This is a genomic window from Fibrobacter sp. UWB5, assembly GCF_002210295.1.
Classification (GTDB): Bacteria; Fibrobacterota; Fibrobacteria; order Fibrobacterales; family Fibrobacteraceae; genus Fibrobacter.
Window position 1 is genome coordinate 115,344 of the sequence record NZ_MWQH01000007.1, and the last position, 49,046, is coordinate 164,389.

A 49,046-nucleotide genomic window follows, 5' to 3' on the forward strand; every position below is an offset into this window, starting at 1 on the left:
AGTTTCTAGGGCTCCTTACTCTCATTCTTCTGTTCGATCGCTTCCAAAATTTGGTGCCACAAGTCGCCGAGTCCGAATTTCTTGAAAGAGCTCACGCTCAAGGGATTCTGGTCGAGCCCGAATTTTTCCTTGATGCTGCGGAGTCCTTTTGCAAGTTCCGACTGGTTCGCCTTGTCGCGTTTGCTTGCAACAATCAGTACGGGGCAACCGCTGGCCCGGATGGCTTCGACCGTCTCGATATCGATAGCGTGACCGCCGTGGCGCACGTCTACCAAATATACGAGTCCTTTCAGGTCTTTACACTTTTCCACGTATTCGCGGATAAAGTCTGCCATCTGGTCACGTTTGGCGTTGCTGACTTTTGCAAAGCCTACACCTGGTAAATCTACTAGAAAAAACTGCCCGTTGACTTTGAAAAAATTCAATTCGCGGGTTTTTCCGGGGGTTCTGCCCACTTTTACCAAGTCTTTTCTGCCCATCAGGGCATTCATGAGCGAAGATTTGCCCACATTGGAGCGTCCGAGGAAGGCAATTTGCGGTAAGCGTTCTTCGGGAAGGTGCTTGATGCTTGTCGAACCTTTGACAAATTCGGCGGAGACAATCTTGTAGTCGCCCACCACGACAGGGCCGTGGTGAACCGTCTTTGGCGGTAAATTCGCCTTTGTCCCTTTCGGAGCCTTTTCCATCATAAGCTGACTCTCCCTTCGAATGCGCGGAGCATGGTGACTTCGTCGACAAATTCAAGGTCCGAACCCATGGGGATTCCGCGGGCAAGGCGCGTGCGCTTGACGTTGACGCCTGCAAGCATGTGGTCGAGCATGAGCGCGGTGCTGTCGGCTTCGGGGCTAGAACCTAATGCAAATATAAGTTCTTCGATGCCTTCGTCTTTAATGCGCTTTACCAGTTCGGGCAGGTGCAAGTGTTCGGGGCCGATGCCGTCCAGGGGCGAAATCACGCCGCCCAGAACAAAATAAGTACCCTTGTAAATGCCGGAGCGTTCGAAGGGAACGATGTCGGAGCTTTTTTCGACCACACAAATGCACTTGGAGTCGGGCCTGGCCTTGCATACGGGGCACAGGTCTTCGTCGGTAAAGGCGTAGCAGCGCGGACAGGGATGGACGTTCTTCTTGGCGTTCAGCAGGTTCGTCGAGAAACGTTCTACATCACCTTCGTTTTTGGAAAGAATATGATACGCAAGTCTTCGGGCGGTTTTCTGCCCGATTCCGGGGAGCGATGAAAATTCCCCGATTAACGCTTCAAGACTTTGCGGTTCAATGTTCATTGGCAAAACTGTAGGATTCGTTGATGCAGAGTTTCAATTGGGCGAAGTGGATGCCCTCTTCCTTGAGACAAGCCTGGATGGATTCGCGGTCGTCGAGTTCCACGGCGTCTGCAAGGCGGAGGAGCGTGCCGAGGCGGCCGCTGCGGTTCAGAAGGGCGTCCTGCATTTCGTCATCGGCAGGAGCGTCGGGCAAGATGGTTTCGAGCGGGGCGCGCACCAAAGCGTCCATGCGGCTGATGAGGCCCACCATGAATGCCTTCGCGCAGAAGTCGTCGTTGTTTTCGTCGATGCAGCGGGCGAGGCTTTCCATGAACTTGGCGCGGTGGCTTGCGTTCTGGAACAAGGGCGATGCCTGCGGAGTCATGCCGAGTTCCGGGCGGGCGTACAGCATGAGCATGAGCCATTCCTGAATGCGGCGCATGCCCACCCACACGATGGCATCCTTGACCGTGTCGATGTGGCTGTGCCTGGTCTGCGAGTCGGAGTTCACGAAACGGAGCAGGTTCTGGGCGATGTCTTCGTGCTTGGAGAGGCTGTCGCACATGTCTTCGAGAGAGGGCCTCGACTTGATGCGGAGCAAGAGCTGCAGGATCGTTGCCGAGGTGGCGTCGATCTTGCGGCCGGTCACCAGTTCGGGCTTTGCAAAGAAGAACCCCTGGAAATAATCGTAGCCGGCTTCTTCGCAGCGCTTGAAGGTCGCCTCGTCTTCCACCTTTTCGGCCAGGAGCTTGATGCCCATGGTCTTGAAGAAGATGGCGGCGGCGTTCATCGATTCCTGCGAGTTGTCCACCACGTCCATCTTGACGTAGCTGACGTACGGGAACAGCGGCTTGAATCGCGTGATGAATTCGTCGTTGAAGATGAAATCGTCGAGCGCCAGTTCGAAGCCCAGGGCCCTGTAGCGCTGGACGGCCTTGACAATCGCTTCGTCGACTTCGACGTCTTCAAGAACCTCGAGTACGAAGTACTTGGGGTTCAAAAGCCCGAACAAGTTGTCGAGCAGCATGTTGCGGCTGCAGTTCACGAACGCCTTGTTGTTTCCGATCAGGCGTTCGATGCCGATATTGTTCAGCACGTTCTCGAGAACCTGCGCGGTGGCGAGAACGTCGCTTGCAATGATCGCGATGTCGCTTTCGGGCGAATCGCGAAACAGAAGCTCATACGCGTAAATCTTACCCTCGCGGTCGAGGATAGGCTGGCGTGCTAGATAGGCAAGTGTTTGCATGTCTTAAATACGAGCGCTCTTGATCCCGAACAGGAGAATGCTGCGTGCGCCTGCGTCCCAGAGCTTGTCCATGATGGAGTTGGCTTCTTCTTGCGGGACCATGGCCTTCACGGAATACCATTCGCGGCCGTGGAGCTTGGTCACTGTCGGGGCGTCAAGACCCGGCGTGAGTTCGCATGCCTTCTGGAGGAGTTCGGCCGGGCAGTCATACTCGATCATCATGTAGGATTGGGCAACGAGCTTGCCTTCGATACGGCGGATCAGCGTGTTGACTTCTTCGAGTTCGGTCTTCTGCGGGTTGCAGAAGAGGGCTGCGTTGCTACGGAAGAGCGGTTCGCCCACAATGCGAAGTCCAGCCTGCTTGAGCGTGGTACCGGTTTCGACCACGTCGACAATGGCGTCTGCCACGCCGAGGCTCACCGAGATTTCGACGGCGCCTTCGAGCACCACGAAGTCCATCGGCTTCTTGTAGAAGCCTTCCACGATGTTCGGGAAGCTGGTGGCGATCGTAGAATTCTTGAGTTCGTCAAGAGACTGCACCGGGCTTTCGTTCGGCACGGCGGCGCACATCTTGGAGGCGCCATAGGGCAAGTCGAGAACCTTGACGGCCGGGCTCTTGGCTTCGGCGTTGAAGTCGATACCCGTGATGCCGGCGTCGATAATGCCACGGCCCACGTACATCGGAATGTCGCTCGGGCGCAGGAAGAAGAATTCGATTCCGTTCTTCGTGTCGAGCTGGGTCAAAGTCTTGTAGGGCTTGGAGGCCTTGTAACCGCAAGCCTTCAGAAGTTCCTGGGTGGGCTCAAAGAGCATGCCCTTGTTGGGGAGAGCGACCTTAATCATAGTTTAGCGTACACTTCTTCGAGGGTGAGACCTTTTTCGGCCATCATAACGGCCACGTAGTAAAGAACCTGCGAAAGTTCGAGGCACTGGGCGTCGCGGCTTTCGAAACGTGCAGCCATCCAGCTTTCAGCGGCTTCTTCTACCAGCTTCTTGCCGATGCCGTGCGGACCCTTCTTGAACAGTTCCGTTGTGCCCTTACCTTCGGGCATATCCTTTTTGCGCTGGCAAGCCAGTGCGAACATCTCTTCAAATGTCATAATGGACCTCTTTAATTTTTTCAGAGGTAAAGATAGAAAATCTCTAGTTTTCCACCATGTTGCGAATCTGGTTCTTGCCCTGATTCTTTGCCGAAACGACAAGCTCGTCTACCCGGAATAGCAACTGCTTGACATCGGATGCCGATTTTGAATTGCAGGGGAGAAGCCCGCCGCTAATGGTGAGTTGCAGTTCCGGGTGTTCTTCGAAGGTAATCTGGCGCACTGCCTTGCGAATGGATTCAACCTTTGCGTACGCTTCTACTTCGGAACCGGCATTAATGAGATAGATGAATTTTTCGCAGCCGAAACGGGTGACAATTTCGCCCGTCGTCTCGTCTTCGCTCTTTTGGATGAGCTTGCCGACGGTGCAGATGACGGTATCGCCAAAGGTGTGTCCGTACTTGTTGTTAATTTGTTTAAAATTGTCCAAATCAAACATGGCGATAAAGTAGTCGTTGCGGTGTTTCCAGACGGTTTCTTCGAGGAACTTGAGCAAGTACCTGCGGTTGTAAAGGCCGGTAAGGGAATCCCTGACTGCCAGGTAGTCGAGTCGCGCCACCAGTTTTTCGCTTTTTTCGCGTTCCTGCACATAGGACATGAGCGAGAACGAACCGACGGCAAAAAGCGTGATACCGGTCAGGATGTGGGTGACCAGAATATCGAGGAAGGCTCCGTCGCGGTCGAGCGTGGTGTAGAGCATGTCCGGGTTTTTCCAGGACAAGTAGATAATGGCGGTCTGGATCAACAGCGAAATGGTAAAGGAAATGTTTTTGGCGCGCCCGCGGACCGCAAAGGCGATCAGCGCAAGCGAGGTGATGCAGTAAAGCGGCATGCCGCTCGTGATACCGCCGCAGAACAGGAACAGCATGGGCATCAAGAAACAGCTGAGCGCACAGCACATGACCAGGTAACACTGGTTATAGAGAGACGTTCTTACGGCGACAAAGGCAATAATAAAGCAGAGCAGGGCACAGCCGAGACTGGCGAGGGACGCCGAGAAGTTCAGTCCCTCGTAAATGGTGAAGATGGCGGAGCAGGTTGCCACTACGGTAACAACCACCAAGATCGACCAGAACATTTTTCGTTCCAGTGTATCTTGCGCTCCCCAAAAGTCCTTTAGAAACTTGATCATAAACGCTATAATTCAAATATACTCCATTATGTGTAAATTAGTATACGTAAAACGGCATTTTATAACTTATTTTTTGATGTCTTTGCCACCTCAGGCGGCAAGTTATTATATTTCAGTTGACGCCCAAAACGGCAAATACCCATTTTTTTGCAGGTTTTAGTATGGAACTTACACCACTGGATATCCGAAATCAGAACTTCCACAAGAAAAATTTCGGTGGAATCGATCCTGAAGAAGTCAAGGCATTCTTGGAAACAGCTGCCAACGCATTCGAACAGATGTCCAGAGACAAGACCGACCTTACGGAACGCCTGAAGGTTGCCGAAGAACGCGTGAATTACTACCGCCAGATCGAAAAGACGATCCAGGATGCCGTCGTCACCATGCAGAAGACGGTTGACGAAGTCAAGGCCACCGCCGAAAAGGAAGCCGAAATTATCGTTGCCGAAGCGAAGGCAAGAGCGGTCCGCGAGGTGGAGTCCACCAAGAAAGAGGCCGAAGAGCTCCGCATGGAAATCGAACAGCTCAAGCAGTTACGTACAAACTATTTTATTCGTTGCCGCGCCCTGATTAGGGGCCAGGAAGAACTCTTGACGGCCATGGAAAATGACCAGCGCATGCAGGAAGAGCTGAAGGCTCGCCCGGCAGCACCGGGTAACGTGCTCGCCTAGTACCTTATGAGAATAAACATCAAGGTACATGCCCGGAGCAAGCGCGAAAGCGTGACGGAGCTCCCGGACGGAAGCTACAAGGTCGAAGTCAAGGCTCCTCCGGTCGATGGAGCGGCGAACGAAGCCATCTGCGAACTCCTGGCCGAGCATTTTCATGTGCATAAACGGGATGTTTCGGTGGTTTCGGGGGCTACAAACAACAAAAAAATAGTGGAAATTATAAAATAGGGCCGGTAGCGGTCCTTTTTTTATTTATCTTAAGAGTGCTAAGAAGGATGTATTGGGCAAATGAAAGCTGCTCTTAAAAAATTACTTGATTTTGAAAACGGGTCTAGCTTAAAAAGCGTTCTGCTGCTGATTGCCGCAGGTCTGCTGTTGAATATCATTCCGGCAAAGATTGCGCTTGCGTTGCACTTGCCTCTCTTTTTGGACTGCTTGGGAACGATTCTGACCGCAATGCTCGGCGGAAACCTTCCGGCAGTCATAGTCGGTTTTACCTCGAATGCGATTAACGGTATTTCGGACCCTGTGACCATGTTCTACGGGGTGATCAGTATTTTTATTGCAGCCCTTGCAACATTCTTTTACCACCAGCGCTTTTTCAAGAACATTCCGCGCCTGTTTGTCGTGATCCTTTCGTTTGCCTTGATTGGTGGCGGAATCGGATCTGTATTTACCTATTTCCTGTACGGATTCAATTTTGGCGAAGGCTTTTCGGCTCCGTTCTCGATTGCATTCCACGAAGTCCTTGGCTGGAGCAAATTTACTTCGCAGCTTTGGGCCGACATTGTCCTCGACTTCTTCGACAAGGGTGTTGTCGTTATCTTTGCGGTGTTCCTTTTCCGCTTTATTCCCCGCGTTATCAAGAACCATCTGAACAAGGTGGTCCTGCGTGTCAATAGCAACGATGTCATGAAAAAGATGGTACGCTATTCCTTGCTGCGCAAGGTGGTGTACATGGTGATCTTGGCCGAGGTGCTCTTGGGAGGCCTCGCTTGTACGATCGGATTTTTCCTTTACCGCGAAAACTCCGTCAATAGCTTTATCAGTATTGCACAAGGTGTGACCAAGGCGGCGTCGACCGTGATTAATCCTGAAAAGGTCGAGGATTACATCAACCGTGGCTACGAAGTGGATGACTACGGTTTTGTGCGGACGGTTCTTGGTTCTATTCGCGAAAGCTTCCCGCAGACCAAGTACCTGTACGTGTACCAGATTCGTCAGGACGGGTGCCATGTGGTGTTCGATTTGGATACCGATGGCGAACCGGGTGGTGCTCCGGGCGACGTGGTGGAATTCGACCCGAGCTTTGAACCGTATTTGTCGACTCTTTTGGCCGGCGGCGAGATTGAACCGATTATCTCGGATGACAAGTACGGCTGGCTGTTGACCGTTTATAGACCGATCCGCAATTCGTCGGGCAGGACGGTTGCTTACGTGGCGGCGGACATCTCGATGGAAAACATTATCCGCGACGAAGCCATATTCTTTATCAAGATGCTTTCGCTGTTCTTTGGTCTTTCGATTATCATCATGAGTATCGTGCTTGAACTCGTGAAGCGCGGCGTGGTGATCCCGATGAACCAGATGTCCTTGGCCGCCATGAAGATTGCCGCCAATACGACGCGTGCCAGCATGCTCGAAACCGAAAAGGTGGACCTCGAAAGCATTCGCGACAGCGTGGAACGCCTCGGAAAAATCGGGGTGCGCACGCGAGACGAAATCGAACACCTGTACGAATCCATCTACACGATGGCGAGCGATACTTACAACTTTATCCAGCGCGTTCAAGAACAGAACGAACGAATCCAGCGAATGCAAGAGATTATCATTATGGAATTCGCTGAAGTGGTTGAAGCGCGCGACAAGAGCACGGGTAACCACATTAAGAAGACGGCTGAATACGTGGAAGCGATTGCCCGCCAGCTCAAGACAGAAGGCAAGTTTGCGGATGTGCTCACGGATGCCTATATCGAAAAGCTCAAGCGTGCCGCTCCGTTGCACGATATCGGTAAGATTGCCGTGTCTGACTTGATTTTGAACAAGCCGGGCAAACTCACCGACGAAGAATTTGCCATCATGAAGAGCCATACCACCGAAGGTTGGAAGATCCTGGTGAAGATGGTCGAAGATGCAGGCGATACCATTGATGCAGACTACCTGAACGAATCGATCGATATGGCGCATTACCACCACGAAAAGTGGGATGGTTCGGGCTACCCGACCCACATTAAGGGCGAAGACATTCCGCTGTCTGCAAGAATCATGGCCGTGGCCGACGTGTTCGACGCCCTTGTGGCCGAGCGCGTGTACAAGAAGCCCTTTACCTACGAAAAGGCGATGGCGATTATTACCGAAGGTGCGGGCAAGCACTTTGACCCGGATGTCGTGGAAGCCTTTACGCATATTTCGGAAAGACTTTACGGTGCAAGAACCAAGTTGCCCCCGCAGCCTGAAGAAGGTTCTAATAGCTAAATAGGAGAACACAATGTTCCATCATTTCAGATTGACTGTTGCCGCCATGTCTGTATTGGCGGCCTCGATGGTGTTTACCGCCTGCAACGAGAAGGAATCCAAGCCGGAGCCCAAGGCCGAAGTGGCTGAGGTGGCAGTACCCGCTCCTTCGAAGTCGGTGGTGGTGTATTACTCGCAGAATGGTGCGACCAAGAAAGTCGCTGAAATTTTCACGAAGGCAAGGAACGCCGATGCCGTGGAATTGAAACTGGTGACGGCTTACCCCTCGACCTACGACAGCACCATTGCCGCGGTGAAGGCCCAGCGCGATACCAAGCAGTGGCCCGCCCTTGAAAATGCGAAGGTGGACCTGGCCAAGTACGACACGGTTTACTTGGGTTACCCGATTATGTTCGGTAGTTTTGCTCCGCCGATTTACACCTTCCTCGATTCGAACGACTTGAGCGGCAAGGTGGTGGTTCCGTTCTGCACGTACGGTAGCGGTGGCCGCAAGGCTTCTGCCGAAGAACTCAAGACGCTTGAACCGAATGCGAACGTGACGCTTGCTTACGGAATTTCGAACAAGCGCGTTACCGCCGAAAATGGTGCCGAAGTCGCCGCGGGTGAAGTTGAAACCTTCTTTGGAAACCTGGAAGCCGGCAAGACCGATGAAATGCTGATGGGCGGATTTTCGGAGCAGCGCCCGCTTGCTGCAGAAGATTCTGCCGTATTTGCCGAGGCGACCAAGGACTACGCTTATTTGGGACTCAAGCCGCTGAGCGTGTCGACCCAGGTGGTGGCCGGTACGAATTTCCTTTTCGTTTGCGAAATGAAGGCCTTCGGTGGCCCGGCTGTCCAGACCAACGTGAAAATCTTCAAGCCGCTCCCCGGGAGGGGCGCGCCTGAACTGATCGTGGTCGAGAAGTAATTTACACCTTCACGTGGAAGTAGTCGATTTCGGGGTGGCTGATGTAGAGGCCGCTCACGGAGGCCTGCGGGTACATGGCGCCGTTTTCGGTGAGGCTGATGCCTACACTGTTGAAGTCGATGAGTTTTGCGACGTTGAAGATTTCCTTGATGTTCGGGAGCACGGGATAGCCGACGGCCGGGCGGATGCCCTTCCAGTTGTTGGTGCGTTCGAGTTCCTTGCTCAAGTATTCAGCGCCGGCTTCGGCCAGGCGGTCGGCGACAGTCTGCATCAAGAGAACGTCGTAGTCGCTGCCGCCCTGTTCGGCTTTCAGTTTTTCGAGGCGCTTGACGAAGGCGTCGCTTACGGTGACGGCGAAGGCGCCCACGATGTCGCGGAATACATCTTTACCGGCGGGAGCGGCGAAGACGCTTGCGGTGTTCGCATTTGCAGGGACTACGTAGTCGCAGAGGGCGAGGCAAGTGCCTTCGGGATTCTGCTGGCGTGCCGTGGCGACTTCGACAAGGTCGGAGTCGGTGCCGGTACGGCCCGTGTTGAACCTGATGGAATTTTCCGTACCGGCGGCAGGGTAGAACGCCTGCACGGCACGCAATGCATATTCGGGCTTCGTGAGCGACTTGATGAGCGCTTCGGCATCGGCCTTGAGCTTCTTGGCTTCTTCCTCTTCGGGCTTGATTTTCCAGGTGAAGAAGAAGTATTCCCAGCTGATAAGCGGGATAACTTTTTCGAGCGAAATCGGCGGGAGCTTGCTTTCGCCCATGAACGGCGGTTCCACGGGCTGGTACTTGCTCCAGTCGCATTGGTAGCGGCGTTCTTCCGGAGTCTTTTCGGCTGCGGCCATGGCGCTTGCGGCTTCGGTCTGGATGCCGTTTTGCTTGTCGCGAATGCGCTGCTGCTCTTCGCGGTTTTCTTGAACGGTCTGTTCGCTAGTCGCCGGATCCAAAAGCTTTTGCACGAGGCCCGGGTTGCTGGCGGCATCGCGTACGTGGAATACGGGGCCATCGTAGCACGGGGCAATCTTTACGGCGGTGTGCGTGGGCGAAGTCGTTGCGCCGCCGACGATAATCGGAATGCGCTGGCCTGCATCCTGCATGGCCTTTGCCACCGTGCACATTTCTTCAAGCGAGGGCGTAATCAGTCCGGAAAGGCTCAAGATGTCGGCCTTGTTTTCGATGACCGCCTTCACAATCACATCTTCGGGAACCATCACGCCGAGGTCCACCATTTCGTAGCCGTTACAGGCCATGATCACGGAGACGATGTTCTTACCGATATCGTGCACGTCGCCTTTGACGGTGGCAATCACGATTTTGCCGCGGCTCGATGCGTTGGCATCCTTGCCCGCCTCGATGTAGGGCTGCAAAATTTCCACGGCCTTCTTCATGGTACGTGCGGTTTTGACCACCTGCGGCAAGAACATTTTGCCTTCACCGAAGCGACGACCGACTTCGTTCATGCCGTCCATGAGCGGGCCAGAAATAATTCCCACCGGGCTATCGCCGCGGTTGATGAGTTCCATCAGGTCGGGCTGAAGCGTTGTAGAAGTTCCTTTAAGGAGAGCTTCTTGCAGGCGTTCTTCGGGCGTCGTGGGCTTTGCGTCTGCGGCGGCGTTGGCGCCGTCGTCAGATGAGCTGCTGGCACCTGTGCTCATGGCGAAAATTGCCTTCGGATCGTACTTGGTGCCCGCTTCCTTGGCGGCTGCGGCGGCTGCGGTCATGCGGCTTGCAATTTCGATGAGCGCTTCGCTGGCATCCGGTTCCGTGTTGTAGATGACTTCGGTAATGGCCATGCGAAGTTCCAGCGGAATCGTCTTGTATTCGATAATTGCGCTGGGGTTCATAATGGCCATGCCCATGCCGTTCGGAATCGCGTAATGCAGGAACGTGGTATGCATCGCTTCGCGCAGGTAGTTGTTGCCGCGGAAAGCGAAGGAAAGGTTCGAAAGACCGCCCGAAATGCGCACACCGGGCAGGTTGTCCATAATCCAGCGGACCGCGCGGATAAAGTCGATGGCGTAGGCGTTGTGCTCCGCCATGCCGGTTGCGACTGTCAAAACGTTCGGGTCGTAAATAATGTCTGAAGGATCGAAGCCGAGCTTTTTGACCATGATGTCGTAAGCGCGGGCGGCAATCTGCACGCGGCGCTCGTAGTTGGTGGCCTGACCTTCTTCGTCGAAGAGCATCACGATGACGGCACCACCGAGGCGCTTGATGGTGAGAGCATGTTCGATAAATGCTTTTTCGCCCATCTTCAAGGAGATGGAGTTCACGATGCACTTGCCTTGGGCGCACTTGAGGCCCGCTTCAATCACTTCGAAACGGGAAGAGTCCACCATAATCGGCACGCGGCTGATAGCCGGGTCCGAAGCGAGCAGGTTCAAGAAGGTCTGCATTTCGGCGGTAGCGTCCAAGAGACCGTCGTCCATATTCACGTCGATTACATCGGCGCCGTCTTCGACTTGCTTGCGGGCGATGTCGAGTGCTTCTTCGTAATTCTTTTCATTGATGAGGCGGAGGAACTTTTTGGAGCCTGCCACGTTGCAGCGTTCGCCCACCTTCACAAAATCTTCGGCGTTGCAGCTGTCGGCACCATTGCTCGGGCGCACCTGTTCCTTGAACAGCGGTTCCAAACCGGCGAGGCGGAGCAGCGGGCTTGTGGCGTACTTGGGCGCGGGCTTGCGACGTTCGTAATCGGCGGGCAATGCGTCAAGCATCTTGCGCATGGCGGCGATGTGTTCCGGTGTGGTACCGCAGCAACCGCCAATCATGTTCACCAGCTTGTCGTCCAGGTACACGCCCATGAGTCGCACCATGTCTTCGGGCGTGTCATCGTAACCGCCGAACTGGTTCGGGAGACCTGCATTCGGGTGGCAGCTAATGTAGCAGGGCGCGACCTTGCCCATACGGCGCAGGTAGGGCACCATACCGTCGGCACCGAGGCCGCAGTTGAGACCGATAGAAAGCGGATGCATGTGCATCACGCTCACGGCGAATGCTTCCACCGTCTGGCCCGAAAGCGTACGGCCCGAGGCGTCGCTCACCGTCATGGAGAACATGACTTCGACGGGCTTGAGGTCCGCGGCTTTTCCGGCGGCGGTTGCGTCCGCGGCGCGTTTTTCCATCACCTTCACAAATGCGCTTGCAGCGGCCTTTGCGTTCAGCGTATCAAAAATCGTTTCAATCAGAATCGCATCGACGCCTTCTTCTACCAGCACCTGGATCTGTTCCAGGTAGGCGTCTTCCAGCTCGTCGAACGTAATGCTACGGCTTGCGGGGTCATTCACGTCTTCGCTCATGGAGAGCATCTTGCTCGTGGGGCCCACGTCGCCCATAATGTACACCTGGCGGCCATACTTTTCCATGGCCTCTGCCGCGGCCTGCTTCGCGATTTTAACGGCGGCGCGGTTCATTTCGGCAATGCGGTGTTCCTGGTGGTATTCATGCTGGCTCACGCGCTGGCTTGAGAAAGTATTCGTCGTCAAACAGTCCACGCCCGCATCCACGTAACGGCGCTGGATATCGAGAATGATATCCGGCTTTTCGATGGAGAGCATGTCGTTGTTCGCGCCCTTGATGCCGTAAGTCTGAATGACAGAACCCATGCCGCCATCGAGCAGCATCATCTTGCTTTCAAAAGCTTCGCGTAAAGTCATTTTCTTGTCCATGGCACGAACCGCCGTATTTTACGTTTTATGCATTTATTTAGTTTTATGCATAAATATAGAAAAGTTTTTATTTAGTCTGCATATCAGCATTGCGAATAATAGGGAATCCGCCGCCACCTTCGTCTTTTTCATAATCGAAATCGCCTTCGACAATAATGGCATCGCCTTCGGCCGGGTATTGTTCTGGGTACTTGCGGGGTTTCGCAAGTTCAAAGGCGAGTCCTTGCGAACAGCAGGCGAGTGCATCAGCAATGACGCAGCCGTAAAAGCGGCGGTCGATTTGGTCGTCGTAGTAGCTCGAAAATACGCCGCCCATCCGGATGCGTTTTCCCTGGAACTTGGCGGGTTCTGTTACCATGCGGTTGACCAGGGCGAATACGACGGTGCCGCTCATTTTAGTCAAGTCAAAATGAAGGGTCTTGATCTGGCCTGGTTTTTGCGCGAAGCTGGGTAATGCAAGCGCAAATAAAACGAGGAATAAGAATATTCTGGACATTAAACTCTTTTATCGCGAATCAGGCTGATAAGGCAAATGATTCCGAACACCATGATGTCCATGGCCACGATGGTCGAACCCACAGGCGTCCCTGCCAAAATGGCAATCAAGATTCCGGTAAGCGAGCACAAGACCGAGATAATGCCTGCGGCAACGGTTACCGAGAAAAAGCTCTTGAAAAGACGCATGGCCGAAAGGGCCGGAAATACGACCAAGGCAGACACCAGCAAGGCGCCCACCAGGTTCATGGCGAGAACAATGATGACGGCGATAATCACGGCAACGAGGATGTTGTAAAGCATCACGCGCACGCCTGTCGCCTGGGCGAAATTTTCGTCAAAGGTGATTGCAAAAATTTTATGGTAGAAAATAACGAATACGGTAAGAACAGCAATGGAAAGTGCCACGCAAAGGTAGACTTCTTCTACCTTGAGCGTGAGAATCGATGTAGAGCCGAAAAGCGTGGTGCACACGTCGCCCGAAATATTTGCCGACGTAGAGAAAATATTCATGAGCAAGTAACCGATAGCGAGCGCTCCCACCGATACCATGGCGATGGCGGCATCGCCCTTGACTTTTGCCTTTTTGCCCGAGCACAAAAGCAGTACGGCGACTGCGATGGTAATCGGGAGAATAATCAGCATGTTGTTGGTTACCTTGAGGACGGCTGCAATCGAAAGCGCGCCGAAGGCCACGTGAGAAAGGCCGTCGCCAATATAGGAATAGCGCTTGAGCACAAGGGTGACGCCCAGGAGCGACGAACACAGCGAAACGAGAACGCCCACGATAATCGCATAGCGCACAAACGGGAAATCCAGGTAGAAGAAGAGCTTGTCAAGTAATTCAGGCATGGGACTATCCTCTCCTATCTTCGATGGGATCGAAATCCAGAATGCGGCTGGATTCTCTGTGGGCGGCTTCGAGATCGTGCGTCACCATGATGATGGTCATGCCACTCTTGTGCAAGTCGCTAATGATTCGGTACATGGATTCTGTTGATTCCGGATCGAGGCCGGTGACGGGTTCGTCGAGCAACAGCAAACGTTCGGCGGCGCAGAGGGCCCGGGCCAAAAGCACGCGTTGCCTTTGGCCCCCCGAAAGTTCGCGGAAGCAGGCCTTGCGCAAACTTTCGGTCCGCGTAAGCGCCATGCACTCCATGGCGCGTTCCCGGTGGGCCCTCTTGTAAAACGGCAAGAGTCCTTTTTTACCCTGGAACGCCGAGAGCACGATTTCTTCGACCGACGCCGGAAAATCTTTCTGCACGTTCGTGATTTGCGGCAAGTAGCCAATCTGGTTTCGTGTAAGGCCGTCGCACAATTCGATACTTCCACTCTTGGGCGAAAGCAGCCCCGAAATGCCGCGCAAAAGCGTGGTCTTTCCGGAACCGTTGCGACCCACGATGCAAAGGTATTCTCCTGCATTAATATCGTAGTCGAAATCGCTCACGATATCTTTGTTCCCGTACCCAAGTGTCAATTGACGGCACTTAATCAAAACCATAGTGAACCTACTTCAAAGCCTTTTTGATCACTTCAAGATTTTCGCGCATAATGTCGAGGTAGTTTGCGGAATCCATCTGCGAAGTCTTGATGGACTGCATCGAATTAAGCGTAAGCACCTCGGCGGTCTTGGACTTTTTGCTTGCGGCAAGTACGGCCTGTGCGATCTTGCCGTTGCCACCGTCGATCGTGAAGATGGCGGGCAGCGCTAACGAATCCATTTTGTTGGCGAGGAAGGCGACCGTCTCGAAACTTGCCTCGCTTTCGGCGGAACAGCCAACAAACGCGGCATAATACTTAATGCCATAATCGTCCACCAGATAACGAAACGGGAACCTGTCGCCGAACAGGACTGTCTTGTGGGTGACGCTATCCATCGCGGCGCGGTATTGGGCATCCAGGGCGCTGATCTTTGCGATGTAAAGGCCTGCGTTCATGTGGTATTCCATGGCGTGAGCCGTATCTGCTTTTGAAATGGCGTCTGCGAGGGCCATCACCAGGATTTCGGCATTCTTCAGCGAGAGCCAGACGTGTTCATCGTTTTCGATTTCTTCGGCGTGAGCTTCGTGCTCGTGATGATCTTCGTGAGCCTCATGTTCATCGGCATGCTCATGGTGTTCATGTTCCTCTTCGGCTTGCATGCCTTCGACGATTTCTTCGGCCTTGACGCGGTCACCCAAAGCCTCGAGCAAGTTCACCTGCACGCGCTTTTCGTTGGGCGTTGCCTCAAGGGCCTTGTGAATCCATTCGTCCGATTCGCCGCCGACGTACACGATCATGTCGGCCTTGGCGATTGTGGCGATGTCGGCTGCCGAGGGCTTGTAACTGTGCAAGTCCATGCCGTTCTTGATCAGGAGCGTCAGGTCCAGGGAATCGGCCTGGTTGCCCAGGATTTCCTTGAGCCAGGCGTACTGCGGGTAAATGGTGGCGACAACGGAAATCTTTTTGCTGTTGCTTGCCGCCTGTTCCGGATTCTTCTTTTCGGAATCCGAGTTGCACGCTATAAAGAGTGTAAGTAGCGCAAAAATAGATGCAATGAATGCAATCTTCTTCATTAAAAGTCCTTCGCCGTTTTGGCGTGAAATTGAATGTGTGAATAAGTCCGGTGTTTATCGGAACACATCAATTCAGCAGCAGGACTTTTTTGGAAACAAGTGTTGCGGGCTGCGAGATCGCGGCCTTGAAACAAATTAATTTGAAATAGAAAAATCGTAACGCAAGTTCAAACGGCGCCACCACCAGTTCCATGCAAACCGAAATCAGTTCCAGGCAACGGTGAATATGGTGGCACACGTGGCAATGTTCGCCGTGGCAATGGTGTTCCATGTGCTTGGCCACGTAAAGCGAAGCCAAGACCACAAGCAGCTTGTTGAACAGGGCGTTAACCATGACGCCTCCGCGAACAGCCGGAGCAGCGCCCGAGCAAAACCGATTGCTGTTGGTCGAGCTCAAATCCGCTGCGCTGTACCGAAAGCTGCAACACCTTGAGTGCCGGGCCTTCCAGGTGAAAGAACTTGCCGCATTCCTTGCACACGAGGTGCATCTTTTCTTCGCATTGTCCGGGGCCCGTGTAGCGGTATTGGAGTTCGTTGTTGTCGTCGGCGCCGACAATCTGCACGACTCCCGCCTTTTCCATTCGGGCGAGGTTCCTATATATAGTACTCAGTGAAACTTCGGGCAGGCTCTGGGCAATGCCGGAGGCCTTGAAAATCCGGTCGGGATTTTCGGCCATGTAATCCAGGATCATTTGCCGCGCTTGCGTCTTGTATTCCACTTTTTCCTCTTGATCCGCGAATTTGCGAACGATTCGCAAATATAGTAAAATTGCGAATGGTTTGCAAATGTTGGACCGCAAAACCCGCTTTTTAGCCAAAAATGAGCAAAAGCGGGAAAATTACCCCTCCTTGTGACAGCGGTCACGAAGTTTTTGGACAAAACGTCCACGGCAATTTTAGTACGAGTATATGTTTTTTTACCTGCAAAGTCTATTTTATTATTGTAAATATACGGGTAAAAAATTATGGTTACGTTTTCTGACATATCGGATTATCGCGACTTCCTGAAGGAGTACTACGATCGCAGGAAGGCAGAAATGCCTTTCTACTCGTACCGTATGATGGGGGATAAGCTGGGGTTGGATTCCAGCTACCTTTATCGTGTGTTGCAGAAGAAGCAGCACTTGCCGGCTCATGCACTCCCCGCCGCGAAGGAAATCCTTGATCTGTCCGGTCGTGAGGCCGAATACTTTGACTTGCTGTTCTCCGCAGCAGTAACCAAGGACAAGGCTAAGCGCGAAGAGCTCATGGCTAAAGCCCTCGATCTTCGTGATGTGGACCGCCACAGCTTGCAGGCTGCCGAGCTCAAGCTGCTCAAGAACTGGTGGATTCCGGCCGTGCGCGCCTACCTCGAACTGAACGGTGGCGTGGTTAACGTAAAGCAGATTTCTAGAGACCTGTGCCCCCCGATTACCGAGGCCCAGGCTCAGGAAGCGATCGATACCTTGCTGGAAGTCGGCTTGGTCAAGAAGATGGCTTCGGGTAAATTGGCAGTTACGGACGCCCATTTGACGGCTGGTGGCCCCGAAAAGAAACAGGCTGTCCGCCATTTCCAGAAAGAAGTGCTCTCTTTGGCGAGCGATGCGCTTGATAACATCCCCGTTGACGAAAGAAATATTTCTACTCTTACATTGTCCGTGGACCAGTCCTGCTTTGATGACTTGGGTGATATGCTTAGGGAATTTAGGCGCTTGGTCCAGAAGAGGGTGGACAGTGCCAAAAACTCCGACCGGGTAATGCAGCTTTCTATGGCGTTCTATCCGATTGCGCGTAAGGGCGGTGTCCGTACCGTTGATTCTGTGGAGGGCGACAAAAGGGAGTCCAAATGAAGAAATGGGTGTGGCATATAGGTTTTGCAGCAGCAGTGGGAGCGCTCATTGCGGCGTGTTCCAGCAGCAACGGCATTGACCCGAGTGCAGGTACTTCGCTTGAGACGGAGAACTCGGTTGCCGTGGTGCTCGCTGTGAAGCAGAGCGATGGTTCGCCTGCTGCCCGTACCAAGGTCTTGGTGCGCCCGGTCGATTTCCTGGCGGGTGCTAATAATATGGATCTTGTCAAGGACCACGAAAAGGGAGAATCCCGAGTGGTCGTATCCGATTCTACTTTGGGTATCTTGAATCTCGAAACCGACGAGCAGGGCCGGTTGAACCTCAAGAGACTCAAACCCGGTACTTATAATGTGGAAGCACGTCAAGATACTACCAAGGCGTTTGTGCGCGTGGTGGTGACCGATGTGTCTCGCGATTCTGTGTCTATCAAGCTCGAACCGACTGGCGCAGTTTCGGGTCAGGTGTACTTGCCCGAAAACGAATCGTCCGTGACGGTGGGCGTCAAGGGACTTGATTACTTTGTTGAAACTGACGAAGACGGCAAGTTCGAATTCCGCCACCTGCCGAAGGGCTTGCTCACTTTGGTCGGCTTTACCTTCCATACTTACAAGACTCTCGACATGGACGGCAAGCCGTCGGCGATCAGCAACTTGATGACGGTCGGTACCAGCAATACGAAGGTGGAATCCGGCAAGACCTCGAAGGGCGTGACGATAGGCCAGAAACTGGTGCCCGCTCCCGATACGACGGTCAAGGAAGATGTCTACCCGGTTGTGCTTTTGGCCGACTTTGAAGACAGCACTTATGGCTGGTATATTTCTAGGTCCAAGTATGCCGAGGCAGAACTGGATGCCGAAAAGAACGTGGCTGGCCGTAAGGGCATGTCCGCTCATTTCGTGTACCAGAATGATTCCAACGCCAACTGGGCCTTGATGGGACGTGCCTTGAACGAAATGACTGATATGAGCAAGCTCGATTCCGTGGTGTTCTGGGCTCGTTCTGGACTCAGCGATTCTTCCCAGTGGATCAGCGTCTCGTTCGATGTGCTTCTCGATTCGATCGCTCTCGATTCTACCGGTTACGAAAACGGCAAGGCTTGGGTGCACTTGGAACTTGATACTACCTGGCAGCGTTTCGTGGTGACTCCGAAGGACTTGATTGAGCCCGACGAACACAATATCGGTGGCAACATCGGTTGGGATGCCGTCAAGGAACACGTGACGAACCTGAACTTCTTCGGCGGTGGCGTCACGGAAGGCACGCCGTACGAAATGTGGGTCGATGACATCACGATTTACGGTGTCAAGGACCTGGAATAGTTCAACGCTCTAATTTTGGAACAAAACCCCGCGAAAAGCGGGGCTTTTTTTGTGCATATTGACAAAGTGTCAATGGAAAGTTCCTTTCGGGGCGCTTTTTTGTTTTTATTCGAGGATAATTTTGGATTTAGAAGGTTAGGTTGTGTTTATGCCTTCGAAGGAGTCCTCATGGATTACAGAAAAGTTTGGAAATTTGCTAGCCTGAAAACAGCTGCATGTATGGTTGCGGGGCTTGCCACTTTTGGCTTGGCCGACAACCCGATTTCGAGTTACCACTACTTGGCAGACCCGGGTGCTGCCGCCGATGATACGTACTTCTACGTCATCACCGACTCCGACGACCCGGCTGCGTACAATGCCAACGGCTACAACATCAAGGCCCTCTACGGTTTCCGCACCAAGGACATGAAAAACTGGACCGACTTCGGTATCATTTACGATGCCCGCAAGGTTGACGGTATCGGCGATATCTGGGCATCCGGCATTGCGGTGAACCCCAACGATCACAGGCTGTACATCGTGTTCCCCGATGGCGGTGGTGGCGGCATTGGCCTCATCGGCGCCGACAGCATTGCCGGCCCCTGGACGAACCCCGTTTCGGGCAACAAGAAGCTCATCAACAACTGGGGCGGCGGCCTTGCGGATTGCGATGGCATCGGTTGGTGCTTTGACCCGGCAATCTTCTTCGATGACGACGGTACGGGTTACTTCACGTTCGGTGGCGGTAGCAGCGATAGCCGCCCGGCGAACAACAACAATAACGACATTTTTAACATCTACAAGCTCAACAAGGACATGAAGGGCTTCGATGTAAGCACCAAGACTCACCTGAAGATTGGTGGCCCGAAGGCGATGGAAGCCTCTTACATTCACAAGTACAAAGGCAATTACTACCTGTCTTACAGTACGGCTGACTTGCGCATTGCCTACGGTATGTCCAAGAACCCGATGGGCCCTTATGAATACAAGGGTATCTTCATGGGCAACCCGAGCATTAACGGTCAGAATATTAACGCGAACAACAATAACCATCATGGCATTGCCGAATTCAAGGGCCATTGGTATGTGGCATATCATGACCGCCGCATTGCAAACGGTTACGACGGCCTGGAAAAGATTCCTGCCGACGACGGCAAGGCGAACCCGGCTCCCGCTTACCACCGTAGCGTGAGCGTGGATGAATTCTACTACAATGGCGATGGCACCATGAAGGAACTGACCTTCACCAAGGAAGGCCCGAAGCAGATCGAGAACTTCGATCCGTACGACTGGTATCCGGCTCTCACGAGTTCCAAGCAGAAGGGCATCCGCAGCCGTTCCAACTGGAGCCCGGGCAAGGTCGCTGAGCACCTGTTGCTCCCGCTTTCGAGCAAGGAATCCTGGATTCGCGTGAGTGGGGTTGACTTCGGCACGGCCGCCACGGGCTTCACGGTGCAGGCGGCAAGCGCTGCCGATGGCAACAAGATTGAAATCCATACCGGTTCTGCAACGGGTACGCTTGCGGGCACATGCACGCTCAAGAATACCGGCAACAAGTCTACCTTTGCTGAAACAAAGTGCGAAGTGGAAGGCCTGAAGGGTATCGTGGAATCCTTGTTCCTCGTGTTCAAGGGCTCGCAGGATTCGACCATGGCAATCAAGGCTTGGGGCTTCGAAGGAAGCGGCTCTACTCCGCCGACTCCGCAGACTCCTTATGGCGACAAGGCCGTGACGATTCCGGCCAAGATCGAAGCCGAAAACTATGACGTTCCGGGCACGGGCCGCGGTGAAGAAGCGCAATCCTATAGCGACAACGAGTCCGAAAACCAGGGCGATGCCGAATTCCGTACCGACTTGGGAGTCGATATCGTGGCTGGCGGTACTGGCAAGGCCATCGGTTATACCGCTGCTGGTGAATGGCTCGAATATTCGATCGTGGTTCCAGAAGATGGCGAATACGCCCTGAAGGCGTCGGCCTCTACGGGTATGGAGAACGGCACAAGCTTCTGCCTGCTTGTCGATGGTAAGGCTGTGGGCGATACCGTGAAGGTTCCGCAGACTGGCGAAGACTGGAGCGTCTACGAAGAATTCGATGCCGGCAAGGCGACCCTGACCAAGGGCGAACACATTGTCCGACTGGTGATTACCGGCGACAACGTGAATGTGGACTGGTTCTCGATTGGCGAAGTGACCACGGGTATCCATCACGATGTCAAGCTGAACGCCTCCAAGGTTGCCCAGTACGACGTGTTCGACCTGAGCGGCAAGAAGCTCGCAAGCTTTACGGCCCGCAACATGGTTGAAGCCTCCAAGATGTGGCGCGACGGTTCCGTGAAGGGTTCTGAAAAGGCCCATGGCGTGAACCTGATCCGTAACCGCACCACCGGCATGGTTTCCAAGGTTCGTACCGCAAAGTAAAACTTTGTAAACGCAATCATTGACAAAAAGTCAAAGGAAAGTGTCCTCCGGGGCACTTTTTTTTGTGTTTTTGAGGATAGTTTTAAGGGAGAAGGTGTGGTGTTTTACCTTCAGAGGAGTCCTTTATGGATGTTTGGAATGTGAAAGGCCTGAAGAAGGCCGCGTGTTTGGTCATGGGCTTGGCGGCTTTCGGCCTTGCCGACAACCCGATTTCTACTTACCATTACCTGGCAGACCCGGGTGCTGCCGCTGACGATGAGTATTTCTATATCATCACGGACTCCGATGACCCGGCTCCGTACAATTCTAACGGTTACAAGATTTACGCCCTCTATGCATTCCGCAGCAAGGATATGCAGAACTGGACTGACTACGGCATTATTTACGATGCCCGTAAGGTGAACGGCATTAACGACATTTGGGCATCTGGCATCGCGGTGCATAACGGCACGTTCTACATCGTGTTCCCTGATGGCGGTGGCGGCGGCATTGGCTACATCAAGGCGCCTGCAATCGACGGCCCGTGGACAAACGCCGTGGGTAACGGCAAGGACAAGCTGGTCGGTGGCCGCGGCATTATCGGCTGCGATGGCGTTTCGTGGTGCTTTGACCCGGGTATCTTTATCGATGACGACGGTACGACCTACGTGACGTGGGGTGGTGGCGAAAGCAACAGCCGCCCGAATACCGATAACTTCGATATCGTCAAGTTGAACGACGCGAAAAACGCTCCGGTGGGCAATGGCAGCCACGTGAAGGTGAACAACCTGCCGACCCGCAAGATGCTCGAAGCGTCTTACATCCACAAACACAAGGGTACTTACTACTTCTCTTACAGTACTGGCTGGCAGCAGGGTGCGCCTACCATTGACTACGGCATGTCCAACAACGTGATGGGCCCGTACACCTGGAAGGGCACGATTCTCGGCGACCCGAGCATGAACGGCCGCAGCATTAACGGCAACAACAACCACCATGGTATTGCCGAATTCAAGGGCCATTCTTACGTTGTCTATCATGACCGCCGTATTGCCAAGGGCCATAACGGACTTGAAATTATTCCGGCCGATGACGGCAAGCCGAAACCGAACGAAGGTTACCACCGCAGCGTTTCTGTAGACGAAATGTTCTACAATGCTGACGGTACGATTCAGACGGTGAAGGTGACGGACGAAGGCCCGAAGCAGATTGAAAACTTCGATCCGTACGACTGGTATCCGGCTCTCACGAGCTCCAAGCAGAAGGGCATTCGCAGCCGCTCCAACTTTGTCGTGGGCAAGAGGGCTGAACATGTGCTGATTCCGCTTTCGAGCAAGGAATCCTGGATTCGCGTTTCTGGCGTGGATTTCGGTACTGCGGCAACGGGCTTTACGGTCGAGGCTTCGAGTGCTGCCGACGGCAACAAGATTGAAATCCGCACGGGTTCTGCATCGGGAACGCTCGCAGGCACTTGTTCCTTGAAGAATACCGGCAGCAAGAACACTTATGCCGAAAACAAGTGCGAAGTTTCTGGCCTCAAGGGCATTGTGAACCAGCTGTTCCTCGTGTTCAAGGGCAATCAGGATTCGACCATGTACGTGAAGGCTTGGGGCTTCGAAGGCAGCGGCACGACGCCGCCGGAACCGCAGAAACCCTTTGGCGGCAAGGCTTGGGAAATTCCGGGCAAGATTGAAATGGAAAACTTTGACGAACCGGGTACAGGCCGCGGCGCTGGAGTCGATTCCTATAGCGACAACGATTCCGACGACCATGGCGCCGAAAGCAATGGCGGCAAGAGCTATCGCGAAGGCACCGGTGTCGATATCTACAAGAAGGCGACTGGCTATGTCGTGGGCTACAACCAGGCCGGCGAATGGCTCGAATATACCGTGAACGTGAAGGAAGCAGGTGACTACACCATGTTTGCCGCCGTGGCGTCTGCCAATGCGACCTCCGGATTCCAGCTTTCGATCGATGACAAGAAAATCACCGAAGAAATTGCTGTGCCTAAGAATGACGGCGAAGAAAACTTTGATGACTACAACAAGGTCAAGGCGAACGTAACGCTCCCGGCGGGCGAACATATCCTCCGCTTTACCGTCACCGGCGACTGGATGGATATCGATTACATCAACTTTGTTGCAGGCAAGGATGCCGCTGATTCCGACCCGCTCGAAGGTATGACGGCAATCAAGGGCGTGAAACTTGCAAGCGCTTCTACCGCAAGCTTTGACGTGTTCGATTTGACGGGCAAGAAGGTGGCAAGCTTTACGGCCCGCAACATGACTGAAGCGTCTAAGATGTGGCAGAACGGTTCCATTAAGGGTAGCGAAAAGGCTCAGGGAATATGCCTGATTCGTAATCGCGCAAACGGCATGATTGCAAAGGTGCGTACTACCAAATAGTTTCCCATAAACACATCCAACCAGGAGGACACCCCCGAATGGGGGTGCCCTTCCTTCCGGAAAAAAGCGCTTGATTTTGAAATTACGAGAATGTATTTTAATATCGGGAGTTGTGTTAAAAAGGAGTATAAGATGACAATCCAAAAAATTGCAAAGAGTGTGGGCCTAGCCTTTGGAGTGGTTGGCCTTTGGAGTTCGGCTATGGCCTCGACGGTCAATGTCGACGTAACGGAAGAACACCAGGTCATTCGCGGTTTTGGCGGCATGGTGCATAACCAGTGGCAGGGCGGTGGCGGCCTTTCTGAAGCCGATGCGAAAATTGCCTTTGGTACGGGCGATGGAACGCTTGGCCTGAATACGCTGCGTATTCCGGTGTATGCAAATTCCAGTGATTTCAATAAAGAAGTTCAGGCTGCAAAGTATGCAAAAAAATACGCCGGCGACGACTTTATTCTGTATGCGACGCCGTGGACTTCTCCGTATGCGGGCGCAAACCAGCACATGTCTTCTTCGAACTACCAGAAGTACGTGGACCACCTGAACAACTTCAACGATTACATGAAGAACCAGGGCGTTCCCCTGTACGCCATCTCCATCAGTAACGAACCGGACTGGTGCGGTGAATGGGCTTGCTGGAGCGCTGACGAAATCTACAACTTCACCAAGGGCTACGCCGATAAAATGCGCAAGAACGGCGTCAAGGTGATTTCGACGGAATCGTTCCGCTACGACAAGAATCTTTACAACAAGGTCTTGAACGATGCCAATGCCCTCAAGAACTGGGACATTCTCGGTGCGCACTTCTACGCCAGCGACAGAAGGACCGGGGACAACTTCTTCCAGTATTCTTTGGCTGACCAGAAGGGCGTGGAACGCTGGATGACGGAACACTACACCGAAAGCCAGGGCAGCGGTAACTACTGGCGCACGGTTACGAACACGGGCGACCAGGCAAACGCCAACAAGCGCGATACCGTGAACGCCATGGATGTGGCTTACGAAATCCACCGCGCCATGGTCGTGGGCAACTTCAATCAGTACACCTGGTGGTACATCCGTCGTTGCTATGGCCTGATCATGGAAAAGGACTTTGGCAACAAGCTCCAGATTCCGAGCAACGAAATCGGCAAGATTTCTAAGCGCGGTTACGTGATGAGCCAGTTCGCCCGATTCATCCGCCCGGGTGCCGTGCGCGTGGGTGCTACGGCAAATCCCGAGAAGGAAGTTTTTGCCAGTGCTTACAAGAGTTCCGAAGGCGACTCCGTGATTGTGGTGCTCGTGAACCGCGATTACAAGAATTCCAAGACCGTAACGGTTAACGTGAAGGGTGCCGATGTGGAAACATTCCACGTGTACACCACGAGCCAGGCGAAGAATGCCAAGTATGAAGGTGAAGTCGAAGTGAAGAACGGCTCTGTGACTGTCACCCTGGATGCGGGCAGCTCGGAATTCAAGGACTGCATCGTGACGCTCGTGGGCGTGGGAACGCCTGCAGAACCAGTACCGCGTGAACCGTTCGGTGGCAAGGCTGTGGAACTCCCGGGCAAGATCGAAGCCGAAAACTTTGACGTTCCGGGTACCGGCAAGGAAAACAAGACCTATTACGACTCCGATTCCGAAAACCATGCCTGCACCGACGAAGGCAAGACTGCCGAATGCTCCAAGGTTCGTGAAGATACGGGCGTCGATATTTACAAGAAGTCCTCTGGCGCTGTCGTGGTGGGCCATAACCAGGCTGGCGAATGGCTCGAATATACCGTGAACGTGAAGGAAGCCGGCGAATACACCATGACCGCTTCTGTCGCGACGGCCAATTCGGATCCGGGCTTTACGCTTTCGATTGATGGCAAATCCCTTGCCGAGGTTCCGGTTTCCGGTTCCAGCTGGGATGACTTCAAGGATGTCACGGCCAAGGTGACGCTCCCGGCAGGCGAACATATTCTGCGCCTCGAGGTGACGACCTCTTGGTTCGATATCGATTACCTCAAGTTCGAAAAGCCCTGTGACGATTGCAATACGGGTATTGCGAATGCTCGCCTGAACATGCCGACCGAAACCGAAAGCTATCGCATTTTCGATATGAACGGCGGATTCCTCGGTATGGTTACCGCAACGAGCATGCCGGAACTCCGCAGCAATGCGGCTAACCTCGTGAAGCGCGGTGGTGCCTACCTGGCCAAGTCCATGAGCGGCCGCACCAAGCTCATCCAGGTGACAAAATAGGCTTTTTTTCAAGCCGATTTATGGAGAAAATCCCGGAATGTTTCCGGGATTTTTCGTTTGTTGACGGTTTATCCATAGAACATGTGTACGGGGGGCAAAAAAAAGGGGGCTTTTGAGGATAGTTTTAGAGTATTGCAAAAGGAGTGTGAAATGGATATCAAGAAGATTTCCGAGTTTTTGACCCCGACCCTGTGGCTCGTTGGCGGGCTGATGATGCTCGCTGCGGTTGCAAACGCGGCACCGGACCCGAATTTCCACATTTACATTGCGTATGGCCAGTCCAACATGGAAGGCAATGCCACGAACTTTGACAAGAATGTCGACGGTAAGGAACATCCGCGCGTAAAGATGTTCGCAACGACGTCTTGCAGTAACCTTGGTCGCCCGACAGTGGGCGAGATGTACCCAGCAGTGCCTCCGATGTTCAAGTGCAACCAGGGCCTTTCTCCGGCAGACTGGTTTGGCCGCCACATGGCAGACTCCTTGCCCGATGTGACAATCGGTATTATTCCGGTGGCGCAGGGTGGCACGAGTATCCGCTTGTTCGACCCCGATGACTACAAGGCCTATATTGCATCTGCTGCCGATTGGCTCCAGAGCGGTGTGAAGGCTTACGGTAACGATGGTAACGCCATGGGCCGAATCATCGAAGTCGCGAAAAAGGCCCAGGAAAAGGGCGTTATCAAGGGTATCATTTTCCACCAAGGCGAAACCGATGGCGGCATGAGCAACTGGGAACAGATTGTCAAGAAGACTTACGAATACATGCTCGCGCAGCTTGGCCTTAAAGCAGAAGAAACCCCGTTTGTCGCCGGCGAAATGGTGGACGGCGGTTCTTGCGCGGGCTTTAACAGCCGCGTGCATAACCTTTCCAAGTACATCGTCAACTTTGGCGTGGCAAGCTCCAAGGGCTACGGAAGCAAGGGCGACGGCCTCCACTTTACCGTAGAAGGCTACCGCGGCATGGGGCAGCGTTACGCCCAGGAAATGCTGAAACTGGTGAATGTGACTCCGGTGGATCCTGAACCGCAGACTCCGTTCAAGGGAGAAGCTCTTGCGATTCCGGGCAAGATTGAGGTCGAAGATTTCGATATTCCGGGTAAGGGCCGGAACGAAGACGGTACCACCAACGATTCTTACAGCGACGATAGCGAAAACCACGGCGATTCCGACTACCGCAAGGATACCGGCGTAGACCTTTACAAGAAGGCTACCGGAATTGCCGCCGGTTACAACACTACCGGCGACTGGCTCGAATGGACGGTCAATGTTGCCGAAGCTGGCGATTACACCGCTGCCGCTTCTGTCGCTACCGAAGGTGAAGGCGCCTTTACGCTTTCTATCGACGGCAAGTCCATTGGCGAATTTACGGTCACGGGTTCTAGCTACGATGATTTCACCGAAGTCAAGCAGAAGGTGACTCTCCCGGCCGGTAAGCATATCCTGCGCATGGATGTGACGCAGCAATACTTTGATATCGACTACATCAAGTTTGATGCGGACTGCGCCGATTGCGACACCAAGATTGCCGATGTACGCCTGAACATGCCGACCGAAGCCGAAAACTTCCGCCTTTTCGACATGAACGGTACCTATCTTGGCGTGGTCCGCGCAACGGGCAAGGCGGAACTCCGCAAGAATACCGCTAACCTGGTCAAGCGTGGCGGATCCTACATGGCGAAGTCCATGAACGGCCGCACGATGATGATTCAGGTGGCGAAGTAGGCCTTTTGCGGCCTAGCCGTCAATTAAAATTTACAAAAGGATTGGGAAAACCCCGGAATGTTTCCGGGGTTTTGCTTTTGTTGACTATTTATCCATAAATCTTGGCGTTTTTCGCGTGAAATCGGCGTTTTTTGAGGATAATTTTAGGGTATTGCAAAGGAGTGTGCTATGGACCTTAAAAAAGTCTCTGAATTTTTAACCCCGGCCCTGTGGCTTGTTGGCGGGCTCATGATGCTTGCGTCGCTTGCCAATGCGGCGCCGAACCCCAATTTCCATATTTATATCGCTTACGGCCAGTCGAACATGGCGGGTAACGGCGAAATCGTGCCTTCCGTGGACCAGGCCACGAATCCCAAGAATTTCCTTATGCTCGCTTCGCACAACGCCAACGCAAGCCAGCGTAGCGGCAAGACGACTCAGTCGATCAAGACGGGCGAATGGTACCCCGCAATCCCGCCGATGTTCCACCCCTTTGAAAACCTTTCTCCGGCAGACTACTTCGGCCGCGCCATGGTCGATTCCCTGCCGGGCGTTACCGTGGGTATTATCCCGGTGGCTATCGGTGCGGTGAGCATCAAGGCTTTCGACAAGGACCAGTACAAGGCTTATTTCAGTTCTGCGGCAAGTTATATCCAGAACTGGGCGAAAGACTACGATTCCAACCCTTACCAGAGAATTGTGGACCTGGGCAAGAAGGCTAAGGAAGTGGGCGTCATCAAGGGCTTTATTTTCCACCAGGGCGAAACCGATGGATCTGGCACCGAATGGCAGAACAATGTATACAAGACCTACAAGGACATTATCAACGCCCTCGACTTGGACGAAAACGAAGTCCCGTTTGTTGCCGGCGAAATGATGAACGACCCCACGGGTAACTCCGGCCAGGGCAGCTGCTGCAGCTCCAAGAACGGCGGTATTGCGCAGCTGAAGAGCAAGTTCAAGAAGTTCGGTCTGGCATCTTCCCAGGGGCTGAAGGGTAACGGCAAGGACCCCTACCACTTTGGCCGTGAAGGCGTGATTGAACTCGGCAAACGTTACTGTTCCGAAATGCTCAAGTTGATCGACAAGACGATTGACCCGGATGCTCCGGCAGTGAACCTGGTTGACCCGAGTCAGTCAACCGTTCCGGACGAACCGCCTGAGGAATATGGTCCGTATGGCGAAGCACCGGCAAAGATTCCGGGTACCATTGAAGTCGAAGAATACAACAAGGGTGGTGCCGACAAGGGCTACTACGATTTGAGCAAGGGCAACGAAGGCGGCAAGTTCCGCAAGAACGATGTGGACATTTACCAGCCGAACATGGGCCTGGTCGTTGGCCACTGCCAGACGGGTGAATGGCTCAAGTACACCGTGAAGGTGGAAGCCGATGGCGAATACGAAATTTCTGCGCTTGTGGCTAGCGACAATACGACGGGCGGCTTCGAGCTGTATATGGACGATACCCGCATCGGAGAAAAGATCGTGAGCGAAGGCAAGGGCTTTACCAGCTTTACGACGGTGAGCGGCGGCAAGGCTAGCCTGAAGGCGGGCGAGCACGAGCTGAAACTCGAAATCGTAGGCGACTGGATCGATATCGACAATATTGAATTCAAGGCTGTCAAGAGTGATGATCCTCCGAGCAAGATCAATACAATTCGCCTGAGCATGACCGAAGCCGAAAGCAGCTTCAACCTGTTCGACATGCAGGGCAAGCATGTGGCAAGCTTCAAGGCCTCTGGCATGGATGCTGCAGTCCGCATGATCAAGGAAGGTGTCAAGGGTATCCGTCAGGGAGTGTATTTGGTTCGCTCTGCCGGCAAGATGGGCATTAAGCAAAAGGTGGTGACCTATGAAAAGTAATGAAATCACAATTGTCAAGCAGATTGCGTTCTTCTCGGTAGTCGCGGTCGTGCTCGGATTCCTTTACGGTTAGGACTTAAACTCTCTCTCTTTTGAATTCACCCCTGATTGCAAAATCAGGGGTTTTTGTTTTGGAGCCTATTTTGACGCCTATCTTTGACAATTTGTCAAAGGATTATGTGGGAAAAGGGGGTATTTTCCCCCGTTTTTAGGGTAATTTTACTATGAAGAAATTTGCATGGGCGGTGGTGCGCCCACAAAAGGAGTACTAACATGGGATGGTTTAAAAGTTTGGGCATTGCCCTTTTCAGTTCTTGTGCAGTTTACGCTGTAACAGTCAACAATCCGATTATGTATGTCGACAGCCCGGACCCCTCGATTGTCCGCGTTGACGACGCCTATTACATGGTCACGACGACCATGCATTTTGCCCCGGGCGTGCCTGTTTTTAAGAGCACGGATTTGGCCCAGTGGCGCACGGTGGGGTATGCCTACCAGACTCTCACCAATAACAACAAGATGAACTTGAATGGCGATGATGCCTACGGTAAGGGCTCCTGGGCATCGAGCATCCGTTACCACAAGGGATTTTTCTACGTGCTGACCCCGTCTTACACGACGGGCAAGACGCACCTTTACAAAACCGCCGACGTGGAAAGTGGCCAGTGGTCCGAAGTGCAGCTCCCGTTCTACCACGATCCTTCTCTGTTCTTCGATGACGACGGCACCGTGTGGGTGTTTTACGGCAGCGGCGACCAGATCAGCTATGTGCAGTTGAATGACGATGCGAGCGGCGTCAAGCAGGGCGGCAAGAGCGGCAAGCTTGGCGGTGTGAGCGTGAACCAGGCAACCGGTAAGAGCGGCTATATTGTGCAGCAGGAAGGCTCGCACATGGAAAAGGTGAACGGCGAATACTACCTGTTCACGATTTCCTGGCCGAATGGCTCCTGCCGTACCGAAGTGGTTTACCGTTCCAAGAGCCTGCTTTCGGGCTATACCGGTAGGGTGTTCTTGGCCGATAACGGCGTTGCGCAGGGTGGCATTTTCGATACTCCCGAGGGCAAGTGGTATGCACTTTTGTTCCGCGATTCCGGCCCGGTTGGCCGTATGTCGCACCTGGTCCCGATGGAATGGAAGGACGGCTGGCCGGTCCCGACTAGCGGCTCCAAGGCTCCCTCCACAATTGACTTGCCCGAAACTCCGCTCCCGGGCTACGGCATGGTGACTTCTGATGACTTTGAATCTAGTGAACTTGCTCTCGAATGGCAGTTCAACCATAACCCCGATAACAAGAACTGGAGCTTGTCTGCAAATCCGGGCTTCTACCGCATTACTACGAGTCGCACCGATAGCCGCGTGGTGACTGCGAAGAACACCTTGACACAGCGTTCCTTTGGCCCCAAGAGTTCTGGCCGTACGCTTGTTGATGGCACCGGCATGAAGGATGGCGATATGGCTGGCCTCGTTGCCCTGCAGGACGACAAGGGCTTTGTGGCGCTCGCTAAAGATGGCGGTAGCTACAAGGTGGTGATGTACACCGGAAACAAGAATGGTGAAAGCCTGAAGGATAGCAAGGCGATTTCTGGTTCCAAGGTTTACCTGCGAATTGATTTTGACTTGCCGATTGACCGCGGCACCGCCTACTTCTACTACAGTACCGATGGCAATACTTGGTCAAAAATCGGTAGCGACGTGAAGCTCAATTACGACCTCCACATGTTCGTGGGCGTCCGTTGGGGCCTCTTCAACTTTGCGACCAAGCAGGCCGGTGGTTACGCAGACTTTGATTGGTTCAAGGTCGGTACCGACGTGAACGATGAAATTTATCTCGATGGCGCTGGCTCTGAACCTGTTCCGCAGACTCCGTTCTGCGCTGCTGGTGAAAATTGCCCTGCCGTTGCGCTCCCGGGCAAGATCGAAGCAGAAAACTTCGACGTTCCGGGCAAGGGTAAAGATGGCACCTCTTACTATGACGCCGATTCCGAAAACCACGGCGATAGCGATTACCGCAAGGGCACGGGCGTTGACCTTTACAAGAAGGCGACCGGCGTCATTGTGGGCTACAACAGCGAAGGCGACTGGCTCGAATACACCGTGAACGTAAAGGATGCAGGTGATTACACCATGTTCGCGGCTGTTGCTGCGGCTGGCTCTACCTCGAGCTTCAAGCTCTCCTTGGATGGCAAGGACATTACCGAAGAAATCGCGGTGCCGGCAGCAAGCTCCGGCGAAGAGAATTACGACGATTACAACAAGGTGAAGGCCAATGTAACGCTCCCTGCGGGCGAACATGTGCTCCGCTTTACGGTTACTGGCGCCTGGCTCGATATTGACTACTTCACATTCGTGAAGGGCGCAAACGCTACGGACCCGGAACCGATTGATCCGACGGGTATCGCAAATGCAGTGCGCTACGATGTGCAGGCCGAACAGGTTTACCGCGTGTATGGCCTGAACGGAAACTTTGTGGGCTCCGTGTTTGCGACAAGTGCAAGCGAGGCTCAGTCTAAGGTGCGCGCCATGGTTTCGGAAAAGGGCGTGTACCTGATTAGAGCGAAGAATGGGATGGTTCATCGCTTTACGGTAACGAAGTAAGGACCCATAAAAAAGGAGCGAAGGATGTTTGGTATGAAAAATTTGGGCAAGGTGGTGCTTGCCTTTGCAAGTGTTGCGCTGCTTACGGGTCATGCTGTTGCTGACAACATCACAGTTGACGGAAAATCCCGCAGCATGCTCGTGTATGCTCCGTCGGGAATCGAAAAGAATCGCCCGCTCATCATTCAGATGCACGGCATGAACCAAGATGCCCCCTACCAGAAGAATGCGGCGAAGTGGGAATCCATTGCCGATACCGCGCGCTTTGTGGTGGTGTTCCCCAACGGCGAAAATAAGGCCTGGGACATCGGTGGCAATAAAGACATCAATTTTATCAAGGCCATCATCAACGAGATGTACAACAAGTACGGCATTGATAAAAACCGTGTGTACGTTTCGGGATTTTCGATGGGTGGCATGATGAGTTACCATGTGGCAAACAAGATGGGCGACCAGATTGCGGCTATTGCGCCTGTTTCGGGTGGCGGTGGCGTGAATTCGCCCAAGCGCGCCATGCCGATTATGCATACGCACGGTACCACCGACGACGTGGTGAATTATAACAGCACCGTGAATACCCTGAAGGGCTGGGTCAATGCGCAAAAATGCTCCAGCAATTCGCAGAAGATCAAGCCGTATCCGTCGACCAAGCCGGGCTCTGCCGCATCGCTTGAAATCTGGAGCGGCTGCACCGATGGTGTCGAAGTGCGCTTGCTGACTATTGATGGCAAGGGCCACTGGTATTCCATGGACGAAGCCGTGAGCGTGAACACGAGCGTGGAAATCTGGAATTTTGTGAAGAACTACTCGCTGGACGGTTCCAGCATTACTCCGCCGACCCCTGCGATTGTCGTTCCCACGAACCGCGAAGAAGTCTTTAACGGAGGCTTTGATTCGAGCGCCGTGGCTTGGGACTTGCAGACGCATGGTGACGCTCAGGCCACCGGCGATGCGAAAGACGGCAAGTACAAGCTCGATATTTCGGCAATCGGCACACAGAATTACCAGGTGCAGCTGATCCAGCACGACTTGCGCCTTGTAAAGGACCAGTGGTACGAAATCAGTTTTGATGCCAGTGCAAGTGCAGCCCGCACGCTCGAAGTGAACGTAGAACAGCATACCGATCCGTGGGCTAGCTACCTCAAGGAAAAGCAGAACTTCGAAATCGGTACAGATGTAAAGAACTTCAAGTTCAATTTCCAGATGACTGCCGCTACCGATACCAACAGCCGCTTGAGCTTTAATGCGGGCGCTGCGACGGGCTCGCTCACCTTGGATAATGTGGTGCTTAAAAAGATCGATGCCCCGACGGATCCGGAATTGACTGGCATTGCACCGAAAATGGGCTCGGTTGTCGCTGCTACCGCCGAATATGCGGTATATAGCCTCTCCGGCAAACGCCTCGGAACGGTAAAAATTCGCCATGCGACGGAAACGGAGACTTTGTTGAAGGCCAAATTCGGGAAGGGCGTCTACATGCTCCGTAGCGAGAACGGCAAAAAGACCTTGTTCCATGTTAAATAAAAACGGTCGCTTTTATCGGTAAAAATTGCTGAAATTCGCTTAAATTCGCAAATAATATGACAAACGGCATTGACAAATAGTCAACGCCGTTTTGCTTTTCTGGGTGAGTTTTCCCTTTTTTTAAGAATATTTTTTTAGGTGTAAATATCATCATGGAGTGATGAAGATGTTTGGCTTAAAAAAATACTCGTTCGGCGGGGCTATCGCCCTTGCTTTTTGTGGTTTGGCCTCTCAGGCTTTTGCGCATCCTGACAGCTTGGTGCTTACGCCCCCGCTGGGGTGGAACAGCTGGAACGTGTTCCACGAAAACATCAACGAAAAGCAGATTCAGGAAATCGCCGATGCCATGGTGTCTTCTGGCTTGAAGGACGCGGGCTATATTTACCTGAACCTCGACGACAACTGGATGGATACCAAGCGCGATGCGCAAGGCAACCTCCAGAATAATCCGAAAACCTTCCCGAGCGGCATGAAGGCCATTGCCGATTACGTGCATGCGAAGGGCCTTAAGTTCGGCCTTTACGGCGACCGCGGCAAACGTACTTGCCACCATTACAACAGCAAATGGGATAGCCAGAGCGGTTCCAACGGTCACGAAGAACAGGATGCCAAGAAACTCGCCGAATGGGGTGTTGACTACTGGAAGTACGACAACTGCGATTCTGACCCGAATACCCAGGAAAAAGATTACACCGCTATGTCTAAGGCTCTCCGCAATTCCGGACGCGACATCGTGTTCAGCATTTGCATGTGGGAATACAAGGACTGGATGCCGAAAATCGCCAACCTCTGGCGTACCACTTTCGACATTGGCCCCGAATGGATTTCTACCTCCTGGTACCGTGGCGTCTACGAAATTATCGATGCCAACAACAAGTACTGGCAAATTGCAAAACCCGGCCACTGGAATGACCCGGACATGCTCGAAGTGGGCAACAGGGGCCTCTCTTACGAAGAACAACGCTCCCAGATGACGATGTGGTCCATTATGGCCGCTCCCATCATGATCAGTTCTGACGTGCGCAGCATGAGTAACGAGACTAAGGAACTCTACCTGAACAAGGACATGATTGCCATCAACCAGGATTCCCTGGGCGTTCAGGGCCACCGCATCTCTGACAAGCAGGGTAAGCAGGTTTGGACCAAGCCCTTGAAGAATGGCGACCTTGCCGTGGCACTCCTCAATAACAACAACTCTACTCAGACTGTGGAATGCAACTTTGCAGACATTGGCGTAGAAGGCGAAGTGGAAGTTCGCGATGCCTGGAAAAAGAAGGATCTGGGCCCGCTTTCGCACGTTTCTATCGAACTGCCTGCTCACGGCTCGGCACTCCTCCGCTTGGTTTTAAAGCCGGTTCCGCGCGCTCCGTTCAAGGGCGAAGCTCTCGCTATTCCGGGCAAGATCGAAGTGGAAGACTTTGACATTAACGGCGTAGGCCAGGGCAACACCACCTACAACGAAAGTGATACCGAAAACCATGGCGATTCTGACTACCGCCCGGGTACCGGTGTAGACCTTTACAAGAAGGCGTCTGGCATCATCGTCGGCTACAACCAGGCTGGCGAATGGCTCGAATACACCGTGAAGGTGGCAAAGACCGGAACTTACGCCATGAACGCCTCCGTAGCCTCTGCCAACAGCACATCAAGCTTTAAGCTTTCGATGGACGGCAAGGACATTACCGAAGAAATTGCCGTGCCTGCAGCCACTGCCGGCGAAGACAACTACGACGAATACAATACGGTCGAAGCCAAGGTGAGCCTGACCGAAGGCGAACATGTTCTCCGCTTTACGGTTACCGGCGACTGGATGGACATTGACTATATCGAGTTCTGCGAGGGCGAAACCTGCAATACCACGGGCCTGCACAAGGCAATCCCCGCGGCAGTGCGCAACACCAATTCTCCGCGACTCCTCAAGAAGGGCAATGTGATGTTCATCGAAAAGAACGGCAAGCGCTTTGACTTGACGGGACACCGCATCAAGTAATTTGCTACTCCAAAATCACTCCTAAGAAAGAGAGGCTCCGCTAGCGATAGCGGGGCTTTTTGCATGCGTCTCACTCGCATTGTTGTCGCGTTTGCGAACGCCTTTGGCTATTGAAATTTCTGCAAAGGTATTTGGCTTTGAAGGGGTGAAAATTGCTGGTGCAAGATATAATTTTATAAAGGATAAATTGGTTTAAAAAGGATGGTATAAGATGTTTGGAATCAATACAAAAAAAATCGCTTGCGTTACCCTTGCTGTGGTAGGAGGTCTCGTCACTCAAGGGTATTCGCAAGACGTTCTTTATCCTGATATGTTCGCGTTGAACGAAGTTCAACTGCTTGACGGTCCGTTAAAAGAACGCCAAGACTTGAACGTAGAAACCCTGCTGAGTTACGACGTGGACCGCCTTCTGGCGCCGTTCTACGAAGAAGCGGGCATGCGGCCGAAAGCATCCAAGTTCCCGAACTGGGCTGGTTTGGACGGGCATGTGCTCGGGCATTACCTGAGTGCACTTGCGATGCATTACGCTGACAATGACGACATTCGGGTTAAAGAACGGTTGGAATATGTCTTGAAGGAACTCAAGACGATTCAGGACCAGAATTCCAAGGACAATAACTTCAAGGGTTACATCAGTGGCGTTCCGAACGGTAAAAAGATGTGGCTCAGCATGAAGAGCGGCAATGCTGGCGCGCAGAATGGCTATTGGGTGCCGTGGTACAACATCCACAAGCTTTATGCGGGTCTGCGTGACGCCTATATTTATGCGGGTTATGAGCAGGCAAAGACGATGTTCTTGGCGCTTTGCGACTGGGGTATTACCATTACGAATGGCCTGAATGATTCCAAAATGCAGCAGATGCTCGGTACGGAACACGGCGGCATGCCCGAAGTCTATGCCGACGCTTACAAGCTCACGAAAGACGAAAAGTATTTGAATGCAGCAAAGAAGTGGTCGCACCAGTGGCTTTTGAATCCGATGTCGCAAGGCAATGACAACTTGACGAACGTGCATGCGAATACACAGGTGCCGAAAGTCGTCGGTTTTGCGCGAATTGCGGAACTCTCTGGCGATGAAAAGTACAAGAAAGGTTCCGATTTCTTCTGGCAGACGGTTGTGAACAAGCGCAGTATCGCTATTGGCGGTAACAGCATTTCGGAACATTTCCCTTCTTTCGACAACCATAAAAAATATGTGGAAGAACGCGAAGGACCGGAATCTTGCAACACCTACAACATGCTCAAGCTCACGGAACGCCTGTTCAATATGGACCATAGCGCCAAGCAGGCGGATTTCTATGAACGCGCGCTCTTTAACCATATTTTATCCACAATACATCCAAAACATGGCGGGTACGTGTACTTCACTCCTGCACGTCCCCGCCATTACCGCGTGTATTCCAAGGTGAATGCGGCCATGTGGTGTTGCGTGGGTTCGGGCATGGAAAACCCGGCCAAGTACAACCAGTTTATTTACACCAAAGACGGCGACAAACTTTACGTGAATCTCTTTGCTGCATCCATTTTGAATTGGAAGGCGAAGAACGTGCAAATCAAGCAAGAGACCGCATTCCCGAAGGGTGAAAGTTCCAAGTTCACCGTTACCGGCTCCGGCTCTTTCGATATGCAGATTCGTCACCCGTACTGGGTCAAGGAAGGCGAATTCAAGGTGATCGTGAACGGCGATACCGTGGTGAAAAAGTCTGACCCGTCGAGCTACGTGTCGGCCGGAAAATCCTGGAAGACTGGCGATGTGATCGAAGTGCTTTACCCGATGTACACGCATGTCGAAGAATTGCCCAACGTGTCGGACTACGTGGCGCTTTTGCATGGCCCGATCGTGCTTTCTGCAAAAACGGGAACCGCAAACCTGAACGGCCTCGTGGCCGATGACGGTCGCTGGAGCCATATTGCCTCGGGTGCGCTGGAATCCCTCGATCAAGCTCCCATGCTCGCAAGCAAAAAGGAGGATATCCCCTCGAAGTTGGAACCTGTAAAGGGCGAACCGCTGCACTTTAAGGCTCCGTACCTGTTTGCAAACAAGAAAGACGGTAGCTTGCTTCTGGAACCCTTCTACGAGGTGCATGACGCCCGCTACATGATGTATTGGATGGTGCTTACGGACCCCTCGATTCTGGAACGTCTGAAAAAGGAACAGGAAGAAGCCTTGGCACTCGACGAAAAGACGGTCGATAAGGTGGCTCCTGGTGAGCAGCAGCCCGAAGTGGATCACCAGATGAAAACCGAAAATACGACCTCCGGCACGGCAAACGGTGAATTCTACCGTGACGCAGGCAAGTGCAATGCGGGCGACGGCGGCATGATCAGCTACGTGCTCGAAACCAATAGCGAAGATTCCTTGAGCCTTATGGTTCGCTATTGGGGCAACGAAGGCTGCTCCCGTACTTTTGATATCATGATCGACGGCGAAAAGCTCACGACCGAAAGCATCGAGGGCAAGTGGAACAAGAAGGAATTCGTAAACGAAGTCTATGCGATTCCCGATGCCATGGTCAAGGGCAAAAAGGAAATCCGCGTGACGTTCCAAGCGGGTGCCGGCAACATGGTGGGTGGCCTCTACGGTGTGCGCCTGCTGCGCAACAAGCCCAAGCCGGAACCCCCGCAGAATGTGGTGGCCAAGATCAAGTCTTCGCTCAATTTGAAGGCCCGCGTTTACGGCGGAGAATTGCAGATTGATGCCGGTACGGCGCTTTCGCAGGGCTATACCGCCAGAATTTTCAGCATGAACGGTCGCTTGGTAAAGTCGCAGGCGCTTGCGGCGGGGCAATCCAGCTTCAGCATCGGCCTTGGCGACATGCAAAACGGCATGTACATTTTGAAGATCCAGCGCGAAGGCTTTAGCTACGGTACGACGATTTTCAGAAAAAACCGATAAAAATGAGAACATTTCGCAGAATTTGAGAACATGAATTCTGCGAAATGCTTAGTTTTGTGCTTAAATCTGTTAAATTTTAGTTAATTTAGGATATTTTGCTAATATAGAACTATATTTACCATATAAAATTTGAGAACGTTTTAAAAGTTCTCCGGGATGGATATATGGTAAATTGGGTGAATAAGTTCAAAATGGCGGCCTTGGCCGCCGCTTTGGGTACAGGCGTTGCCTCGGCAGAAAAGACGGTGGTGTTTTTTACGCCGTGGTCGAATACCAATGCGGTCTTGTTCATGAACGGCGATTCCGTGGCGACAATGACTGCGTTAGACAATTACTGCGGTTGGTTCAAGGCGACCGTCGACGCACCCGAAAAGAACTTCAACGTTTACTTTAAGCAGACCGTTGGCCTGAATTACGTGGGCGCCGAAGGCATGGTGACCGAAGAACCCATGACCGCGGGCGAAATTTCGCTCGATTCCGTGGCCGCGCTTTCGGACACCATTTGGGTGCAGGGTTACAAGACCGACGTTCCGGCGCAGTTTTCGAGCTACCCTGGCGTACTTGGCGATTGTCCGCTCAAGAAAATTCCCGTGACCGTTTACGACTGGCTGCACGGTACCAAAGGCGACGGCAACGGCAGCGGCAAAAATGGTGACCCCGCAAACGGAGTCAGTGCCGACTTTGGTTCGGGCGGATGTTCCGGCAAAGACAAGGCTGTCACAGGCATGGTCGAATACAATCTCGGCGAAAACGGAGTCCCCGTGCGCGCAGACCCGTTCCCCGAAAAATGCAAGATTACGGAACATCTCGACAGTTGGTTTTTGCCCGAAGTCATTGCCAAAGACGACGAAGGCAACGAATACACCAACATGACTTGCCGCGACCTTTATGTGTCCATGGACGACGAAGGATTCTGGCTTGCTGAAGTTTCCAAAGACCAGATTTCTAAAGGCAACGAGGCTAATTCAGATGGCATGTTCCTGCTGGACGATTTTGAATTTCTCGACGAAGCGAAGACGGTTCCGAACCCTTATTACGACCAACTGAAGGGAACAAAAATCGGAAAGCATAACTTCGGCTATGCCGCAAAAATCCAGGCGACGTTTGAATACGTTCCGGGGCAGTATTTTGATTTTTACGGTGACGACGATGTGTGGGTGTTTATCGACCACCGCCTGGCGGTAGACATTGGCGGGCAGCACGGTCAGGTAGCGGGCGCTGTGGATCTCGATACCATCGGGCAGAATACGGGTGACAAACTTGTTCCCGGCAAAATCTACGACTTCCATATTTTCTATGTGGAACGCCATACGGGCTCTTCGAATTTCCGCATGCGTACCTCGATCGATTTGCAGGTCGATGCGTCAATCTTCTTGTCGTCGGACAATCGTGACGGCGGCACCACTTACGAAGTCTGGCAGATCAACAAGAAAAACAAACTTTCTTGCAACTTTGATGCAAATTCTACCGAGCTCGATACGACCGGTGGCGTGTCTACCTTCAAGCTTACGGGCGGAAATCTCGCAGGGCCAGAAATTCTGGGCATTGGCACCCATTACGAAGGTATCAAGATTACGAGCGATTCTACGTTCTCCATTGACTCTGCGGCGATTGTTTCTAGCTTTGCGCTTGTCCCCGGCCATTACTTTTTAGAGATCACGCTCAAGGCGGACCCGAGTCAAATGGTGAAGGTCGAAATTACGGTGCCCTCGTACTCTGTGCCGAGTGTCGCGTTTGCAAAAGAAGACTGGACGATTCTCGGTAAAGAGGTTTCGGGCGACACCGCCCAAATTGGCCCCTGGGCGTATGCGACTTACCAGGTGAACATTACCTTCTTTGAAGAATGGGCGAAGGTCAACAATTACAACCGCAAGATCAACCTTTCTTTCTCGAACCCGGATATCGATATTTTAGATACGGTGGGCGGCAAGAAAATCAATGTCGTGACTCTCGATGAAAACGGTCGCGCCACGTTCTACGTACATGCGAATTCCCCTGTGTCGGGCGTGAACCTTACGGCCAAGGGCGCTGCAGCGGGTGTTTCGTTGTGGAGTAACTTGAAATTTGCCGAACCGCCTGCACCCCGTGTAGAACGCGCCATTGTGGTAGATAGAAACGGTGACGGTCGTGCGGATAGTTTGTATGTGCATTTCGAGCGCTCTATCATGGGCAATAGCCGACTTGATTCAATCCAGTTTACTTTTGGCGAATCGTTCTTGCCGACATCGAAATTCAAGTTGATAAACGAAACCGATATCGCGATTACGGCCGAAGACATGACCGGCGAAGGTTGCAGCAAGAGCGTTTGCGGCTTTGGCAGCAGGCAATTTACGGGCGATGCGTCCGGTGTTTACACAGGGACTTTGAACAATTGGTTCACCTACGAAAACGAAGGCGAAGTAAGCAACTTCTACATCGAAAATGAACCGGTAAGCGATGGCATTGGCCCCATTATTCTTGCGGCTTCGAAAACCGAAAGCAAAGACGGAAGCAGAATCTTGAACATTACCTTTAGCGAAGCGATTACAGATGAATCGAGGGCGGCCTTTGCCGAGATGTTTGAATTCACCTGCATACGTTCGGGCTCGAATCAGGTACCCGAAAAGCCTGTATTGCAGAGCGGTTTGGGCGCGCAAATGATGCTGGTTTATGCCGTAAGCGAAATGGATGCGGTACTCCCGAATGCCGGGGACATGATCCGCTTTGCACCTCGCGGCTCTGCTCGTGATTTGGTCGGCAATGCGCCACATGCCGAAAACCCGTGGGTCGTAATTACCGGAAACCAGGACCTCGGCGTAGAAAATCCGGGCGTTGTCGCTCTCGGCGAAGACCCTTATGACATCATCAAGAATAATTCCGTAACGCAGCCGAAACTCATAACGGGCACAACGCAGACTGCCCAGCAGATTGCGGATTCCCTGGGCGTGCAAGGGTCGCTTCTTGATTTCGATATCGCGAAAATCATGGTGGAGCAAACGAAAAATGCGGTCGATGCTCTTGAAATCTTTATCAAGTCGCGCATCGGGAGCGAAACCGATTACGACACGACTATTACGAGCATTAGCGAACAAGAAGCGCTTGCGCAATTGTTCAACGATATCCGCGTGAATCTGTTAGACACGTCGTACGGATTTAGCGAACAGACCATCAATGGAATCTTGGACGGCTCCATTACCGAAGAAAACTACAAGAACTTTGTGGGCGAACAGGAACTTGGCGTGATTGCGACCATGATCGAAGCCAATATCGATGCAAGCCGCGACACGACCATTACCATAGGCGGGGTTACGACAGTAACTCAGGGCGACATGTTCGAATTGATCCGTAGCGGAAAACTGGATGCCGAACTTGCCGAGGCGGGGGTGAGCGAAAAACTAGTCGAGGCAATCAAGCGGGGCGATGTGACCGAATACAACCTCGAAGAATACCGCAGCGGCGAAAAGACGGTTGTGGCCGACAATGCAGTGGAACTTTACTACCGCACGCATTATTTTAGCCAATTTGGCCAGTATGTGGGCGGAACGTCGGGTTCCATCAAGTGTTCTGACAAAGAAGTGTACGGCGACGAAGGCTGCCTCAAAAACAAGGGGAAAGTGTTCCTGGCCTGGAACATGCGCTCCAAAAACGGGCGTTTGGTGGGTACAGGCGTCTATATTGCGCGTCTCGAAGTCAAAATTGTGGTAGACGGCAAGAATACGGTGCACCGCACGCACGATTACCTATGGGGCGTACGCCGCGGAAAATCGGGATTTTAGCCCCCCCCCATTGACATTATGTCAATAGAATCTCCTTTTAGGGGGTTCTTTTTTTGTGCCCAAAAGGTAATTTATAATCAGGTTGTTTGAAAAGGTGGAAAAGGAAGGTGTTCTTATGAAGTTTGGTTTTAAGGTCAGGCGTGCCGCCTGCATCGTTTTGGCGGCTACAGCTATTTCGACAGTGAATTCTTTCGCTGTCACAAGTCAGTTCCGCGGTGTGAACTGGGCAGATAAACGCGATAATTTCGTGTCAGACGTGCTGGTGCTTTCGGGCATGAGCCTGTCGGACAATTACCAGTCGGCATCTGTGGTGGCAGACCGCGTTATCGGGCAGTTCCAGGAGCTTTTCGGCACCAACAGCGTGCGAATTCCGGTGAACGAACCCACGATTCTCAAGTTCTGGGATACCTACACGGGCGTTATCGACATGGGTCTTTCCAAGGGCCGTATCGTGATGGGTTACTGGGGCCCCGCACAGCCTTCGGGCCCGAAAAATATGAATGATTGGTGGAGCATGTGGGCAAAAATCGTCGAAAAATACGGCGATCACCCGAATGCCTATTTTGAAATTTTCAACGAACCGCACATGTACAGCAAAACGGAACTGCGCGACCTTTACGCCCAGTGGCTGAGCAAGTTCCCGAATGTGCCGCGCGACCATATTCTGCTTGACGGTTCTGGCCTTGCCTGGAATGTGCCCGACATTGCCGACGACCCGCGCTTCGAAGGTTGCCTTTTCGCGGTGCACGAATACACGTTCTGGAACATGAGCATTACCACCGAACAGGGCTGGAAAAACAGCTTCAAGGGCAAGGTGGGCAAGTACATTGACCGCACCGTGTGTACAGAATGGGGTGGCGCCATGAGCCCTGGTGACAAGGCGGGCGTGCATTACGACTACATGGACTATAATTCTACTCCGACCAACTACTTTATGGCCTACATTCGCGGCATGTCCGATCAATTGCGCGAATGGGAAATGGGTAGCTTCTACTGGCCGGGACTCCGCGATGGTGACTGGTATAGTATGACCAAGCGCAGCGGCGAAGGGGCGAATATCAAGCTCCAAATCGTGAACCAGTCGGGCGTAGACCGCATGAAAATGGCCTGGGCCGACACTGTCGAAACGAACCCGCCAGAACGCAAGGCATACGGTGACAAGGTTGCCGAAATTCCGGGAAAAATCGAGGCCGAAAATTACGACGAAGGCGGAAACCGCTTCAGTTTCTACGACAAGGATGCCACTAACAAGGGCGAAACTTATCGCGAAGACGCTGTGGATGTCGTTACCCTGGATGGCGCGACTTGCAATGGTGACGCTTGCAAGGGTTACGCGATTGGTTACACCGAAGCGGGCGAGTGGCTTGAATACAGCGTGAAAGTCGCTGCCGATGGTAAGTACGGCGTTCGCGCGAATGTGGCGACTGCTTCCGAAACTTCAAAAATCCAGCTGCTTGTCGACGGCAAGGTGCTTCTTGATACTATCACGATCGACAAGGTCGACACGACCTGGAATGTATACAAACAAGTTGATCTCGGAGCTGCTAACCTTACTGCTGGCGAACACATTCTAAGGCTTGTCATTGCTGGCAGCTATGTGAATGTAGACTGGCTCCAGTTCTGCGAAAAAGAAACTTGCGAAGACAAAACAGGAATCCGTGCCATCGCTCCGGCGGCGGTTTCTAAGGCGGCTCCGCGCCTGCGCAAACAAGGCGGCAAGCTCTTTGTCGAAAAGAACGGAATGCGCTTTGACTTGACCGGACACCGCATCAAATAAGTGTTTCGGCATTGACAACTTGTCAATGAGAACTCCCGAAAAGGGAGTTCTTTTTTTGACTGCAAAAGGTATTTTTTTTACTGGTGTGGATTTTTCGTGAGGTTTCTTATGAATGCAAAGATTCTTTCTTTGGTGTTTGGCAGCACGCTCGCTTTTGCAGGTGCCGCCGCTGCCGCCACTCAGGCGACATTCTATGTTTCCCCTTCGGGCAATGATGCTGCCGCGGGTACAAAAGAGGCTCCCTTCAAGACCATTACGCAGGCACAAAAAGCCGTGCGCGCTATTAATGGTTCTATGACCGGCGACATCGAAGTCATTCTTCGCGAAGGTACTTACGCATTGCCCGCCACAATCGGCTTTGACGAACGCGACGGCGGTAAAGACGGCCACTACGTGCGTTATAAAGCGGCCGATGGCGAAAAGCCGCTCATTACCGGCGGCATGCAGATTACCGGCTGGACCATTCACGACGAGGCGAACAACATCTGGAAAGCCGAAGGCGTCGACGGCCGTTTCCGCCAGCTTTACGTGAACAACCGCAAGGCAGTTCGCGCATGTTTCCCCAACGTGATTGATGCAAAGGAAAAAGGCAACGGCGGTTTCGACCACGATTTCGTGCGCCTCACGAAGGTGGACTCTTCGGGCCGCGCCTTCGATGTCTCTGCCGACTACATCAAGAATATCAAGAACATCGAAGACGTCGAAATCCACTTGATGATTGCCTGGTCCGAAAACATTTTGCGCTTGGAAAAGGCCCAGGTAAACGGCGGCACCGCAAAGCTCATCCCCAAGGATCCTGAACGCACCAAGCTGTTCCACCGCGCTTTCCCCATGCTCGGCACCGCCTTCATGAGCAATCCGCCTAAGCAACAGGTTTTCTATCTCGAAAATTCCTACGACCTGATTGACGCTCCGGGTGAATGGTACCTGGACGAAAAGAATCAAACGCTTTATTACAAGCCCCGTGAAGGCGAAAGCATGGCGACTGCCCACGTGGTTGCACCCCGCCTCAATACTTTGTTCAGCGTTTTGGGTAAAGACACCAAGAACAAGGTGGGCTACATGTCTTTCGAAGGCCTGATCTTTGCCCATTCCAACTATACCCGCCCGAGCGAAGAGGGCTTCTTGGATTTGCAGGCGGCAAATTTCAATGTAGACGTTCTTCCGGATCAGAGCCGCGGAAACTGGGAAAAGCTGAACAGCAACAAGTACTTGCTGTGGCGCCCCGATGCGGCCTTCCGCGTTGAAAATGCCCATCATTTCCTGGTGCAGGGTAACGTATTCTCGCAGATTGCAGCCACCGGCCTTGACTTTGTCTCGGGTACCAATGACGACATGATCCAGGGCAATGCCTTCTTCGAAATCGGTGCTGCTGGCATTATGCTCGGCAAGTTCTATCAGGATTCCACGACTGAAATCCACATCGCCTATAATCCGAGCGACAAGGACGAAATCAGCACCCGCGATACGGTCAAGAACAACTTGGTCACTAACGTGACAAATGAACATCAAGGTGCCGTGGGTATTGGCGCCGGTTACCCCCGCTATGTGGTAATCGAACATAACGAAGTCTCTTACACTTACTACTCCGGCATTTCCATTGGCTTTGGCTGGACAAAGCAGCAGACAGCCATGACCAATAACCATGTGAACTGGAACGAAATTCACCACATTGCGCGCTTGCTTTGCGACTCCGGTCCGATTTACACGCTCTCTAACCAGGGTACCGGCAGCGAAATCCAGCACAACTATATCCACGATAACGGAACGTCCAAGTGGGCGGATTACTGGAATGTGCCCATCTACCTGGACGAAGGTTCCAGCGGCTTTACCGTGAAAGAAAACGTGTTCAAGAATTCCCCTGCAGGCGTGGGCCAGAATCAGGCGGGTCAGAATACCTTGCAACAGTCCAATAACTATTACAGCGATGACGTCGTGAACAACGCCGGTATCGAAAAGGCCTTCCGTTACATCCGCGACATCAAGGAAATTCCGCTCGCTGACTTTAACGGCGCTGTGACCCAGGAACCTTACAAGGCCATCTTTAGCGTACCGGGCTTTGTGCAGCTCGAAGACTACGATATGGGCGGCCAGAGCGTATCGTTCTACGACAAGGACTTTGTGAACGAAGGTGGCGCCTACCGCGAAGACGGTGTCGACATTGTGCAGATCGATTCTGCTGACGCCAGCAAGGGTTACGCGATTGGTTACACCCAGGCAGGCGAATGGCTTGAATACAGCGTGAACGTAGTGACTACAAGCAAGTTCGTGTTCCGCGCCAGCGTGGCAGATGGCCTTGAAGGCGGTGGCATTCGACTCTTCATTGACGGCAAGGCCGTGACCGATACCGTTGCGGTGCCGCAGACCGAAGATTGGAACACCTATACGCTCATGGATGGCGAAACTAGCGAAATCGAAAAGGGCGACCATGTGCTGCGCGTGCAGTTCACCGGTAGCTACGTGAATCTGGACTGGATCCAGTTCGCTCTCACCAAGGAAGAACTTAACACCACCGGCATTCGCAAGGTGCCGACCTACAGCATGGACTTTATGCCCAATATGCAGCGTTCGCTCAAGGTTTATGGCGCAAACGGCCGCTTTATGGGTAGCGTAGAACCGCGTGCAGGCCTTGCCCTCACCGAAACGCTCAAGGCAGCCGGCTTTGCCCAGGGTATCTACATGGTTCGCGGTTCTGGCGCCAAGGCGCTCCGTGTACAGCTCAAGTAGAGTTTACTCCTTGCCTAATTGCCACCTGGAATTCCTTCCGGGTGGCTTTTTTTTTGTAAAAAAACGGCCTTTAAGAAATTTTTTTCTTAAAACTATTGACTTTTGGTAATAAATTTTATAAAATTAGATTGTATACAATTAAATGCAGCGCGACCAAGCGCCGACACCTTCAAAAAAAACGGAGGCTCATTATGGCAACCATCTACGATTTCACCCTCACCGACGGCAAGGGTAACCAGGTCCCGCTCGCAAACTTCAAGGGCAAGGTAATGCTCATCGTGAACACCGCGACCGGCTGCGGTTTTACCCCGCACTACAAGCCCATCGAACAGATGTATTCCGACTTCCACGACAAGGGTTTCGAAGTCATCGATGTTCCCTGCAACCAGTTCAAGGGCCAGACCCCCGGCACCGACGACGAAATCCACGAATTCTGCACGCTCCATTACGGCACCGAATTCCCGCAAATGAAAAAGTCCGACGTGAACGGCCCCAACGAACTGCCGCTCTACACCTATCTGAAATCGCAGAAAGGTTTCGAAGGTTTCGGCTTTGGCGTGAAGGCCGCCGCCATGGCGCTTTTGCTCAAGAGCATTGACAAGGACTACAAGAAAAATCCCGACATCAAGTGGAACTTCACCAAGTTCGTCGTGGACCGTGAAGGCAACGTGGTCGCACGCTTCGAACCCACCGCCGACATGGACGATGTGCGCGCCTGTGTAGAGAAGTTGCTCTAGGAGACACCATGGACTGCCCCCAGCTAAAACTCGAAAACCAGCTGTGCTTTCCGCTGTATGCCGCGTCCAAAGAGATCACGCGCCGCTACGCCCCGTACCTGGAACCGCTCGACCTCACGTACACGCAGTACATTGTGATGCTCGTGCTGTGGGAAGAAAAAAAATGCAACGTCTCGGAACTCGGCAAGAAACTGTTCCTCGATTCCGGCACGCTCACCCCGCTTTTGAAAAAGCTCGAAGCCAAGGGCTACATCCAGCGCACCCGCGAACAGAGCGACGAGCGCTGCCTTTCCGTAAGCCTCACCGCCGAAGGCGAATCGCTCAAGCGCCAAGCCGCAAGCGTCCCCAAGTCCATGGCCAGCTGCGTGAACCTCTCCGAGTCCGAAGCAAAGACCTTGTACACTCTGCTGTACAAGGTTTTGGAAGGGTTCAAGGAAGGGTGAGTTGTTTCTCAAATTCTCTAACAGGTTGTTGGAGTTTTTCGCTTTCTAATTCTCCAACGGCCCGTTGGAGTTTTTGCACAGCCTCTTTCTGCGTGTAGAAACAGTACCATTTCTTCATATACCACAGATTCGACACAGAAAATCCGTCTGCATCGGGAAATTCCCGCCGCAAATCCAAACTGAGTTGCTTCACGACTCCCGAACCCCAGCGCTCCTTAATCAGAATCAATATGGATATTGTGAGATTCAATCTTTCGATTTCTCATAAAAGACCTCTCTTTAATAACAATACAAAGGCAAAAATACGCAGATGCACAACGTATGTTGAGCCTTATATTTCTAGTTTTTATGGGATGCTCTTGCGGTGCTGCTTGTCGAGTTGTCGCAAAATTTGCGACAACTGTCCCCTGAATTCGAGGGGTTTAAATTAGGCGGGGAACATTTTCTTTTGAAGAGGCTTAATGAACTGTTTTCTCAATTCACGCTTGCTATGGAATATCAGTTGTTCCGATCTGGATAACTCGCCATGTTCGCATTTTAAATCAAGCAGTTCGAGAGTGCAAATCAAGTCCGCTACTTGGAACAATTTGTAGTCGATAGGTAAGACTTTTCTATACGAATAAGTCGATAGCTCCGTTGACATCGCAAAATTCAAGATACGGTTTAACTCCGTTTGCCCGTTATCATAATATAAAACAACGTCGTCAAATTTTTGGAAAAAAGCAAGATTGTCTCGAATGAACGAAGACAAAACCTTAGCCATTTGCCCTTCTAGCAAGAAGGCATCATCAAATAATTTCTTTTCAAAGACGAATGTCCTGTATTGAATCGGGCATCTCATCGCAAAAAAGAAGAGACTTGCAAAAAGGGCTCTCCTTTTATTTGGAGGTTCGTTTGCGTAAATTTCTTCTCGGCGAATCAGCGGAGCTGTGTGAATAGCAAATTTTTCACCATAACCCAAGGAACGAACCTTCGCATCTAGGTTGCGGACCTGCTCGGAGATGTCCATAGATTGGTCATGAAGGATCATCGTGATTATGTAATAGGGCGTGATATGGTTGTAGGCACCAAAATCTCCGCTTTCATCCACAAAAATGCTAAGGCTGTTGTTCACGAACGCTTCCAAATAAAAATGGCGGGTCAGTCTGCCCGCCTAGTTAGGTTGAACCTGGGTCTTTCGACCAGTTCATTGTTAATATACCTAATTTCGGCAAAGAAGTCAAGTGATTGCTAAAATTTTATCGAAAAATCATCATTTCCTCCAAGATTCAAGATAGGTAAACTTTTCACGTAATAATATACATAATTACAAAGTCATTTTCTGGACTATGCAGGAGTTTAATAAGAGGGTAGCATAAGCTACTATATTCATTGCGC

The 49,046-nt window shown here is 52.6% G+C and carries 36 protein-coding genes (1 of these 36 only partly in view); 20 read left to right on the forward strand and 16 right to left on the reverse strand.

Annotated elements, in window-relative coordinates; genetic code table 11:
- The 7 genes in view from B7989_RS10925 to B7989_RS10955 are tightly spaced (at most 43 nt apart) and all read right to left on the reverse strand, a layout consistent with a single transcriptional unit that may run on beyond the window.
- Positions 1-25, reverse strand: the 5' end (the start) of a protein-coding gene (locus B7989_RS10925) for an ABC transporter permease (protein WP_088628517.1). The gene continues 875 nt to the left of window position 1, outside the view; only the first 25 of its 900 coding nucleotides appear in the window; its start codon is at positions 23-25; its stop codon lies off the left edge, out of view.
- The gene (yihA, locus tag B7989_RS10930) at positions 6-689 is read right to left on the reverse strand and encodes a ribosome biogenesis GTP-binding protein YihA/YsxC (protein WP_233144376.1); all 684 of its coding nucleotides are present in this window, start codon (positions 687-689) and stop codon (positions 6-8) included. Before yihA ends, B7989_RS10925 begins: the two co-directional genes overlap by 20 nt.
- On the reverse strand, positions 686-1,282 hold the full coding sequence (gene recR, locus B7989_RS10935) for a recombination mediator RecR (RefSeq protein WP_088628518.1): 597 nt from the start codon (positions 1,280-1,282) through the stop codon (positions 686-688). Before recR ends, yihA begins: the two co-directional genes overlap by 4 nt.
- The gene (locus tag B7989_RS10940; protein ID WP_088628519.1) at positions 1,272-2,507 is read right to left on the reverse strand and encodes an EAL and HDOD domain-containing protein; all 1,236 of its coding nucleotides are present in this window, start codon (positions 2,505-2,507) and stop codon (positions 1,272-1,274) included. The genes recR and B7989_RS10940 overlap by 11 nt, the downstream gene beginning before the upstream one ends.
- Before the next feature lie 3 nt (positions 2,508-2,510).
- Positions 2,511-3,350 carry an ATP phosphoribosyltransferase gene (gene hisG, locus B7989_RS10945; RefSeq protein ID WP_072801043.1) on the reverse strand — a complete coding sequence of 280 codons (840 nt, stop codon included), beginning with the start codon at positions 3,348-3,350 and terminating at the stop codon, positions 2,511-2,513.
- Positions 3,347-3,607 (reverse strand): phosphoribosyl-ATP diphosphatase, encoded by a 261-nt coding sequence (gene hisE / locus B7989_RS10950; RefSeq protein ID WP_088628520.1) that lies wholly within the window; start codon positions 3,605-3,607, stop codon positions 3,347-3,349. Before hisE ends, hisG begins: the two co-directional genes overlap by 4 nt.
- Before the next feature lie 43 nt (positions 3,608-3,650).
- Positions 3,651-4,739, reverse strand: a complete 1,089-nt coding sequence (locus tag B7989_RS10955) for a GGDEF domain-containing protein (protein WP_088628521.1) — start codon at positions 4,737-4,739, stop codon at positions 3,651-3,653.
- A gap of 161 nt (positions 4,740-4,900) precedes the next feature.
- Here B7989_RS10955 and B7989_RS10960 point away from each other — a divergent pair, with 161 nt between their 5' ends.
- From B7989_RS10960 to B7989_RS10975, 4 genes are read left to right on the forward strand one after another with little or no spacing between them, the layout of a single operon-like run.
- Positions 4,901-5,410 (forward strand): DivIVA domain-containing protein, encoded by a 510-nt coding sequence (locus B7989_RS10960; protein WP_088628522.1) that lies wholly within the window; start codon positions 4,901-4,903, stop codon positions 5,408-5,410.
- Between the two features lie 6 nt (positions 5,411-5,416).
- Entirely contained in the window at positions 5,417-5,638 is a 222-nt protein-coding gene (locus B7989_RS10965; protein WP_073055335.1) for a DUF167 domain-containing protein, read from the forward strand.
- A 60-nt stretch (positions 5,639-5,698) separates the two neighbouring features.
- The gene (locus B7989_RS10970; RefSeq protein ID WP_088628523.1) at positions 5,699-7,885 is read left to right on the forward strand and encodes an HD domain-containing phosphohydrolase; all 2,187 of its coding nucleotides are present in this window, start codon (positions 5,699-5,701) and stop codon (positions 7,883-7,885) included.
- A 13-nt stretch (positions 7,886-7,898) separates the two neighbouring features.
- The gene (locus B7989_RS10975; protein ID WP_088628524.1) at positions 7,899-8,792 is read left to right on the forward strand and encodes a flavodoxin; all 894 of its coding nucleotides are present in this window, start codon (positions 7,899-7,901) and stop codon (positions 8,790-8,792) included.
- Between the two features lies 1 nt (position 8,793).
- On the opposite strand, the gene metH is transcribed toward B7989_RS10975, so the two are convergent.
- From metH to B7989_RS11010, 7 genes are all read right to left on the reverse strand, one after another.
- Entirely contained in the window at positions 8,794-12,456 is a 3,663-nt protein-coding gene (gene metH / locus B7989_RS10980; protein ID WP_233144377.1) for a methionine synthase, read from the reverse strand.
- 67 nt (positions 12,457-12,523) lie between these two features.
- A complete protein-coding gene (locus B7989_RS10985; RefSeq protein ID WP_144265037.1) occupies positions 12,524-12,952 on the reverse strand; it encodes a hypothetical protein in 429 nt (142 codons plus the stop codon).
- Complete coding sequence (locus B7989_RS10990; RefSeq protein WP_088628526.1) at positions 12,952-13,803, reverse strand: metal ABC transporter permease; 852 nt, start codon at positions 13,801-13,803, stop codon at positions 12,952-12,954. The genes B7989_RS10985 and B7989_RS10990 overlap by 1 nt, the downstream gene beginning before the upstream one ends.
- 4 nt (positions 13,804-13,807) lie before the next feature.
- The gene (locus B7989_RS10995; RefSeq protein WP_072798156.1) at positions 13,808-14,452 is read right to left on the reverse strand and encodes a metal ABC transporter ATP-binding protein; all 645 of its coding nucleotides are present in this window, start codon (positions 14,450-14,452) and stop codon (positions 13,808-13,810) included.
- Between the two features lie 7 nt (positions 14,453-14,459).
- A complete protein-coding gene (locus tag B7989_RS11000) occupies positions 14,460-15,506 on the reverse strand; it encodes a metal ABC transporter substrate-binding protein (protein ID WP_088628527.1) in 1,047 nt (348 codons plus the stop codon).
- A gap of 67 nt (positions 15,507-15,573) precedes the next feature.
- The gene (locus B7989_RS11005) at positions 15,574-15,840 is read right to left on the reverse strand and encodes a hypothetical protein (RefSeq protein ID WP_088628528.1); all 267 of its coding nucleotides are present in this window, start codon (positions 15,838-15,840) and stop codon (positions 15,574-15,576) included.
- Positions 15,833-16,225: a Fur family transcriptional regulator gene (locus B7989_RS11010; protein ID WP_233144378.1), complete on the reverse strand. Its 393-nt coding sequence runs from the start codon at positions 16,223-16,225 to the stop codon at positions 15,833-15,835. Before B7989_RS11010 ends, B7989_RS11005 begins: the two co-directional genes overlap by 8 nt.
- A gap of 246 nt (positions 16,226-16,471) precedes the next feature.
- On the opposite strand from B7989_RS11010, the gene B7989_RS11015 reads away from it, so the two are divergent.
- From B7989_RS11015 to B7989_RS11090, 16 genes are all read left to right on the forward strand, one after another.
- Positions 16,472-17,335: a DUF4423 domain-containing protein gene (locus B7989_RS11015; protein WP_088628530.1), complete on the forward strand. Its 864-nt coding sequence runs from the start codon at positions 16,472-16,474 to the stop codon at positions 17,333-17,335.
- Positions 17,332-18,654 carry a hypothetical protein gene (locus tag B7989_RS11020; protein ID WP_088628531.1) on the forward strand — a complete coding sequence of 441 codons (1,323 nt, stop codon included), beginning with the start codon at positions 17,332-17,334 and terminating at the stop codon, positions 18,652-18,654. The genes B7989_RS11015 and B7989_RS11020 overlap by 4 nt, the downstream gene beginning before the upstream one ends.
- Before the next feature lie 168 nt (positions 18,655-18,822).
- Entirely contained in the window at positions 18,823-21,051 is a 2,229-nt protein-coding gene (locus B7989_RS11025; protein WP_233144379.1) for a carbohydrate-binding protein, read from the forward strand.
- Positions 21,052-21,176: 125 nt separating this feature from the next.
- A complete protein-coding gene (locus tag B7989_RS11030) occupies positions 21,177-23,435 on the forward strand; it encodes a carbohydrate-binding protein (RefSeq protein ID WP_369829058.1) in 2,259 nt (752 codons plus the stop codon).
- A gap of 132 nt (positions 23,436-23,567) precedes the next feature.
- A complete protein-coding gene (locus tag B7989_RS11035) occupies positions 23,568-25,658 on the forward strand; it encodes a carbohydrate-binding protein (RefSeq protein ID WP_088628532.1) in 2,091 nt (696 codons plus the stop codon).
- 150 nt (positions 25,659-25,808) lie between these two features.
- Positions 25,809-27,383: a sialate O-acetylesterase gene (locus B7989_RS11040; protein ID WP_088628533.1), complete on the forward strand. Its 1,575-nt coding sequence runs from the start codon at positions 25,809-25,811 to the stop codon at positions 27,381-27,383.
- A 168-nt stretch (positions 27,384-27,551) separates the two neighbouring features.
- Positions 27,552-29,225: a sialate O-acetylesterase gene (locus B7989_RS11045; RefSeq protein ID WP_088628534.1), complete on the forward strand. Its 1,674-nt coding sequence runs from the start codon at positions 27,552-27,554 to the stop codon at positions 29,223-29,225.
- 273 nt (positions 29,226-29,498) lie between these two features.
- Positions 29,499-31,820 carry a family 43 glycosylhydrolase gene (locus tag B7989_RS11050; RefSeq protein WP_088628535.1) on the forward strand — a complete coding sequence of 774 codons (2,322 nt, stop codon included), beginning with the start codon at positions 29,499-29,501 and terminating at the stop codon, positions 31,818-31,820.
- Positions 31,821-31,853: 33 nt separating this feature from the next.
- Positions 31,854-33,344, forward strand: a complete 1,491-nt coding sequence (locus tag B7989_RS11055; protein ID WP_233144380.1) for a carbohydrate binding domain-containing protein — start codon at positions 31,854-31,856, stop codon at positions 33,342-33,344.
- A 166-nt stretch (positions 33,345-33,510) separates the two neighbouring features.
- A complete protein-coding gene (locus B7989_RS11060) occupies positions 33,511-35,334 on the forward strand; it encodes a carbohydrate-binding protein (RefSeq protein ID WP_233144381.1) in 1,824 nt (607 codons plus the stop codon).
- A gap of 211 nt (positions 35,335-35,545) precedes the next feature.
- Positions 35,546-38,230, forward strand: a complete 2,685-nt coding sequence (locus tag B7989_RS11065) for a beta-L-arabinofuranosidase domain-containing protein (protein ID WP_088628537.1) — start codon at positions 35,546-35,548, stop codon at positions 38,228-38,230.
- A 176-nt stretch (positions 38,231-38,406) separates the two neighbouring features.
- Positions 38,407-41,985 (forward strand): fibro-slime domain-containing protein, encoded by a 3,579-nt coding sequence (locus B7989_RS11070; protein ID WP_233144382.1) that lies wholly within the window; start codon positions 38,407-38,409, stop codon positions 41,983-41,985.
- 115 nt (positions 41,986-42,100) lie between these two features.
- A complete protein-coding gene (locus B7989_RS11075) occupies positions 42,101-43,762 on the forward strand; it encodes a carbohydrate-binding protein (protein WP_088628554.1) in 1,662 nt (553 codons plus the stop codon).
- Between the two features lie 108 nt (positions 43,763-43,870).
- The gene (locus B7989_RS11080) at positions 43,871-46,489 is read left to right on the forward strand and encodes a carbohydrate-binding protein (protein ID WP_088628538.1); all 2,619 of its coding nucleotides are present in this window, start codon (positions 43,871-43,873) and stop codon (positions 46,487-46,489) included.
- Positions 46,490-46,680: 191 nt separating this feature from the next.
- Entirely contained in the window at positions 46,681-47,226 is a 546-nt protein-coding gene (locus B7989_RS11085) for a glutathione peroxidase (RefSeq protein ID WP_088628539.1), read from the forward strand.
- Positions 47,227-47,234: 8 nt separating this feature from the next.
- Positions 47,235-47,669 (forward strand): MarR family winged helix-turn-helix transcriptional regulator, encoded by a 435-nt coding sequence (locus tag B7989_RS11090; RefSeq protein WP_088628540.1) that lies wholly within the window; start codon positions 47,235-47,237, stop codon positions 47,667-47,669.
- On the opposite strand, the gene B7989_RS11095 is transcribed toward B7989_RS11090, so the two are convergent.
- Both B7989_RS11095 and B7989_RS11100 read right to left on the reverse strand, forming a co-directional pair.
- Entirely contained in the window at positions 47,656-47,898 is a 243-nt protein-coding gene (locus tag B7989_RS11095) for a DUF1016 N-terminal domain-containing protein (RefSeq protein ID WP_158212902.1), read from the reverse strand. The two genes, B7989_RS11090 and B7989_RS11095, sit on opposite strands and share 14 nt — an antisense overlap.
- A 198-nt stretch (positions 47,899-48,096) precedes the next feature.
- On the reverse strand, positions 48,097-48,783 hold the full coding sequence (locus tag B7989_RS11100; protein WP_144265039.1) for a DUF3800 domain-containing protein: 687 nt from the start codon (positions 48,781-48,783) through the stop codon (positions 48,097-48,099).
- Between the last annotated feature and the right edge of the window lie 263 nt (positions 48,784-49,046).

Excerpts from the sequence above, each read along its gene's own strand:
- B7989_RS10955 (WP_088628521.1), bottom strand. The coding sequence starts at position 4,739 with ATGATCAAGTTTCTAAAGGACTTTTGGGGAGCGCAAGATACACTGGAA.
- B7989_RS11000 (WP_088628527.1), bottom strand. The coding sequence starts at position 15,506 with ATGAAGAAGATTGCATTCATTGCATCTATTTTTGCGCTACTTACACTC.
- B7989_RS11020 (WP_088628531.1), top strand. The coding sequence starts at position 17,332 with ATGAAGAAATGGGTGTGGCATATAGGTTTTGCAGCAGCAGTGGGAGCG.
- B7989_RS11075 (WP_088628554.1), top strand. The coding sequence starts at position 42,101 with ATGAAGTTTGGTTTTAAGGTCAGGCGTGCCGCCTGCATCGTTTTGGCG.
- B7989_RS11085 (WP_088628539.1), top strand. The coding sequence starts at position 46,681 with ATGGCAACCATCTACGATTTCACCCTCACCGACGGCAAGGGTAACCAG.
- B7989_RS11005 (WP_088628528.1), bottom strand. The coding sequence starts at position 15,840 with ATGGTTAACGCCCTGTTCAACAAGCTGCTTGTGGTCTTGGCTTCGCTT.
- B7989_RS10970 (WP_088628523.1), top strand. The coding sequence starts at position 5,699 with ATGAAAGCTGCTCTTAAAAAATTACTTGATTTTGAAAACGGGTCTAGC.
- metH (WP_233144377.1), bottom strand. The coding sequence starts at position 12,456 with ATGGACAAGAAAATGACTTTACGCGAAGCTTTTGAAAGCAAGATGATG.
- recR (WP_088628518.1), bottom strand. The coding sequence starts at position 1,282 with ATGAACATTGAACCGCAAAGTCTTGAAGCGTTAATCGGGGAATTTTCA.
- B7989_RS11025 (WP_233144379.1), top strand. The coding sequence starts at position 18,823 with ATGGATTACAGAAAAGTTTGGAAATTTGCTAGCCTGAAAACAGCTGCA.
- B7989_RS11055 (WP_233144380.1), top strand. The coding sequence starts at position 31,854 with ATGAAAAATTTGGGCAAGGTGGTGCTTGCCTTTGCAAGTGTTGCGCTG.
- B7989_RS10960 (WP_088628522.1), top strand. The coding sequence starts at position 4,901 with ATGGAACTTACACCACTGGATATCCGAAATCAGAACTTCCACAAGAAA.
- B7989_RS11060 (WP_233144381.1), top strand. The coding sequence starts at position 33,511 with ATGTTTGGCTTAAAAAAATACTCGTTCGGCGGGGCTATCGCCCTTGCT.
- B7989_RS10975 (WP_088628524.1), top strand. The coding sequence starts at position 7,899 with ATGTTCCATCATTTCAGATTGACTGTTGCCGCCATGTCTGTATTGGCG.
- B7989_RS11050 (WP_088628535.1), top strand. The coding sequence starts at position 29,499 with ATGGGATGGTTTAAAAGTTTGGGCATTGCCCTTTTCAGTTCTTGTGCA.
- B7989_RS10990 (WP_088628526.1), bottom strand. The coding sequence starts at position 13,803 with ATGCCTGAATTACTTGACAAGCTCTTCTTCTACCTGGATTTCCCGTTT.
- B7989_RS11030 (WP_369829058.1), top strand. The coding sequence starts at position 21,177 with ATGGATGTTTGGAATGTGAAAGGCCTGAAGAAGGCCGCGTGTTTGGTC.
- B7989_RS11035 (WP_088628532.1), top strand. The coding sequence starts at position 23,568 with ATGACAATCCAAAAAATTGCAAAGAGTGTGGGCCTAGCCTTTGGAGTG.
- B7989_RS11045 (WP_088628534.1), top strand. The coding sequence starts at position 27,552 with ATGGACCTTAAAAAAGTCTCTGAATTTTTAACCCCGGCCCTGTGGCTT.
- B7989_RS11065 (WP_088628537.1), top strand. The coding sequence starts at position 35,546 with ATGTTTGGAATCAATACAAAAAAAATCGCTTGCGTTACCCTTGCTGTG.
- B7989_RS10995 (WP_072798156.1), bottom strand. The coding sequence starts at position 14,452 with ATGGTTTTGATTAAGTGCCGTCAATTGACACTTGGGTACGGGAACAAA.
- hisE (WP_088628520.1), bottom strand. The coding sequence starts at position 3,607 with ATGACATTTGAAGAGATGTTCGCACTGGCTTGCCAGCGCAAAAAGGAT.
- B7989_RS10965 (WP_073055335.1), top strand. The coding sequence starts at position 5,417 with ATGAGAATAAACATCAAGGTACATGCCCGGAGCAAGCGCGAAAGCGTG.
- B7989_RS11040 (WP_088628533.1), top strand. The coding sequence starts at position 25,809 with ATGGATATCAAGAAGATTTCCGAGTTTTTGACCCCGACCCTGTGGCTC.
- yihA (WP_233144376.1), bottom strand. The coding sequence starts at position 689 with ATGATGGAAAAGGCTCCGAAAGGGACAAAGGCGAATTTACCGCCAAAG.
- B7989_RS11080 (WP_088628538.1), top strand. The coding sequence starts at position 43,871 with ATGAATGCAAAGATTCTTTCTTTGGTGTTTGGCAGCACGCTCGCTTTT.
- B7989_RS10940 (WP_088628519.1), bottom strand. The coding sequence starts at position 2,507 with ATGCAAACACTTGCCTATCTAGCACGCCAGCCTATCCTCGACCGCGAG.
- B7989_RS10985 (WP_144265037.1), bottom strand. The coding sequence starts at position 12,952 with ATGTCCAGAATATTCTTATTCCTCGTTTTATTTGCGCTTGCATTACCC.
- B7989_RS11015 (WP_088628530.1), top strand. The coding sequence starts at position 16,472 with ATGGTTACGTTTTCTGACATATCGGATTATCGCGACTTCCTGAAGGAG.
- B7989_RS11090 (WP_088628540.1), top strand. The coding sequence starts at position 47,235 with ATGGACTGCCCCCAGCTAAAACTCGAAAACCAGCTGTGCTTTCCGCTG.
- hisG (WP_072801043.1), bottom strand. The coding sequence starts at position 3,350 with ATGATTAAGGTCGCTCTCCCCAACAAGGGCATGCTCTTTGAGCCCACC.